This window comes from Sphingomonas liriopis, from assembly GCF_024211255.1.
Classification (GTDB): Bacteria; Pseudomonadota; Alphaproteobacteria; order Sphingomonadales; family Sphingomonadaceae; genus Sphingomonas; species Sphingomonas liriopis.
Genome location: NZ_JAMLDY010000005.1, coordinates 170,480 through 219,914 on the forward strand (window position 1 = coordinate 170,480; position 49,435 = coordinate 219,914).

Genomic DNA, 49,435 nt, shown 5'->3' on the forward strand with positions numbered 1-49,435 from the left:
TCTATCGCCTGCTGCCCTTCGCGGAAGGGCTCGCGGGCTGGGTCGGGCTGTCGCGGGTGATCCCGGGACTGGTGATGTTCGGCGCGCTGTACCTGCTCTTCTATTCGGTGACCCCAGCGAAATACCGCTATTCCAACTGCCGCAAATGGCCCGGCGCGGCGTTTACCACCGCCTGGTGGGTGGGAATGACGACGCTGCTGCCCTGGGTGCTCGGGCAGCTCGGCGGCTACGACCTCACCTACGGCAGCCTCGCGGGCGTCGTCGTGATGCTGCTGTTCTTCTACCTGATCGGCCTCGGGCTGGTGTTCGGCGCGCACCTCAACGCGGCACTGGCGGAACCCCCCGAACCGGCGCTACAGGGGGCGGCGAAGACGATGGAGGCGAAGACGGCGTGACGGGTTTGATGGCGGGCAAGCGCGGGCTGATCATGGGCCTGGCCAACGACAAGTCGCTCGCATGGGGCATCGCCAAGCAATTGTCCGAACATGGCGCGGAGCTGGCCTTTTCGTACCAGGGCGCGGCGATGGAGAAGCGGGTACGCCCGCTCGCCGAGCAACTGGGCGTCGCGCGGCTGTTCGATTGCGACGTGGCCGACATGGCCGCTCTGGATGCGACCTTCGCGGCGCTGGAGGCGGAATGGCCTCGAATCGATTTCGTCGTCCATGCGATCGGCTTTTCCGACAAGTCGCAGCTGCGTGGGCGCTATTACGACACCACGCTCGACAATTTCCTGATGACGATGAACATCTCGGCTTACAGCCTGGTCGCGGTGGCGCAGCGTGCGCGCAAGCTGATGCCCGAGGGTGGATCGATCCTGACGCTGACCTATTACGGCGCGGAAAAGGTCATCCCGCATTACAACGTGATGGGCGTCGCCAAGGCGGCGCTGGAAACGAGCGTCAAATATCTCGCCGTCGACCTGGGGCCGGACAACATCCGCATCAACGCGATCTCGGCAGGCCCGATCCAGACGCTGGCGGCGCGCGGCATCGGCGACTTCAACTATATCCTCAAGTGGAACGAGCTCAACGCGCCGTTGCGTCGCACCGTGACGATCGAGGACGTCGGCGGCGCCGGCCTCTATATGCTCAGCGACCTGTCGAGCGGGGTGACGGGCGAGATCCACCACGTCGACGCCGGCTATAACGTGATCGGCATGAAGGCGGAGGACGCACCCGACATCGCGCTGGCGTAAGGCGCAATACCGTGCCGGTCGTCTTCATCGAACGGGGTTATCGCTTTCACTTCTTCTCCAGCGAAGGCGATCCGCGCGAGCCGGTGCATATCCATGTCGCGAAGCGGGGCGTGGGCGATGCCAAGCTCTGGCTTTATCCAGAGGTGACGATCGCCTATAATCATGGCCTGGATGCTCGTACCCAGCGCTGGATCAGCGAGCAGGTCAGCCTCCGCAGAGAAGAGATCGTGAGCGCATGGCATGAGCATTTCGGTACGCGCGACGAGCGTTGAGTTCGACGAAGACCAGATGTGGGTCCGGCTCGACGACGGCCGTACGCTGGGCGTGCCGCTCGCCTGGTATCCCCGACTGCTGCATGGCGCACCAGCCGATCGCGACAAGGTGTGGATCAGTCCCAGCGGGTTGCATTGGGACGAGCTCGACGAGGACATATCGATCGCGGGTCTGATCGCCGGTCGTGGCGACATGACGCGCACGGATCGTACCGCCGCATGAGCATCAACAGTTTCGGTCACCTGTTCCGCTTCACCACCTGGGGCGAGAGCCATGGGCCTGCGATCGGCGCGGTCGTCGACGGCTGCCCGCCGGGGATCGCGCTGGGCGAGGCGGACATCCAGCCCTGGCTTGACAAGCGACGGCCCGGCACCTCGCGCTTCACCACGCAGCGGCGCGAGCCGGACCAGGTGCGCATCCTGTCGGGCGTGTTCGAGGGCCGCACCACCGGTACGCCGATCAGCCTGATGATCGAGAACGTCGACCAAAGGTCGAAGGATTATTCGGAGGTCGCGCTCGCCTATCGCCCCGGCCATGCCGATTATTCCTATGACGCCAAATACGGCTTTCGCGACTATCGCGGCGGTGGCCGGTCGTCGGCGCGCGAGACGGCGTCGCGCGTCGCCGCGGGCGCGGTTGCGCGTCTGGTCGTGCCGCAGGTGCGCATCCGCAGCTGGGTCGAGGCGATCGGCGGCGACGCGATCGACTATGCCGCGTTCGACGATGCGGCGATCGACGCCAACCCCTTCTTCTGTCCCGACCCCGCCGCCGCCGCGCGCTGGGAGGCGCTGGTCGATGGCGCGCGCAAGGCGGGGTCGTCGCTCGGCGCGGTCGTCGCGTGCGAGGCGACCGGCGTGCCCGCCGGCTGGGGCGCGCCGCTCTACGCCAAGCTCGACGCCGAGCTGGCGCACGCCTGCATGGGGATCAACGCGGTCAAGGGCGTCGAGATCGGTGACGGCTTCGCGGCCGCGGCGCTGACCGGTGAGGGCAATGCCGATGCGATGCGGCCCGGCACCGACGGCCCCGAGTTCCTCGCCAACCACGCCGGCGGCATCACCGGCGGTATCGCCACCGGCCAGCCGATCCGGCTGCGCGTCGCGTTCAAGCCGACCAGTTCGATCCTGATCCCGGTAGAGACGATCGATCGCACCGGCCAAGCCGCTGATATCGCAACGAAAGGCCGCCACGATCCGTGCGTCGGCATCCGCGGCGTACCCGTCGTCGAAGCGATGATGGCGCTGGTTTTAGCGGATCAGGCGTTGCTTCACCGCGGCCAGACGGGCCGATAACGCCCCATCTGCGGGAACCCTCTCCGTCGCCGGCCCGTTGGGGGCGAGCAATTTTTTGCAGGAGAGAACGATGCGTAAGGTCATTCCAATCATGGCGGCTGCCATGCTGATCCCGGCCGCAGCCTATGCCCAGACCACGACCGGAGGCACCGCCGGTTCGGCGACGGGCACGACCTCCGGCACGATGGGCGGACAGACGACCACTACGTCGCCGACCGATTCGACGATGTCGACGACCACCACCACCCAAAGCAAGTCGTCGAAGCGCGGCCGTAGCGGACGCGCCGGCACCAGCGGCAGCACGACGGGCGTTGATAGCTCGACCTCGACGACGACGACGGTCCCCGGATCGACGACCGATACGATGGGCGGTATGACCGGCACCGGCACCGGTACGCCGACCGGAACGATGGGTGGCAACGGCACCACGGGCACGATGGGTGGCACGTCGACGACGGGCACCATGGGCGGCACGTCGACCGGCACGACCACCGGGGGCACCACGCCGCCGCAATAAGCCGTCACCGCTGTGAGGCTCGAACAGCCGGGTGGTGCGCGCCACCCGGCTTTTTCGTGTTCGGATTAGTCCGCGAAGGGGTCGCGGACCAGGATCGTGTCCTCACGCTCCGGGCTGGTCGATACCAGCGCGACCGGGCAGCGGATCAGCTCCTCGACGCGGCGGATGTACTTGATCGCCTGCGCCGGCAGATCGGCCCAGCTGCGCGCGCCGGCGGTCGATTCCTGCCAGCCCTCCATCGTCTCGTAGATCGGCTCGACCGCCGCCTGATCCGCGGCATGCGCGGGGAAATAGTCGAGCTCCTCACCCCGCAGGCGATAGCCGGTGCAGATCTTCACCTCTTCGAAGCCGTCGAGCACGTCGATCTTGGTCAGCGCGATGCCGGTGATCCCGCCGACCGCCGCCGACTGGCGGAGCAGCACCGTGTCGATCCAGCCGCAGCGCCGCTTGCGCCCCGTCACCGTGCCGAATTCGTGGCCGCGCTGCCCCAGCCGCTCGCCGGTCTCATCGTCCAGCTCGGTCGGGAACGGCCCGGAGCCGACGCGGGTGGTGTACGCCTTGGCGATGCCGAGCACGAAGCCGACCGCCGCCGGCCCCAGCCCCGATCCGCCCGCGGCGGTGCCGGCGATCGTGTTGGACGAGGTAACGAACGGATAGGTGCCGTGATCGACGTCGAGCAGCACGCCCTGCGCGCCCTCGAACAGGATGCGCTTGCCGCGGGCACGCGCTGCGTTGAGGTCGCGCCACACCGGCTTGGCGAAGGCGAGCACGTAATCGGCGATCTCGCGCAATTCGTTCAGCAGCCCCTCGCGATCGATCGCGGGAGAGCCGAACCCGGCGCGCAACGCGTCGTGATGCGCGAGCAGCCGGTCGAGCTGCGGCCCGAGGTCGTCGAGATGCGCCAGGTCGCAGACGCGGATCGCGCGGCGGCCGACCTTGTCCTCATAGGCCGGGCCGATGCCGCGGCGGGTGGTGCCGATCTTGCCGGCGCCGCTGGCGTCCTCGCGGAGCGCGTCGAGATCGCGGTGGAGCGGCAGGATCAGCGCGCAGGTGTCGGCGATGCGCAGCGTCTCGGGCGTCGCGGACACGCCCTGCGCCGCCAGCCGCTCGATCTCCGCCTTCAAGGCCCAGGGATCGAGCACGACGCCGTTGCCGATCACGCTCGGCGTGCCGCGGACGATGCCCGAGGGCAGCAGCGACAATTTGTAGACATTGTCGCCGACGACGAGCGTGTGGCCGGCATTGTGCCCGCCCTGGAAGCGGACGACCATGTCGGCGCGCTCGGCGAGCCAGTCGACGATCTTGCCCTTGCCCTCGTCGCCCCATTGCGCGCCGATGACTGCTACGTTGGCCATGGATACAGGTCTCCGCCTGCCGGCGTTGATCCGTGCGCCCTTCGACAGGACTCGGCGCACGAACAGGTCCTGATTGCGAGGGCGCGCCTAGACGGGTGGGCGAGTGGGGTCAACCGCGGAGAACGACGTGGGATGAGACTCATGAGCTAGCCCCACGCAATTCGTCACCCCGAACGTGTTCCGGGGTCCACTGTGCGGCGAGGCGTGGGGCCAGAGGCTCTAGCGGCACGCTCGCGGATGGGTGGACCCCGGAACGAGTCCGGGGTGACGAAGGATGTGGGCAGCGTATCGTACGATGCCACGCCTATCGGAGCGCCCGCGCCTCGCCATCGGCGTACAGATGCGTGGCGAGCTGCGCCTCGGGCGTATCGCCCGGCTCCAGCGCCGCGACCGTCACCCAGCCCGCGGCGCGCATCGCCGCGCCGGCATCGGCCGGCGTCCCGAACGGCAGGAACAGGCGACGGCGATCGACCGGGCCGGCCGTGGCGAGGATCGCGTCGGCGTAGAGCGAGAAGCCGGTCGCTGCTTCCTCCGCACCACCCTCGTGCATCACGGTATAGGTGCCGCCGCGACCGACCTCGCGGCCCGCACCGGCGATGAACAGCGAAAAGCCGAGCCACGACTGATATTCGAACCCGTGCCGCTCGGTGGGATCGAGCGTCAGCGCGACGCCCTCGCCCAGCCCTGCGGCGATCGCGGCGAGCCCGTCGAGCCGGCTGGCGAGCACCTGCCCGGTATCGAACGCGCGCAGCCGCGCCATCGCGGTATCGAACGGCCCCGCCGCCTCGATCAGCGGCAGATAGGCGGGTGCGATGGCGGCGACCGCGCCAGCGTCCTTGGCGTCGAGCCGGTCCTGCAACGTCGCGATCGTCTCGGGCGCGACCGGCAGGGGCCCGGCGGCGAGCGTGGCGATGAGGTCGGGCAAGGTGAAGTCGATCGACAGGCCGGTCGCGCCCGCCGCGGTCAGGGCGGAGACGGCGACCGCCACCACCTCCTGCGCAGCCGGCACCGAATCGAGCCCGATCAGCTCGCACCCGATCTGCCGCCATTCGCGCGCCGGCGCGAGTTCGGGGCTGCGCAGCTTCAGCACCGGCCCGGCATAGGATAGACGCACGGGCCGCGGATGATGCCCCATCCGCGTTGCCGCGATCCGCGCGATCTGCGCGGTGACGTCGGGCCGGATCGCCAGCGTGCGCTGCGACACCGGATCGACGTAGCGTACCGCATCGGTCAGCGCGCCGTCCTTGAGCCGCGATCCCAGCGCATCGGCATATTCGACCAGCGGCGGATCGGCGCGTTCGTAGCCGTACAGCCGCGCGGATTCGAGCACGCGCGCCTCGATCGCGGCGGCGGCGTCGGCATGGGGGGGCAGGCGGTCGCGGAAGCCTTCGGGAAGCAGGGGTGTCATGGCCTTAAGCCCTCTCCCCGCTGGGGAGAGGGTTTGGGAGAGGGGCCGTGCCGAGCGCATCGCCGATGACGCCTAGCACCCCCTCCAGATTGTCCATCACATCGGTATTGCCGAAGCGGATCACGCGATATCCCCGTTGATGCAGCCACGCCGTCCGGCGTCCGTCGCGCGCTTGGTCGCTATGCGTGTCGCCGTCAACTTCGACGATCAGCTTCGCCGACCGCGCGACGAAATCGGCGATGAAGGGGCCGATCACCACCTGACGGCTGAACTTCACGCCGCCGAACCGTTTTGCACGCAGCGCGGTCCACAGTTCGCGTTCCGGCTGCGTCATGTCGGATCGCATGGCCCTGGCCCGGCCTAACAGCGTTTCGTCCCTTTTCGGCACGGCCCCTCTCCCAACCCTCTCCCCGGAGGGGAGAGGGCTTTGATGATTAGCTCAGAAGGTCAGGCCCATCGCGGTCTTCACGCCGCCCAGCGCCTTGACCTTCGCCAGCAACTCCGCATCGACCGGCTCGTCGACCGAGAGCAGCAGCACCGCCTCGCCGCCCGCGGAGCGGCGACCGAGGTGGAAGGTGCCGATATTGACCCCCGCCTCGCCGAGCGTGGTGCCGAGCCGTCCGATGAAGCCCGGCGCGTCCTCGTTGACCACATACAGCATCGGCCCGACCAGATCGGCCTCGACCTTGATGCCGAACAGTTCGACGAGGCGCGGCGCCTGATCGCCGAACAGCGTGCCCGCCACCGACCGCTCGCCGTCGGCGGTCTTCACCGACACGCGCAGCAGCGTGTGGTAATCGCCCTCGCGCTCGGTGCGCACCTCGCGCACCTCGACGCCGCGATCGCGCGCCAGCAGCGGTGCGTTGACCATGTTGACCGTCGCGGTCTGCGTCCCCAGGAATCCGGCGAGTACCGCGCTGGTGATCGGCTTGGCGTTCAGTTCCGCCGCCGCACCTTCGGTGTGAACCGAGATGCGCGTGATCGCGCCGGTCGTCAGCTGACCGACGAGGCTGCCGAGCTTCTCGGCGAGCGCCATGTACGGCTTGAGCTTGGGCGCTTCCTCGGCGGACAGGCTCGGCATGTTGAGCGCGTTGGTGACGCCGCCCGACACCAGGAAGTCGGCCATCTGCTCGGCGACTTGGATCGCGACGTTGACCTGCGCCTCGGTGGTCGACGCGCCGAGGTGCGGCGTGGACACGAAATTGGGCGTGCCGAACAGCGGTGACGCCTTGGCCGGCTCCTCGACGAACACGTCGAGCGCCGCGCCGCCGATATGGCCGCTGTCGAGCCCTGCCTTCAGCGCCGCCTCGTCGATCAGGCCGCCGCGCGCGCAGTTGATGATCCGCACGCCCTTCTTCGTCTTCGCCAGCGCCTCGGCCGACAGGATGTTGCGCGTCTGGTCGGTCAGCGGCGTGTGCAGCGTGATGAAGTCGGCGCGCGCCAGCAGCTCGTCGAGCGTCACCTTCTCGACGCCCATCTCGACCGCGCGCTCGGGCGTGAGGAACGGGTCGAACGCGACGACCTTCATCTTGAGCCCGCGCGCGCGGTCGGCGACGATCGAGCCGATGTTGCCCGCGCCGATCAGGCCGAGCGTCTTGGCAGTCAGCTCGACCCCCATGAAGCGGTTCTTCTCCCACTTGCCGGCCTGCGTCGAGGCGTCGGCCTCGGGCAGCTGGCGGGCGAGCGCGAACATCAGCGCGATGGCATGTTCGGCGGTGGTGATCGAATTGCCGAACGGCGTGTTCATCACCACCACGCCCTTGGCAGAGGCGGCGGGGATATCGACATTGTCGACGCCGATGCCGGCGCGGCCGACGACCTTCAGATTGGTCGCGTGATCGAGGATCGCCTTGGTCACCTTGGTCGAGCTGCGGATCGCGAGGCCGTCATAATTGCCGATGATCGCGATCAGCTCTTCGGGCGTCTTGCCGGTGATCTCGTCGACCTCGACGCCGCGCTCGCGGAAGATCTTGGCGGCTTGCGGGTCCATTTTGTCGGAGATGAGGACTTTGGGCATGGATATTTCCTTCGAACAAGGATCGTCATCCCCGCGAAGGCGGGGATCCATAGTCGCTGGTGTTGCGACACTTTCGACGACCTGTAATTATGGATCCCCGCCTGCGCGGGGATGACGTATATTTGAGGTGAGGTCAGCCCGCCTTCGCGGTCGCGTAGGCCCAGTCGAGCCAGGGCCCGAGCGCCTCGATATCGGCGGTGTCGACCGTGGCGCCGCACCAGATGCGCAGGCCCGGCGGCGCGTCGCGATAGCCGGCGACGTCGTATGCCGCGCCTTCCTTCTCGAGCGCCGACGCCATCGCCTTGATGAACGCCTCGTCGGCGCCCTCGACGGTCAGGCAGACGCTGGTCTTCGACCGCGTCGCCGGATCGGCGGCGAGATGGCCGAGCCAGTCGCGCTCCGCCACGATCGTGTCCAAGGCCGCGGCATTAGCGTCCGACCGGCCGATCAGGCCACGGTCCCCGAGCGACTTCGCCCATTCGAGGCTGACGATGACGTCTTCGACCGCGAGCATCGACGGCGTGTTGATCGTCTCGCCCTTGAACACGCCCTCGGTCAGCTTGCCCTTGGAGACGAGGCGGAACACCTTCGGCAGCGGCCACGCCGGCGTATAGCTTTCCAGCCGCTCGACCGCGCGGGGCCCGAGGATCAGCACGCCGTGGCCGCCCTCGCCGCCCAGCACCTTCTGCCAGCTGAAGGTCGCGACGTCGATCTTGGCCCAGTCGATGTCATAGGCGAACACGCCCGAGGTGGCGTCGGCGAAGCTCAGGCCCTCGCGGTCCTTGGGGATCCAGTCGGCGTTCGGCACGCGCACGCCGCTGGTGGTGCCGTTCCAGGTGAACAGCACGTCGTTCGACCAGTCGACTGCGGCAAGGTCGGGGAGCTGGCCGTAATCGGCGCGGATGACGGTGGGATCGATTTTGAGCTGCTTGACCGCATCGGTCACCCAGCCTTCGCCGAAGCTCTCCCAGGCGAGCGTGGTGACGGGGCGGGCGCCAAGCATCGTCCACATCGCCATCTCGAACGCGCCGGTATCGGAGCCGGGGACGATGCCGATGCGATGCGTGTCGGGGAGGTTCAGCAGCTCGCGCATCAGGTCGATGGCGTACTGGAGGCGCTGCTTGCCGATCTTCGAGCGGTGCGAGCGACCGAGCGAGTCGGTGGCGAGCTGCGACGCGTTCCAGCCCGGAGGCTTGGCGCAGGGACCGGAGCTGAAAAAGGGGCGAGCCGGCTTGGTGGCAGGCTTGGTCACACCCAACGCGGGTGCGGTAGCGGTATCCGTCAATGTATCTCTCCTCACAGAGAGCACGCGCCGCGTTGGGGCGGCGTGGCCCGTCGACGGCCCTAGAGACGGTGGGTGCATCGCGCAAGCTACGATCGTCTACCGTGGGCTTGTTTGTGCCTGCGCGGTTGGCACATGGTGGTTCCATGTTCCGGTATCCGCGTCTTTTCGGTACGTTCACGTTGCTGGCCCTGCTCGCCGCCTGTGGCAGCCGCGAACGGCCTGCCCCGCCCCCGCGCGATTCGACCGCGACCGTTCCCGTCCGCCAGACCGCGCAATGCCTCGCCGATCTGCGTGGCATGAACGTCGCGTATCGCGTGCTGCCCGACAAGGATTACGGCAACGGCTGCGGACTGTCGGGCGCGGTGCAGCTGGTCGAGATCGGCGTGCCGGTCACCGGGCTCGGCGCGGTGCGCTGCGGCGAGGCGCGGGCATTTTCGGCCTGGGTGCGCAATGCGGTGGCGCCGGCGGCGTACCAGATTCTCGGCAGCGAACTGGCCAGTGTGCAGAGCATGGGCAGCTATGCCTGCCGCAACGTCGTCGGATCGGTACGCAACGCCGATCGCCGCTCGGGCCATGCCGTCGCCAATGCGGTCGACATCGGCGGCGTGACGCTGAAGGACGGACGGCGGATCGGCGTGCTGCGCGACTGGGCCTCGCCCGATCCGCAGGTCCAGCGATTCTGGACGACGATCCACGATTCGGCCTGTCGCCGCTTCGGCACGGTCCTGTCGCCGGCTTATAATGCCGCGCACCGCGATCACCTGCATCTGGAGGACGATGGCGCGCGCCTGTGCCGTTGAAGGCGCGCGGCGGCTTTAGTCCGTTGAGCGGGCGGATGCTTTGCTCTACCTCCCGCGGATGACCGATACACGCCTACCGACCCGCGTTTTCCCGAACGCCAGCCAGGATGCCGCCAGCGCCAGCCAGGCGATCTCCACCCCGCAGACCGAGGATCCCGCCTACAAGCTGGCCTTCCAGGACATGGATTTCCTGCTGCGCGAGGATCTGCGTCCCGTCCGCTTCCAGCTCGAGCTATTGAAGCCCGAATTGTTGCTCGAAGAGGCGAAGATCGCCTCGACGTTCGTCATGTACGGCTCGGCGCGTATTCCCGAGCCCGCCAAGGCGCAGGCGATGCTCGACATCGCCAGCGACGACGAGAGCCGCGCGATCGCCGAGCGGCTGGTCGCCAAGAGCCGCTATTACGACGTCGCGCGCGAGCTGGCGCAGATCGCCAGCCGCGTGCCGCGCGACCAGAACGGCATGCGCCAGTTCGTGGTGTGCTCGGGCGGCGGCCCGTCGATCATGGAGGCCGCGAATCGCGGCGCGACCGACGTCGGCGCCGAATCGATCGGCCTCAACATCGTCCTGCCGCACGAACAGGCGCCCAATCCGTACGTCACGCCCGCGCTCAGCTTCCAGTTCCACTATTTCGCATTGAGGAAGATGCACTTCCTGTTGCGCGCACGCGCGCTGGCGGCGTTCCCGGGCGGGTTCGGCACGTTCGACGAACTGTTCGAGCTGCTGACGCTGATCCAGACCGGCAAGATCAAGCCGATCCCGGTGCTGCTGTTCGGCCGGGAGTTCTGGGAGAAGGTGGTGAACTTCCAGGCGCTGGTCGACGAGGGCGTGGTGAGCCAGCGCGACCTCGGCATCTTCACCTACGTCGAAAGCGCCGAAGAGGCGTGGGACGTGGTGCGGGCGTTCTACGAGGAGCAGGCGAAGAAGGAGGGGTGAGCCGGTAGGGAGAGCGCGCTCTTCCCAAGGCACTCCGTCACCCCGGACGTGTTCCGGGGTGACGGGGTATCTGGGACGATTGTCGGAACGCTGACGAGGACGCGTCTGGCGCCCTCATGCAAAGCGCTTCACTTCCCCGCCTTGGCGCCTTCTACTGCGGCGTTGGGGTCGACCGAGGGGGCGCCCGAGGCGGGGGTGCCGGTGTTGCCGAGGTTGTTGGCGGCGTCGGTGTTGGTGACCGAGTCCTTGCCCTCGGGCGCCTTGCCGACCGCGGGCGCTGCCGCGCCGGCGGCAGGTGCGGCGGGAAGCGGCAGGTTCGAGCCCTGGCTGTTGAGATAGGCGATGACGTTGGCGCGGTCCTGCGCATTGCCGAGGCCGGCGAAGGTCATCTTGGTGCCGGGCGCGAATTTGCGCGGGGACGTCAGCCACGCGTTCATCTTGTCGAAGTCCCAGTTGCCGCCGACCCCCTTCAGCGCGTCGGAGAAGGCGAAGCCGCCCTTGCCCTGGCCGATGCCCTCACCCAGCGTGCCGTACAGATTCGGACCGATGCCGTTGGCGCCGCCCTGCGTAACGGTGTGGCAGGCGGCGCATTTCTTGAACACCTCGGCGCCCTTGGCGACATCGGCGGTCGGCAGCAACGTAGCGATCGGCACTTCGGCCGCGCCGCCGGCGGCGCCCTCCGCCTCGACGCCCTCGATCGGATAGCCCATCTTTTCCGGGCGCTCGCTGTGGAAGGCCATGCCGCCGACGATCGAGAGACCGAGCGCGAGCCCACAGGCTGCCAGCGCCCATCCGGCGATCGTGTTGGTGCGGTTGTCCATCTGCCTAACGCTGCCCCTGTCGTGTCCGGTTATCGTTCGCGTGATCTCGCGCGGCAAACCCATAGGAAACGGCGCTTGTATCCGCAAGCACGCGCTTGAAGGCATCGCGAAGGCGCTCTACGCCCCCGCGGCCATGGAAACCTATGCCGCCCCCGCCCGTCCGATCGTCGCCGCGATGACCGCCGCCGCCGCCGCCGAGCCGGGCCGCGCCGTCGCATTCCAGGGCGCGCCGGGCGCGAACAGCCATGTCGCGGTGAGTGAGGCGTTCCCCGACGGCCTGCCCCTGCCGTGCTTTTCGTTCGAGGATGCGATCGACGCGGTGCGCGACGGGCGCGCCGATTGCGCGGTGATCCCGATCGAAAATTCGCTCCATGGCCGCGTCGCCGACATCCATTTCCTGCTGCCGGAATCGGGGCTGGTCATCACCGGCGAGCATTTCCTGTCGATCCGCCACGCGCTGATGGGCACCGGCACCCGCGACGAGGTGCGCGAGGCGATGAGCCATCCGCAGGCGATCGGCCAGTGCCGCCACTGGCTGAAAGCGCATGGCATCCGTCAGGCCGCCTATCCCGACACCGCCGGCGCTGCCGCTTACGTCGCGGAACTGGGCGACCCGGCGGTCGCCGCGCTCGCCCCGCCGGGCGCGGCGGCGATCTACGGCCTCAACCTGCTGGGCGTCGACATCGCCGATGCCGACCACAATACCACGCGCTTCGTCGTACTGGCGCGCGGCGACAAGCCGGCGGTCGGCGATGGCCCGTGGATGACGACGCTGATCTTCGAGGTGAAGAACGTGCCCGCCGCGCTCTACAAGGCGATGGGCGGGTTCGCGACCAACGGCGTCAACATGACCAAGCTGGAAAGCTACCAGCGTGGCGGCCAGTTCGTCGCGACCGAATTCTTCGCCGATATCGAGGGCAAGCCCGGCGATGCCGCGGTCGACCGTGCGCTGGAGGAGCTGGGCTTCCATTCGAAATGGGTACGCGTGCTCGGCACGTATCGCCGCGCCCGCGAGCGGGGGTGAGGCAAGACCGCTCACCCTCACCCTTCCGGCGCTTCGCGCCTCCCTCCCTCTCCCGCCGGGAGAGGGAAAAGACGCCCTAGCCGCCGCGTTCGACGATGTCGTAGCGGATGCGGACCCAGGCGCCGATCTGCGGCTTGCCGTTGATCCGCGGCGGGCGGATCTTGAACTGCCACGCCGCCTCGCGCACCGCGCGCGCCAGCCCCAGGCCGGGGCGCGAATCGCCCAATTGGACGCAATCCTCGACCCGGTAGTTGGGCGCGGTGCGGCAGGCGATCTCCGCCCACGATCCCGCGGGCACGTCGCGCTGCGGCATATAGGGGGTCAGCTGCGACTGCGCCGGGCGGACGTACCATTCGGCGGCATAGAGCCGCTGGCCACCAGGGCCGACGCCCGCCGCCGCGCTGGTTTCGCCGGCGTCGCCGTCACCCTGCCCGTCCGCCGCCGCGACCTGCTGCCCGGCGCTGCCGCCCGACTTGCGCGAGGGCATCTTGCCGACGTCTGAGGCGGCGAAGTCGTTGCGGCTGAGCACGAGATAGCCGGGGAACGGCGTATCGACCGGCGGCGGCACCGAGGCATCGACCGCCGGGGCCCGCGGCGCGGCGGGGGGTTCGGGGGCGGTGCGGCGGCTCTTCTGCGCGGCGCGCGCGGGCGCCTTCGCGCTTTTGGTGGCGGTCGCATCGTTGTCGCCAACGGGCAGCATATTGACGGTGAGCGAGCGGCCCGGCTCCTTGTTGGTATCGAAGACCGGGGCCAGCGTCAGCAGCAGCCAGACGATGAGCAGGTGCGCGGCGATCGTCAGCGCCAGCGACATGGCCCGGCGACGGTCCGACGAAGGCTGATAGGACCGCATTAAGCGCTGCGCCTAGCGCGCGGCGGTCATCGCCGCAACCGCTTCGCGCGTGCCTTTCGCCCGCCACCTTTGCCGGCCAGTCCAGCGGGATGGACGCAGCGCCCGAACCGATCCGAATCGCGATCTACGACCTCGACCGGACGATCACGCGGGCGCCGACGTGGACGCCGTTCCTGCTCCATGCGGTGCTGCGACATGCGCCGTGGCGGCTGGCGCTGCTGCCGGTGGTGCTGGCGGCGGCGGGGCTGCGCGGCGTCGGCCTGATCCATCGCGACCGGTTGAAGCAGGTGATGCACCGCGCCGCGCTCGGCACGCTGACGCCGGCGCGGGCGGAGGCGCTGGCGGCGGAGTGGCTCGCGCGGTTCGGGCCGGCGCAGATCCGGCCGGCGGCGCGGGCGCAGATCGCCGCGGATCGCGCCGCGGGCTACGGAATCGTGATCGCGACCGCAGCCTATGCCTTTTACGCCGAGGGGGTCGCGCGGGAGGTGGGCGCCGATGCGCTGATCGCGACGCGCACCGCGTTGGGGGCGGACGGTGCGTTGCTGCCGCGGATCGAGGGCGGCAATTGCTATGGCCCCGCCAAGCTGGCGATGATCGAGGCGTGGCTGGCGGATCGGGGCATCGCGCGGTCGGCGGCGACGGTGCGCTTCTATTCCGATCATGTGTCGGACGTGCCGACGTTCGAATGGGCGGACGAGCCCGTGGTGGTCAGCCCGCATGCGGCGCTGGCGCGGGTCGCGGCGGCGCGGGGCTGGCGGCAGGTCGACTGGGATGCCTGACGCCGCCCCCAACCTGGACAAGTTGGACACCTTGGCGAAAACAATCGTCTTCGATCGTTTCGAATTTACACAGGTTGAAAGAGCGTTGGATCGGTCTTGCAGATAGCAGGTGCCGGGTCCGTAGGACAGCCGTGCGCTCATCCTCGTTGTTCTTCAGCGTATTACGACGATCGCGATCCTATTGTGCGTCGGCGAGGAGCGAACGGACAAGGTCGAGGTCGGCGGGTTTGTCGACATCGACCGCCGCCAGCCCATGCCGCGCCGAGACCACCGCGGCACGCACCCCCGCGACCGCGCCGAGCCGCGCCACCGCCTCGGCGAGCGTCAGCCGGCCCAGCGCGTAGCGAGCGAGCGTGGCGATCCCCAGCCGGCGGACGATCCGCCACGGTCGCTTGCGGTTCGCCTCGACCGACATCCAGAGCTCGACCGCGGCGCGCGCCTGCGGGGTGCGGCACAGGAACAGGTTGCATCCCGACCAGCCGCCATCGGCGAAGCGCAGCCAGGTGCGCCGCGTCGGCGGCGCGTCGCGCTCGACGAGGCTGCGGTGTGCGAGCAGCGCGGCGACATCGGCGTCCGCGGGCGCATCGGTCAGGAAATCGCGCACCCATTCAGGGCGGAGCAGCGCATGGTCGGCGGTGGTGACGAGCAGCGGCGCGCCCAGCGCCTGCAGGCCGTGCAGCGTGCTGAGGCTGGGGCCGCCCGCCGCGTCGAGCGGTTCGGCGCCGAGCCGCAGCGCCTCGGCACGCACCGCGGGCGCGTTGGCGGAGACGGCGATGCGATCGATCCCGGCCTCCCGCAGCGCGATAACGACGCGTTCCAGCATCGTCGCCTCGCCGAAGCGGATCAGCGCCTTGTCCGACACGCCGGCATAATCCGCGACCGGATCGGCGCCGCCGCGCGATCCGGCGAGGATCAGCGCATTCATGCGCTGCGGGCGTGCCAGACCCGCCACATCACCCCCGGCGCGGCGAGGATCGGATGGCGTTCGCGCCACGGCGTCAGCGGCAGCGCGACGCCGGTGTGGCGCTGCAGCTTCCACAGGCCGTAGCGGGCGGCGCCGTCGAAGGTGAAGGCGGCCTTCACCAGCCGCGCGCCGTTGAGCCACTTGCCCATCCGCTGCCGCTGCCACCATGCCGCGACCGTCGCGCGGGTGTCGCGTTCGTCGAGCAGCGGCGCGATCTCGCCACCGCGGCGCTGGTGGCCGATCCCCGCCCCCTGCCACGCGAGCGGCAGCAGCGCATCGAACCGTTCGGGGGCATGGGCAAGGATCTCCGCCTCGCGCCCCGGCGCCTCGACGCGCAGTTCGGCGGCATAGGTCTGGCGGAACAGCGCCAGCCAGAAATCGCGCGGCGCACCATGGCGCGGGCCGAGCACTGCGGCGAAGCGCGCGGCGGTGGCGGCGGCACAGGCGACCGCACGGACCACGCGCGCGCCGATGACCGGATCGGCGGTCCACACCAAGGCGGCGGGCTGGGCGAAGCGCGTCCACACCGTCGTGTCGATCGTCCGCCCCTCGGCGGCGCGGCAGAAGGTGTCGAGCGGCATCGTCGCGACCTTGGCACGGATCGTCCGGCGGCCGAACACGATCTCGTGAAAGCTGACGTCGGGCCATAGCGTCCGCGTCGCCAACGCCTTGATTCCGAAGCCTTTGGGGGACGGCGTCAACACGTAGAAGTCGAGCACGCCGTCGAGGTCGCCGGTGCGCAGCACCGATCCGTAGAACAGCACCGCGACGCCGCCGAGCCGGCGCGTCACCTCGCGCGCGGCGGCGGCGATCGCCGCCGCGACGGGGGTGTCGAGTTCGTCGGCGACGAACGAGAGCAGCGTCTGCGTCACGGCGCGGCGAAGGCGATCGGTTCGCCGGTGCGGATGGTCAGGTCGCCGCCGTCATAGAGTTCGCCGTCGAGGATGAAGCCTTCGTCGCATTGCAGGCGGACGCTGCGCGGGTCGGAGCGCGCGAAGCCCGCCGCGACCGCGGGGCTGCCCGCGGTGCCGGTCAGGATCGGTGCCAGCATGCGGATCAGATGGCGCGGCGGCGCGTCGACGGTCAGCAGCTTGAGCCCGGCGCGCGGGGTCCCGAAAGGCTTGAGGCCGAGCGGCATCCGCTCCAGCGTCGAGGCGAGCAGCAGGTACAGGCGGCGTTGCACCGCCGCGTCGCCCTCGGCCTGCATATGAAACGCCGTGCCGCGGCACCAGGGGTTGGCGGGGCCGGCGAACAGCGTCTGGGCGATGCTCCAGCCAAGCGACAGCGCGACCGCGATGCCGTCGAACGCGCCGGCGCGATGCGTGGTCTGCGCGAGTTCGGTGGCACGGACGAAATTGCCCATGCCGAGCAGGAAGCCGCGCGCGTCGGGGCGGTCGGCATCGCCGCGCAGCACCTCGATCGGCGCGCGGCGGACGAAGCGGCCGGCACGCGCCGCGGCGATCGCGTCGCGCACGCTCCAGTCGTCGGGGATGCCGAGGTCGAGCGCCAGCGCGTTGGTCTTGCCCGACGGGATGATCGCCATCGCCGGCAGCGTGTCGAACACGCGCCCCGCCGCGGTCAGCACGTCGCGCAGCGTGCCGTCGCCGCCGTTGACGACGAGCAGCCCGACACGGCGCGCCGCATAATCGCGCAGCGTCGCCTCCAGCGCGGCGAACGTCTCGGGCGCGTCGTAGAGGACGTCGGGCCAGTGATCGAGCCGCATGCCGTGCTTGCGGTTGCGGTGGCTGCGGCCGTTGGCGATCACGCCGGCGAGCAGCGGCGCGGCGACGCGCGCCGGCGTACGCACCCGCGGCGCGGGCAGGCCGCCGAAGCCCTGCGTCCGCCGTGCCAGCGCGGTGCCGGCCCCGGCAGGCGAAAATCGTTCAAACCGTGTGGCCAAAGCCAGCCCTTCCGTCATCAGCTCGTCATCGAACTGACATCGAAACGAAATGGACAGGATTCCGGTCCAAACCGCCGGGCACTTTTTTCGTGGGGGTCAGGCGGGCCGCACGGGCTCCCGCCGTACCAACGCATAAGTGGCGAAACCAAGCAGCCCGGCGACGACCAGCGCGTTGACCAGCACCGCGATCGATACGCCGATCACCTCGAGCAGCGGGCTGAGCCAGAAGGCGACGGCGAACAGCGCGACGATGCCGACGACGCGCGCGACGAAGGTCGCGCCGATGCGGTTGGCGGCGAGCAGCAGCGGTTCGAACCCCGCGGTGACGAGGTCGATGCACCCCGCCGCCGCCAGCCAGAGGAGGATCGAATAGGCGGGGCCGAAGTCCTTGCCGCCCATCAGCGTCAGGATCGGATGACCGAACAGGACGACGATCAGGAAGGCGAAGGCGGCGACGACGCTGGCCATCAGGAACGAACGCAGGATCATCGCGCGCACTTGCGCCAGACCGCCGGCGGCGACCGCGCGGACGATCTCCGGAAACGCCGCGCGGGCGAGCAGCTGCGACACCTTGGTCAGCGCCAGCGCCAGTTGCAGCGCGAGGCGGAAGGCGCCCGCCGACGCGGTGCCGACGGTACCGCCGACGAGCAGCAGCGGGATCTGCTTGCTCGACAGGCCGAGCGACGAACTGGCGTTGGTGGCGAGCGCGAAGCGGACGATACCGGGGTGATCGGCGACGACGTCGCGGACGCCGACACCGCGCGCGAACAGCAGGCGCAAGTCGCCGGTGCGCGCCAGCGCCGCCCAATAGGCCGCGGCGGTCAGCACCTCGGCAAGGCCCCAGGCGATCAGGAAGCCGGTGACGCTGGGCAGCAGCACCGCGGCGGTGACCGCGCCGACCAGCCGCATCACCGGCGTGACGCTGTCGGCGGCGGCGGCGATCGAGAAGCGGTCGCGCAGCCGCAGGATGCCGAGCGGGGTCGAGCGGATCGACAGCAATTGCGCGAGCGTGAAGATCATCGTCGCGCGGGTGTGCACCGAGCGCACGCCCAATGCCTCGCCCCACGTATAGATGACGACCGCGGCGAGGATCACGCCGAGGCACGCGCTGCCGAGGTCGAGCAGTCCGCAGGCGCGGAACAGCCGGGCGAGCCGCGCCTCGCCGTCGGCACCGACGTGGCCATTGGGGCCGGCGGGGCCGGCGGGGCCGGCGGGGCCGGTGCCGTAGCGCACGATGATCTGCCACGTCTGGAAGCCGACGATCGTCGCCAGCGCCTGTCCCGCGCCGGTGATGAGCGCGAAGCGGCCGAAGCCGCTGACCCCCAGCGTGCGCGTGACGATGGCCAGATAGACGAGGCTGAGCACCGCGAGCACGCCGCGACTGGCCAGCATCCAGCCGAGGTTGCGCGCGATCGCCCGCATCGGGCCGCCACCGGCGGTCGCGGTGGTCATCGCCTCACGCCAGCCAGCTGACGATCCTCTGCCCGCGTGCCTTCGCCGCTATCGCCTGTACCAGCCGGACGAGGTGGACGACGAGCGACAGCATCGTCCACCCGGCGACCGCGACGATACCCCAGTCGGGGCGGGCGATCAGCAGCCCGGCGAACAGGATCACCATATTGGGATTGCGCCGCGCGGTGACGAGGCGGAAGCGGCTGTCGAAGCGCTGCCAGACGTGGATGTGCATGCCGAACTTCGCGATGAACGCCCCCTCGATCAGCCGCTGCGCGACATAGCCGAACAGCATCGCGGCGATCACCGCGACGAACGTGTCATGGGTCAGCGGCCGGCCGTAGGCGGCGCACCCGGTCGCCCACGCCCACCACCAGAAGGGCGGATGGACCAGGTCGACGCCATGGTCCCACGCATTGCCGAGCGCCGACGAGGTGATCGTGCAGCGCGCGAGCTTTCCGTCGACGGTGTCGAGGACCATGAAGACGAGGCCGATGGCGAGGCCGCTCCAGAACCAGCCGTACCAGAAGGCGACCGTCGCGACGATGCACAGTGCCGACCCGATCCCCGTCACCTGATTGGGCGAGATTCCGGCACGCGCGCACAACCGGGTCAGCCACAGCGCCCATTCCGGCCAGAGGTATTTGGTCAGCAGGTCGGTGACGCCCTTGTACGCGCCGACATAGCTGGCGCGCTCGATCGCGGGGACGCTGGCGGGGGTCAGCCGCTCGGCGAACGGGCGTTCGCGCTTGCGCAAGCTCTCGTTGAAGATGCCCGCCTCGTCCTCCGCGGCGATGACGGTCAGGCCGGCGGGATCGAGCGGGCGATCGGCGACCATCGCCGCGGCGACGCGCTCGCGGTCCGCGGCGGCGACATGCGCGAGCACCGGCACGCCGTCGCGGGTCAGCACCGTGCCGGGTCGCGCGACCAGATGCGGCAGCCAGGCGGGATCGAAGGCGAAGGCGAGGTTGGCGAGCAGCACGTCGCCGCTGGTGTCGTCCGCCACCACCAGCTTGCGTGCCGCCGCCATCCGCCGCAGCCGCTCGGCTGCGGACATGCCCCAGAGCGGCGTCGGATTGTCGCCGACGGGAACGACCGTCGGCTGGGGCGTGGGATCGGCAACCATTCCCGTCGGATAGCGTGCGCGGCGGGGTCGGGATAGCCGTCTGGTTTGTGGCGGTTTTGATTCACGCGAAGACGCGAAGGCGCGAAGACGGTTGGTTCACGCGGAGGCGACGAGGCGCGGAGAAGAAGAAGGGGTTTGGCGCGCAGAGGCGCAGAGAGCGCAGAGGGGTCGCGCTTGGGGCTGGAGCATCGCGCATCACGTTCGGTGACGAAAGCTGCCGCTCCCCCAATCCGTCATCCCGGCGAACGCCGGGACCCAGGGAGACGCTGCGGCAACAGCGGTGCGATACGGCGGGATCAGCCCTGCCATGGGCCCCCGACGTCCGCCGGGGTGAGGCATGGGGCGGGGCTTAGCGCTCCGCAAGCGAGACAGCTTCGCGCCTTCGCGTGATTCTAATTCCTCAACACGCCGAGGATCGCCTCCGCCGCGCGCATCGGCGCCGCACCGCTGACCTCCCCGAGCGATTCGGCAGCGAAGGCGCGTTGCGCCGGTTCGAACTGCGGATGTAACGCCGGAGCCCTCTCCAGCGCCGGCAAGAGCGTGTCGAGGTCGGTCACCACCTCGCCCGCTTTCCACATGTCGTAGCTCGGATCGCCCGCCCAGGCGACGCCGCGCGGATCGAGGAAGACGCACGGGCGCGGACGCATCAGATACTCGACGACCTGGCTCGACGTATCGCCGAGGTACAGGTCCGCGGCGGCGGTGTAGCTGCCGTCGACCATCGCGAAGCTGTCGAGGTCGACATGGACGTCGCCGCGCTCCGCCAACGTCGCGGCGAAGGTGCGCAGTTCGGGCGCCTTCTCGACCAGCCGCTGGTGCGGCGCGAAGATCAGATTGTACGCCCCCGACGCGAGGATCGCGTGCACCGCCGCCTCGCCCCAATCCCACCACGACGAGCGATGTCGCTGCCAGTGCGGCGCGTAGAGCAGGACCGGGCGCGACTTGGCGAAGGCTGGCGTCGCAAAGGCGCGTTGCCGAAACCCGGCCTTGATATAGCCAGTCACCGCGATGCGGGCTGGATCGACGCCATGCGCCGCGAGCGCCGTCCGCTCGCGTTCGGCGGCGACGATGGTCAGCGCGGCGGCGCGACGGCGGCGGTCGTCGCGGTTCATCATCGATCCCGCGCCGTGGAGGATGTTCACATACTGCGCGCGCGTCGGCAGCAGCGTCGGAATCCACAGGCTGGTCTGCTCGGCGGACACCACCACCTTCGTGCCGAGCAATCGCGGCGCGAGGCGGGCAAGCAGCGGCAGCTTGGCGGGCAGCGGCGGGTTGCGCCCTGCCGGCCAGTCCTCCAGCTGCCGATAGCCGGGCGCACGGCGCAGGCGGACGTTGGCGCGCTCGCCGAGCCAGCCGCCGATCAGCGCTTCGTGCATCGAGGTCGCGACCCAGACGTCGACCGTCAGCTCCGGCGCCGCGGCGGTCAGCGCGTCGAGCACCGGGAACAGGTGCGGGATCAGCAGCGTCTCGCCAAGGAACAGGAAGGCGACGTCGCTCACCGCGCGCGGCCGGTCCAGGCGGCGATGTCGTCCGGCCGGTCGATCTCCTGCCACGCCCCCTCGCCCGCGACGATCGCGCGCACCGGCGCATAGCCGGCGAGCTCGGCGATCACCGCATGATGGAAGGCGTCGAGCCCACCCGGCCGCGCGATGACGCTCTCCAGCGCGCGCACGTAATCGTCGCCGCCGGCTGACACGATCACCCCGAGCGAACGGTGCGTCGCAACGTCGTAGGGCAGATCCTTGGCGACCGCGCAGACCTGTCCATTGGCGATCGTGACGAGCATGTCGTCGGGCTCGGGCGCGGCGAGCGGTTCGACCAGCAGCCCCGTCCCCTCGCCCGGCGCGCGCACCGCCGCGGCGAGCAGGTCGGCGGCGAACACCGTGTCGCCGTTCACCAGGCAAAACGGCGCGTCGAGCCGGTCGCGCGCCATCCACACGCTGCCGATGCTGCTCGCCACCGACCAGAAGGGGTTGAAGACGAGGCGTACGGGCAGCGGCGGACGGCTGCGCGCGAGGTGCGCACCGATCTGGCGGTAGCGATAGCCGCCGACGATCGTCGCCTCCGCCACGCCAGCGGCGTGGAGCGCGTCCAATTGATGGTCGAGGATGCTGCGCCCGCCGACCTCGACCAGGCATTTGGGGATTTCGCGGGTCAGCGGCAGCAGCCGCGAGCCGATGCCGGCGCTGAGGATCACCGCCTGCATCGGCGCGCGCGTCAACGGCGCAGGTTGGCGATGGCGAGGCCGCTGCCGAGCACCAGCGCATCCTCGACCGCGCCCGTCGCGGTCTGGCCCCAGCGCTTCATCGCGCGCAGCCGCAGCGCGAGGCCGAGGTGCGAACTGGCGATCGCGGTCGCCACCGCGACCGCCGCGGCGAGCTTGCGTTCGGGCTTGGGGGCGAGCGCGGCACCGGCGAAGGCGGCGGTCAGGCTGCGCGCGAGCAGGCCGGCGACGACGGTGCGGTTGGGCGCGGTCGGCATCTTGTCGCCCGCCATCTCAGCCGCCGCCAGCGACACCGCAGCGGCGGCCACGGCGGGGTGCGCGAGCAGCGCGCCGCCTGGCGCATCCTTGGGCAGGCGGCCGTTGACGGCGGCACCGGCGACGACCGCGAGCGGCGTCAGCCCACGCTGTCCGGCGACGAGACCGATGAGGATCGAACGGAGCATGGCGGGGTCCTGACTGGCAAAGGGGTGCGTGCATAACCCCGCAGGCGAGATCGGGTTGCGAATCGTTACGTCAGCGCACCAGACCGGGCGGCGTCGCACCGGCGACATGCGCCTCCAGATTGGCGACGACCATCGCCGCCATCGCCGCGCGCGCCTCGACGGTCGCCGATCCCTGATGCGGCGACAGCACGACCGTGTCGCGGCGCAGCCCCTCGGGCACGTCGGGTTCGTCGGCGAAGACGTCGAGCCCGGCGCCGGCGATGCCGCCCGCCGTCAGCGCCGCGATCAGCGCCGGCTGGTCGACCAGCGCGCCGCGCGCGACGTTGACCAGCACGCCCGATGCGCCCAGCGCCGCCAGCACCCGCGCATCGACTGCGCCGGCATTGTCGGGTCCGCTGGCGGCGGCGAGGATCAGCACGTCGCTCGCTTCCGCCAACGCGGGGAGGTCGGGGACGAAGCGCCACGGCACATCGGGCTTTGGCGTCCGCGCGGTGTAGAGCAGCTCGCCGGCGAAGGGCGCGGCGCGGAGGGCGATCGCACGGCCGATCGCGCCGAGGCCGTAGATGCCGATCCGCCGCCCCGACGCGCGGCGTGCGAGCGGCACCGGCCAGCCGCCATCGCGCACCGCCCGGTCGTTGGCGACGATCCGCCGTTCGACCGCGAGCCACAGGCCGATGGCGAGGTCGGCGACGTCGTCGGTCAGCACATCGCTGGTGATCGCCAGCGCGATGCCCCGGGCCTGCAAGGCGCTGCGGTCGATGCCGTCATGACCAACGCCGTGGATCGCGACGATCTCGAGCGCCGGCAGCCGGTCGAGCAGCGCCGCATCGACCCGCATCGACCCGCCGCCGACCAGCGCACGGATCGTGGCGAGCGGCGCCCCCACCTCACCGACATGGACGGCGAAGCGCGCCTCCAGCAGCGGGGCGAGCGTTTCGGGCAACGGCGACAGCGCGAGGATGGGGGTCATCGCCGGTCAACGCACCGGAGGGCGATCAGCCCAGCGCCGCCATCTTTTCGTCCGCCTCGCGGTCCATCTGCGCGCGGCTCTTCTTCTCGGCGGCGGTCTTGAGCTGGCCGCAGGCGGCGTCGATGTCGCGGCCGCGCGGGGTGCGCACCGGCGCGGAGATGCCGCCTTCGAAGATGATGTCGCTGAACCGACGTACGCGCTCGGGCGTCGACGTGTCGTAGGCGGCGCCCGGCCAGGGGTTGAACGGGATCAGATTAACCTTGGCGGGCAGCTGGTACTTGCGCAGCAGGCGGACGAGTTCGTGCGCTTCGGCATCCGAATCGTTCTTGTCCTTGAGCATCACATATTCGAACGTGATGCGGCGCGCGTTGTTGGCGCCGGGATAATCGGCGCAGGCCTGCAACAGCTCCTCGATGCCGTATTTCTTGTTGAGCGGCACCAGTTCGTCGCGCACCTCCTTGGTCACCGCGTGCAGCGACACCGCGAGGTTGACCCCGATCTCCTCGCCGGCGCGCGCCATCATCGGCACGACGCCGCTGGTCGACAGCGTAATGCGCCGCTTCGACAGCGCGAGGCCGTCGCCGTCCATCACCAGCTTCAATGCGTCACGCACGCTGTCGAAATTGTAGAGCGGCTCGCCCATCCCCATCATCACGATATTGGTGAGCATGCGCCCTTCGGGCTGGCTCGGCCATTCGCCCAGGGCATCGCGCGCCAGCATCACCTGCCCGACGATCTCGCCCGCGGTCAGGTTGCGGACGAGGCGCATCGTGCCGGTGTGGCAGAAGCGGCAGTTGAGCGTGCAGCCGACCTGGCTCGACACGCACAGCGTGCCGCGATCGGCGTCGGGGATGAACACCGCCTCGTAATCCTGCCCGTCGGGCGAGCGGAGCAGCCATTTGCGCGTGCCGTCGGTCGATACCTGCGCCTCGACCACCTCCGGCCGGCCGATGACGAAACGTTCCTCGAGCCATGGGTGCATCGTCTTCGAGATGTCGCTCATCGCGGAGAATTGCGTGGCGCCGCGATTGTACAGCCAGTGCCAGATCTGCTTGGCGCGCAGCTTCGCCTGCCGCAGTTCCATGCCGGCGTCGAGCAATGTCGCGCGCAACTCGTCCTTGCCGAGGCCGATCAGGTCGATCCGCCCGTCCTCGCGAAACGTCTTCGCGCGCGGGACCGGAACGGGGTCGATGTGGCCCGGGATGGGCATCGCGGGGGTCATGGCTGCTTCCGGTCCTCTTCGTAGTGCCGCACGCCATCCACATTCGCATGCAAGTCTTCTGGTGCGTCCCGCCCCATTGTCTCCAACACGACATCGATACCTTCGCGGCGTGCCAATTTGGCGGCCGGAACGAAATCCGCGTCCCCGGCGATCAGCACGATCTGCCCCACCTGACGTTTGAACGCCAAGGTGGCCACATCGAGCCCCAGCTTCATGTCGACACCCTTCTGCTTGGTATCGATCTCGAAGTCGGCATCCGTCAGCGGCGCCACAACCCCGCTACGCAGACGCTTTACGGCATCGACCGTCAGCCGCCATTCGGATGCATCGTTAAGACGACCGAGCCTGACCGCGACCTTTCGCGTTTCCCGCAATTCGCGATGCACGGCGAGTCTTAATTGCGCTTCGTCCGTTTTGGAAAGGTCGATGGCCTGTCGTGATATCGGCCGATGCATCTTCTTGGTCAGCGGCGGGCAATCATAGAAAAATATGCGGTGGAGTTCCGGGCTCTCCATCGAATGAACACCCGTGTCTCGATCACGACGGAATGCGGGGTTGAACTGCATGTGCCAGCGCACCAGCCGCCATAGCGAATCGACCACCTTCGTCGGGTCTTTGTGATCGATATGGGGAAAGGTCCAACGTAGCCGACGCAGGAAATACGCCCCGTCGATCACGAACGCGGTTGCCATGGTTCACCAGAAAATAAAAAGTCCCCGGGCTCGGCCTTGAGCTGATGTCTGCCTTGCGGCGCCTCAAGACGTACTGCCGGGGACGGATGCACGGCATATAACCCGACAGGCCGCAAAAATCAAGGTCAGCCGCCGCCCATGCACCCCAGCACCGCCGCGTCGATCGCGGTCGCGGCGCCGGCGAGCAGATAGACGTCGGCGAAGGGGCGGCCGCCCTCGCCCACCGCCTCGACGCTCATGCTGCGGCCGGAGCGGAGCGCGGCGACGATGGCGCGGTCGCTGGGGGCGTCGGTGGCCCAGGCGTCGAGGCCGTTGGCGACGAGGTCAAAGCGGCGCTCGCCGACGGTCAGCGTGACGGGCGCCGAGCGGTCGCGGGGGCGCGACAGGCGGATGTGGAGCGAGGCGCGCAGGCCGCGGCCGGGCCAGCTCGCGACGCTCGCCCAGCCGGTGCTGCGCCCGCCCGCCGCGGCGGGGCGGGCGATCGCGTAGCAGCGCGGCGGCGTCGCGTCGCGAAACGCGCCCCAGCTCTTGTAGACGCCGATCGTCTCGCGCGCCGACGCCGGTGCGGCGAGCAGCAGGAATGCGAGCAGCGGCGTCACGCCGGCGCATGCCCCGTGCCGCGGTGCGCGACCGTCTCGCGGCCGTTCTCGACCAGCACCAGCGATCCCTGCGGCAGGCCGCGGGCGATCGGCGCCCCCCATTCGGGATGCTCGGTCGCGCCGGTCATCACGCCGCGCAGCACGCGGCTGGAAATGCCGTGCATGATGACCAGCCGGTCGCCGGGATCGTCCTGCGTGTCGGCCAGCCAGCCCGACACGCGCGCGGCGATGGCAGGATAGTCCTCGCCGTCCGCCGCCGGGCGAAGCAGCCCTTCGGGCGTCACCACCGGCCCGACCTCGCCGATCACCTCGGCATAATAGCGTCCGCCCCAGCTGCCCATGCCGATCTCGACCAGCCGCGGGTCGGTGCGCGTGTCGTGCCAGTCGAGTTCGAGATGTTCGGCGATGACGCTGAGCGTCTGGAGCGCGCGTCCGGTCGGCGAAGACCACAGGGTCAGCGCCGGTTTTGGCCCGAGCGTCTCGCGGAGCGCCCGCCCGATCTCCTCGGCCTGCGCGAAGCCGGCGCGAGTCAGCGGGGTGTGCGGCGCATCGCCCTGCAACCGCGCGGCGGCGTTGAACACGGTTTCGCCATGCCGGGCGATGAAGTCGCGGCCTTTGCGGAAGGGAAGCGTCATGCTGGCCCGTGTCGGATCGCTGTGGCGCGAATGCAACGCTTTTCCGTGTTTAGCTGGGGTTCATGCAACGCGGGCGCGGCTGGGCCATTGGAGCCGGGCACGCCGCCTGTTCGCGCGTGCCAGTCAAGGAGTTGCTTATGCGTACCCTCATTCTCGCCGCCGCGGTCACGTCCGCGCTCGCCGCCCCCGCCTTCGCCCAGACCGCCAACGCCCCGTTCACCGGCCTGCGCATCGAGGGTGTCGTCGGTTACGACGTGCTGAAGGACGGCCGCGGCTCGGAGTCGAGCGACGGCGTCGTCTACGGCGGCGCGGTCGGTTACGACGCGCGGGTCAACAATTTGATCCTCGGCGCCGAGGGCGAGCTGACCGGATCGACCACCGCGACGCACGACGACAACCTGGTCACCGCGGGCGACCGGCTGCGCGTCGGCGCGGGCCGCGACCTGTACGTCGGCGGTCGCGCGGGCTTCGTGCTCAACCCGTCGACGATGGCCTATGCCAAGGCCGGCTACACCAACGCGCGCGTCGAGACGCGCTACGACGCCGGCAGCGCGCGTACCGAGGATCATGCCGATCTGGATGGTTTCCGTCTTGGTGCCGGGCTCGAGCACCAGCTCGGCGCCAACACCTATGTGAAGGGCGAATATCGCTATTCGCATTACGGCAAGGCCGACCGCTACGACATCGACGCCGACCGCCATCAGCTGGTCGCCGGCGTCGGCATGCGGTTCTGATGATAACCCGCTGTTAACCGGAATCGCCCGAGGGGTCGGAGTGCTTGCTCCGGCCCCTTTTTAATGGGTAGGACTGTCGGGAACACGCCCCGGATTCGGGGGACGGGGGTAGAATCCATGAAGGCGACGATCGAACGCGCAACGCTCCTCAAGGGGCTGAGCCATGTCCAGTCCGTGGTGGAGCGGCGCAACACCATCCCGATCCTGTCGAACGTGCTGCTCGAGGCGACCGCGGAGGGCCAGCTGCGGCTGATGGCGACCGATCTCGACCTGCAGATCAACGAATCGGTCCTGGCTGCGGTCGACCAGCCGGGATCGACCACCGTCTCCGCACACACTTTGTTCGATATCGCGCGCAAGCTGCCCGAGGGTAGCCAGGTGCAGCTCGCCGCATCGGAAGGACGCATGTCGATCGTCGCGGGCCGCGCGCGCTTCTCGCTCGGCACGCTGCCGCGCGACGATTTCCCGGTGATCGCCGAGGGCGAATTGCCGACGCAGTTCGAGATTCCGGCGGATACGCTGAAGCAGATCATCGACAAGACGCGCTTCGCCATCTCGACCGAAGAGACGCGCTATTACCTCAACGGCATCTTCCTCCACGTCCAGGACGACGCTTCCGAACCGACGCTGAAGGCGGCGGCGACCGACGGCCATCGCCTCGCGCGCGTGACGCTGCCGCGGCCCGACGGTGCGGCGGGGATGCCCGACGTGATCGTGCCGCGCAAATGCGTCGCCGAATTGCGCAAATTGCTCGACGAGGTCGACGGTTCGGTCGGCGTGTCGCTGTCGGGGACGAAGATCCGCTTCGACCTCGGCCAGGCGGTGCTGACATCCAAGCTGATCGACGGCACCTTCCCCGATTACAGCCGCGTCATCCCGACCGCGAACGACAAGATCCTCAAGCTCGATCCCAGAAGCTTCGAGGAGGGCGTCGACCGCGTCTCGACGATCGCGACCGAGAAGACGCGCGCGGTGAAGATGGCGCTCGACCGCGACAAGATCACGCTGTCGGTGACCAGCCCCGAAAACGGCACCGCCGCCGAGGAAGTGCCCGGCGAATATGTCGCGCTGCCGTTCGAGATCGGCTTCAACAGCCGCTACCTGCTCGACATCCTCGGCCAGATCGACGGCGATTCGGTCGAGGTCCACCTCGCCGACGCCGCCGCGCCGACGCTGATCCGCGAGAACGACAAGGCGCCGGCGCTGTACGTGCTGATGCCGATGCGGGTGTGATGGCGTTCCGACTATGACGCCGTTCGTGCTGAGCCTGTCGAAGCACCTTGAGACTCAGGCCCTTCGACAGTGAGCGGGTGAAGCGACCAGACGGCGCGCGTATCTCAGCGCGCTGCCAGCTGCTCATACGCGATCAGCTGGAGCGACGCCGCCAGATCGGGCGACAGGCCGAGTTCGTCGGCGGCGCGCTCGCCCCGCCCCAATGTCCGCGGATCGACGCCCGTCACCTGCCCGAACGTCACCAGCGCCTCGAGATAATAGCCCGCGGTGCTGGCGTGATACTGGTCGTAGGACCACAGGTTCGCTTGGCCGAACGTCACGCCGTCGTACGGATCGGGGTCGGCGACGCGCGCGGCGAAGGCGCGGTTCCACGCCTGCCCCACCGGGATCACCCCCGACACCGACCGGTTGGTACGCCGCGCGCGATCGGCGGCGGCGCGCAGGTCGTCGGCCATCGCGAACACCCCCCGGCCGGACCAGGGGGTGCCGGGCTGGTAGACCTGATCCGCGCGGCTCCACGTCGCCATCAGCTCGACGCGCACCGCATGGTTGCGGACGCGGAACAGCGACCCCAGCTGCCCGACGCTGCGGATGTAGCGCGTCGGATCGCCGGGCCGTTCGCGATCGAGCGTGCTGTACTCCTGCAGCACGACAACGTCCCAGGCGCGGTCGAACAGATGGCGGCGCTGGTCGTAGTGGAAGGCGAGGCTCTGCCCGCCCTGCGTCTCCAGGCTGACCGCATAGCGCAGGCCCGCCTCTTCGGTGAATTCCTTGAACAAGGCGGGGACGCCACCGAACCCTGCGCGGTTGAGATCGGTGACGCGGTCGGCGTGCCAGTTGCGCACCGCCGAATGCGCGCCCTGCGTGAAGCTGTTGCCGATGAACAGGATCGTGCGCGGCAGGGCGATCGGCGCGGCCACGCGCTGCGCCGGCGCCACCGCGGGCGTCGTCGCCATGGCCAGCGCCGCGGCGATCAGCGTCTTCATCATCCCGTCGCACTCCAATTGGCGCATGTCCGTGTCGCCGCGCCTCTATCGGAGGGGGACGGGCGAAGGCCAGCCCGGATGTGCCACTGGCGCGGGCGCGTACAGCCGCTACAGGCGGCGCGATGCTGCACTTCTATCGCGACGATCTCGCCCGGCTGGCGAGCGCCGACCGGCTGAGACGGCTGGTGCCGCGCGCCGGCGCCGATTTCACCTCGAACGATTATCTGGGGCTCGGCGCGTCGCCGCGGCTGCGCGAAGCTGTCGCGGCGGCGCTGGATCGCGGCGTCGGCATCGGATCGGGCGGATCGCGGCTGCTGCGCGGCAACGATCCCGAGCATGAGGCGCTGGAGGCGGAGGCGGCGGCGCATTTCGGCAGCGAAACGGCGCTGTTCTTCGCCAACGGCTATGCCGCTAACGTCGCGGCGTTCGCGACGCTGCCGCAGCCCGGCGATCTGGTCGTGCACGACGCGCTGATCCACGCCAGCGCGCATGACGGGATGCGGCTGGGGCGGGCGCCGCGGGTCGCGGTGGCGCATAACGACGTCGCCGCGTTCGAAGGCGCGATCCGCGACTGGCGGAGCGGCGGGGGCACGGGCACGCCGTGGATCGCGGTCGAGAGCCTGTACGGCATGGACGGCGACCGCGCGCCGCTCGCCGCGCTGGTCGAGGTGGCGGACCGGCATCAGGCGATGCTGCTGATCGACGAAGCGCATGCGACGGGGGTGTTCGGCGATGGCGGACGCGGCCTCGCCGCGGGGCTTCACGGTCGCGAGAATGTCGTGACGCTGCATACCTGCGGCAAGGCGCTGGGGGCGGAGGGCGGCCTGTTGTGCGTGCCGCGGGTGCTGCGCGACATGCTGGTCAACCGCGCGCGGGGGTTCATCTTCTCGACCGCGCCGTCGCCGCTGATCGCCGCGGCGGTGCGGGAGGCTTTGCGCATCCTTGCCGACGAGCCGGAGCGGCAGGCGCGGTTGTGGGCGCTGATCGGCGCGGCGGAGAAGGCGCTGGGCTTCGCGACGGGATCGCAGATCCTGCCGGTGATCGTCGGCGCGGACGGCGCCGCGGTGGCGCTGGCCGAACGGTGTCGGGCGGCGGGGTACGATGTGCGCGCGATCCGGCCGCCGACGGTGCCGGCGGGGACCGCGCGTTTGCGCGTGTCGATCACGCTCAACGTCGATGAAACGGCGATCGCGGGACTGGCGGAGGTGTTGCGATGAACCGGACGATCGTCGTGACCGGAACCGACACCGACGTCGGCAAGACGGTGTTCGCGGCCGGCCTCGCCGCGGCGCTGGGTGCGACCTACTGGAAGCCGGTGCAGGCGGGCCTCGACGACGGCACCGATCGCGACATGGTGCGGCGGCTCGGGGTGAGCAAGGTACTGCCCGAGGCTTACCGGCTGGCGACACCCTGTTCGCCACATCGCGCCGCGGAGATCGACGGGGTGACGATCGACCCTTCGCGGCTGGCGCTGCCGGTGGTCGACAGGCCGTTGGTGGTCGAAGGCGCGGGCGGGGTGCTGGTGCCGCTGGCCGACGACCTGCTCTACGCGGATATGTTCGCGCGCTGGGGCGCGCCGGTGGTGCTGGTCGCACGCACCGCGCTGGGGACGATCAACCACAGCCTGCTCAGCATCGAGGGCCTGCGCAGCCGCGGCGTGCCGATCCTCGGCGTCGCCTTCATCGGCGAGCCGGTCGAGGATAGCGAAGCGACGATCGCGCGGATCGGCGGGGTGAAGCGACTCGGACGCTTGGGGCGGGTCGATCCGCTCGACGCCGCGACGCTGGCGCAGGCGTTCGCGGCGGGATTCGCCAAGGAGGATTTCGCGTGAGTTCGCCGATCTGGCACCCCTTCACCCAGCACGGCCTCGGCGAGCCGATCCCGACCGTGGTGCGCAGCGAAGGCGCGGCGCTTTACACGAAGGACGGGCGGCGGATCGTCGATGCGATCTCCAGCTGGTGGGTGACGACGCATGGCCACCGCAATCCACGGATCATGGCGGCGATCGCGGCGCAGGCGGAGCGGCTCGACCAGATCATCTTCGCCGGCTGGAGCCACGAGCCCGCCGAGGCGGTCGCGGCGGGGCTGATGCGGCTCATGCCGGATGCGCTGAGCCGTGTGTTCTTCTCCGATTCGGGATCGACCGCGGTCGAGGTCGCGCTGAAGATGGCGCTGGGATACTGGCTCAACCGCGGCGAACCGCGGCATCGCATCCTGGTGCTTGAACACGGCTATCACGGCGACACGATCGGCACGATGTCGGTCGGCGCACGCGGCGCGTTCAACCGCGCCTACGAACCGCTGCTGTTCGACGTCGCGACCCTCCCCTTCCCCGCCGCGGGCGCCGAGCAGGCGACGCTCGATGCGCTGGCGGCGGCGTGCCGCGACGCCCCCGCGGCGCTGATCGTCGAGCCGCTGATCGTCGGCGCGGGCGGCATGCTGCCGTATCCGGCGTGGGTGCTCGCCGAGATGGCGGCGATCTGCGCGCGGGCGGGCGTGCTGTTCATCGCCGACGAGGTGATGACCGGCTGGGGCCGCACCGGCACGCTGCTGGCATGCGAGCGGGCGGGCGTGGTGCCCGATATCCTGTGCCTGTCGAAGGGGCTGACCGGCGGCGCGGTGCCGCTGGCGGTGACGATGGCGACCGAGGCGATCTATCAGGCGCATTACAGCGCAGACCGCGCGCGGATGTTCTTCCATTCGTCGAGCTACACCGCCAACCCGATCGCCTGCGCGGCGGCGGCGGCGAATATCGCGATCTGGGAGGAGGAGCCGGTGCTGGCGCGGGTCGCAGACCTCGCCGCGCGGCAGGCTTCGCGATTGGCGGCGTTGCAGGGGGTTCGCAACGCCCGATCGCTGGGGACGATCACCGCGGTCGATCTGGGGCGCGACGGGGCGGATTATCTGTCGGCTTTAGGACCGCGCCTGCTGGCGTTCTTCCGAGACCGCGACCTGTTGCTGCGACCACTCGGCAACACCGTCTATGTAATGCCGCCTTATTGTATCGACGATGCCGATCTGGATGCGATCTATACAGCGATCGGTGAGGCGGCCGATGGCGTGAGGTGATTCACGCGAAGACGCTAAGCCGCGAAGAGAAGAAGGATTGTTCACGCGGAGGCGCGGAGGCGCGGAGAAGAAGAAAGAAGGGGTGCCGCGTCAGCGGCTGTCATCCCCTTCAGGCTCGTTGTTGAAGAGGGCGCTTCGCGCCGGGCGTGCCCCTCCGCGCCTCCGCGCCTCCGCGTGAACCAACCTTCTTCTCTTCGCGCCTTCGCGTCTTCGCGTGAAAATCTATTCGACGAACGGCTCGACAGTGATCCGCCGCCCGCGCAGAAAGGCGTCGGCGACGTGCCGCAGCGGCGCGATGTCGACGTCGCTGGTGCGGGCGCGGACGATCTCGGCGAAGCGGTGGTAGAGGCCGGCATATTCGCCGTGCAGCGCGTCCTTGTGCGCTGCTTCGGAACCATCGGGCAGGATCAGGCGCGCGCCGCCGTCGTGCAGCGTCAGCGTGCCCTGGTCGGTTTCGACGACGATGTCCCAGCTCTGCGGCCCTTCCTGGCGGAAGTCGAAGTCTGCTTCGATCCCCAGCCCCGTATCGTCGGCGAAGCGGATACGCGCGGCGATCGGCGCGTCGCGATTGGCGGGAAAATCGAGCTCGGCCTCGGTGATGAAGAACGGCCGCGGCAGGATGCGGGTGACGATCGACAGCGCGTTGATGCCGGGATCGAACACGCCGAAGCCGCCCGCCTCCAGGATCCAGCTTTGCCCCGGATGCCAGACGCGGATATCCTCGCGCCACGTCACCGTGACCTTGCGGATCGCCGCCTCGGCAAGGAAAGCGCGCGCCGGCTCGACGCCGGGAGCGTAACGCGAATGCCAGCTGGCGAACAGGCTGATCCCCGCCGCATCCGCCGCGGCGCGCAGCTGCGCGACCTCCGCCAGCGTCGCGCCCGGCGGCTTTTCGAGGAAGACGTGCCACCCCTGCGCGATCGCGCGCGCGGCGATCGCGCGGCGGACCTGCGGCGGGGTGCACAGCGACACCGCGTCGATCTCCAGCCCGCTGGCGATCAGGTCGTCGATGTCCCTGAAATGCGGCACGCTGCCGACGCCCTCGCCATGACGGCTGACCGTGGCGGCGAGGACGATATCCCGGTTGGCGGCGATCGCGGGGACGTGCTGGTCGTGCGCGATCTTGCCCATGCCGACGAGCGCGAGACGGATCGGATGGCTCACAGCGGCTGCACCGTGACGGGTGCGGGCGCGGCGAGCGCGAGCGGGTTGCGCAGCGGCAGCGTGAAGGGCGCGGCCTCGATCACGAAGACGTCGCCTTCCTGCGTCTGCACGCCGTCGGCGCACGACAGCGTCGCGGTGCCGAAGAAGTGGACGTGGATATCGCCCGGCCGGCGGAAGGACGCATATTTGAAGTGATGGTGTTCGAGGTTGGCGAGGCTGTGCGACATATTGGCCTCGCCGGTCAGGAACGGCTGTTCCCACAGCGTCGCGCCGTCCCGCTCGATACGGCTGGTGCCGCGGATATCGGCGGGGGGGTCGCCGAGCAGCAGTTCCGCGCCCAGCGACGCCTGCCGCAGCTTGGAATGCGCCAGCCACAGGTAATTGTGCCGTTCGGTGACGTGATCGCTGAATTCGTTGGCGAGCGCAACGCCGAGGCGGAAGGGCGTGCCGTCGTCGCCGATCAGGTAGATGCCGGCCAGCTCTGGCTCCTCGCCGCCATCCTGCGCGAACGCGGGCGACACCAGCGGCGCCTCGGGCGCGACGAGGCCCTGGCCGTCGCCCTTGTAGAACCATTCGGGCTGCGCGCCGACCTGGCCCGCTTCGGGGCGCCCGCCGTCCATGCCTTCAAGGAACAGCCGCATCGAATCGGTCTGGTTGCCGGCGGCGGCGGCCTTGTGCATCGCGTCGCGTCCCGCGGCGGAGCCGAGATGGGTGAGGCCGGTGCCGGCAAGCAGCACCCGCGCGCCGTCCTCGTGATCGATCGCCGCCAGCAGCGTTCCCGCGGCGAGCGCGGCGGCGAGGTCGACGGCCTCGTCCGAACGGCGCGCGCGCGCGGCGTCGAGCAGCGACACGCCCTCTCGAATCGCGATCTGCGCGAGTTGGCGGGTGGTGGCGACGCCGGTCAGGACGCGTGCGTCGTCCTCGGCGAGGATAACGCGGCGGCTGCCGTCGGGCAGGCGCTGCTGGAGGAGGCGGGCAGCGGTCATGCGAGGTCCTTCATCGCGTTGACGAACGCCGCGGCATCGCGCGCGACATCGGATGGCGCCTTGCCGGCGCGGTAGAGGTTGGAGCCGAGGCCGAAGCCGTCCGCCCCCGCGGCGCGCCACGGCGCCATGGTGTCGGGCGAAATGCCGCCGACCGCGAGCACGCGCGTGGCCTTGGGCAGCACGGCGCGCTGTGCCTTGAGGAAGGCGGGGCTGGCGCCGTCGGCGGGGAACAGCTTGAGCGCGTGCGCGCCGGCGGCGAGCGCGGCGAAGGCTTCGCTCGGCGTGTAATAGCCCGGCAGCGACACGAGCCCGCGCGCGACCGAAGCGCGGATCACGTCGGTGTTGGTATTGGGCGAGATGATGAGCTCGCCGCCCGCGTCCGCCACCGCGGCGACGTCCTCAGGCGTCAGTACGGTGCCCGCGCCGACTATCGCGCGGCCGGCATAGCGTTTGGCCATTGCGGCGATGCTGACCAGCGGATCGGGCGAATTGAGCGGCACCTCGAGCAAAGTGAAGCCGGCATCGACCAGCGCGTCGCCGACGCCTTCGCATTCGGCAGGGCTGAGGCCGCGCAGGATCGCGACGAGCGGACAGGCGGAAAAGGCCGCGGCGAACCGGGCGGCGGGATCGGACACGCGCGCTTACTCCGAAAGGTGGGAACGAAGGTGATGCACGCCGCCGAGGAACGCGGCGGTCGCATCGACCGGAACGGTGAGGCCGCCGAGCATCTCGATCGCGACCTCGTACAGGTCGGCGAGCGCGCCCTCGGCGAGCAGGTGGACGGTCTGGCCGCGGACGGCGCGCGCGCCGACGTCGGAACCGATCAGCACGCCGCTGGCATAGGCCGCGGCATCGTCGGGCGTGCGGCGGCCGAGCAGCACGCCGGCGCGCACCTCGAACAGGGCGGAGCCGAGGTCGCAGGTGCCGGCGCCGCGCGCGATGCCGTCGCGGAACGCGGGGCCATCGGCGACCACGCCGTCGAGCATGCCGGCGAGGATGCCGTGGTTCCTGAGCAGCGCGAACAGCTCGCCGGTCATCACCGTGGTGACGTCGATGATCCGCTCGTCCGCGGTGGCGATCCATTTGTTGTGCGTGCCGGGCTGGCAGAACAGCGCGTCCGCCGGCGCCAGGCCGGCGGCGATCGCGCCGAGCACCTGCAGCTCCTCGCCGCGCATCACGTCGGCGCGGGTGGCGGTGAGCAGCGAGACGCCGGGAACGATGGTCAGCCCGGCATCGTCGATGCGCAACGCCGCGGCGGCGAGCGCGGCGAGGTCGGCGGGCGCGGCCACATAGGGTGCCTCATGCCAGCCGCGGGTCGATCCGATCATCCCGGACGCGATCACCGGCAGGTCGCCGAGCCGCGCGCGCAACGCGGCGAGCGCCGGCGGGTAATCGTCCGCCGCCATCGCCAGCACGCCGCGATCGTCGCGGATCGCGTCGCCGACGCGGCCGTCCGCTTCGATCCGATAGGCGCGCCGGTTGGTCGTGCCCCAGTCGACGGCGATGATCGCACCGTCGCGAATCGGGGTTGCCCTGCTCACGGTCGGTCAGCCCTCAGCCGACGGTCTGGTCGCCGAGGTCGGCGGTCGGCTTCGATCCCCACAGCGCATAGGCGAGGACGACGACCTCGCACGCCATGGTCAGGAAGAACGAATTCTGCAGGCCGTAACGATCGGCGAGCCAGCCCTGCACCACGACGAGCGCACCGCCGGCGATCGCCATGATCATCAGGCCCGACCCCTCTTCGGTCAGCGGGCCGAGGCCGCGGATCGCCAGCGTGAAGATCGTCGGGAACATGATCGAATGGAACAGCCCGACCGCGATCAGCGCCCACATCGCCATCGGCCCGGTGGTGAAGGTGGCGATGGCGACGACGACGAGCGCACCGAAGGCGAAGACGCTGAGCACGCGTTCCGGCGCGATCTTCTGCATGATAAGGCTGCCGGCGAAGCGGCCGACCATCATCCCGCCCCACAGCAGCGCGAGGTAGCGCGACGCCTGTTCGTGCGTGATCGCGGCGATCTGCGGCTGCGACACGAAATTGACGAACAGGTTGGCGACGCCGATCTCCGCCAGCAGATAGGCGATCATCGTCGGGATGCCGAGCGTCAGGTTGCGGTGCTTCCACAGCGAATGCCGGTGGCGGTCGGCCTTGGCGGCGCGCTGCGTCGCGGCACCCAGAGCGGGCAGCGGGAAGCGTGCGATCACCACCGCGAGCACGACGAGCACGATCGCGACGAGGACATAGGGCAGGATCACCGACTGCGCGTCGGCATAGCGCTGTGCCTGGGTCAGCGTCGCGCCCGCCTCCGCGGTGCCGCTGCGGCTGCGACCGAGGATCAGGTAGCCGGCGAACAGCGGCGCCAGCGTCGTGCCGAGCGAGTTGAACGCCTGCACCAGATTGAGCCGCGACGATCCCGTCTCGGGCGGGCCGATGACGGTGACGTACGGATTGGCCGCGACCTGCAGCAGCGTGATGCCGCTGGCGATGACGAACAGCATGACGAGCGTCACGCCATAGGAGGGCAGGCTGGCGGCGAGCGTCATGCCCAGCGCGCCGGCGGCCATGACGAGCAGGCCGATGACGATCGCGCGCTGGTAGCCGACGCGCTCGATCAGCTTGGCCGAGGGGATCGAGGCGAAGAAATAGGCGATGAACCAGACCGATTCGATCAGCGTCGTCTGCGTGTAGTCGAGCTCGAACACGCTGCGCAGGTGCGGCAGCAGCACGCCGTTGATGACGGTGATGAAGCCCCACATGAAGAACAGGCTCGCGAGCAGGCTCAGCGCCTTGCCGTACGAGCCCCCACCACCGCCGCTTCCCGCGGTCACGGTGCTGTTCACGCCGACCGGTCCTGCCATTTCCGTCCTCTCCACCCCTACGGCCGCCTTGCGTCCACTTTATTTGTCAGACTATATAGCGCGCATACGCCGGGTCAATGCCGGGATCGCATCGGGAGGGGCGCAATGCGGATTCGAACTTGTGTGCGACTGGCTTGTGCCGGCCTGCTGACGATCGCCGGCGCGCAGGTCGCGCAGGCCGCGACCGCGCAGCGCGAGGCGGCGGGGAGACTGGCCGACGGCACGGGGATCGAGGCGGTGACGCTGACCGCGAAGAACGGCGTATCGGCGCGCATCCTGACCTATGGCGCGACGCTGCAGTCGCTGAAAGGTCCCGATCGCGACGGCCGCCAGGCCGACGTGCTGCTGGGCTATGACGATGCCGCCGACTACGTCGCGCATCCCAATTATTTCGGCGCCACGGTGGGCCGCTACGCCAATCGCATCGGCGGCGGCAGCTTCTCGCTCGACGGCAAGGCGTATGCGCTGCCGCTCAACGACAAGGTCAATTCGCTGCACGGCGGCAAGTCCGGGTTCGACAAGCAGCCGTGGCGGATCGTCTCGGTCAAGGATGGCACGGTCGTGCTGGCACTGACCAGCGCCGACGGCGATCAGGGCTATCCCGGCAAGCTCGACGTCACCGCGACGTATACGATGGCCGACGACGGCGCGCTGACGATCACCTTCGCCGCCAGCACCGACAAATCGACGGTGGTCAACATGACCAACCATGCGATCTTCAACCTCGCCGGCGAAGGATCGCCGATGGGCGCGCTCGGCCACCGGCTGACGATCCCTGCGCGCGCGATCACCCCGGTCGATGCCAATCTGATCCCGACCGGCGCGCTGCGCCCCGTGCAGGGCACCGTGTTCGATTTCCGCAATGGCCGCACCCTCGCCGACGGCGTGCGCGACGGCCGCGATCCGCAGATCGTGATGGGCCATGGCTACGACCATAATTTCGTGCTCGACAAGGGACTGACCGCGACGCCGCAGCTCGCCGCACGGCTGGAGGACCCCGCCTCGGGCCGCGTGCTCGAGGTCTCGACGACCGAACCGGGCGTGCAGCTCTACACCGGCAACTTCCTCGACGGCACCTACATCGGCAAATCGCGCCACGTCTATCGCATGGGCGACGGCGTCGCGCTGGAGCCGCAGAAATTTCCCGATTCGCCCAACAAGCCCGCCTTCGTCTCGGCCCGGGTCAATCCCGGCAAGCCGTATCGTCACGTCATGATCTACAAGCTTTCGGTGGCCAAATAAGATGACGCAATTGCGCAGCCGTGCCTGGTTCGACAACCCGGCCAATATCGACATGACCGCGCTCTATCTGGAGCGCTACCTCAACTTCGGCCTCAGCCTCGAGGAACTGCAGTCGGGCAAGCCGATCATCGGCATCGCGCAGACCGGCAGCGACCTGTCGCCCTGCAACCGCCACCATCTCGTCCTCGCCGAGCGCGTGCGCGAGGGCGTGCGCGAGATGGGCGGGATCGTGCTCGAATTCCCCGTCCATCCGATCCAGGAAACGGGCAAGCGGCCGACCGCGGGGCTCGACCGCAACCTCGCGTATCTGGGGCTGGTCGAGACGCTGTACGGCTATCCGCTCGATGGCGTCGTGCTGACGATCGGCTGCGACAAGACGACGCCCGCGTGCCTGATGGCGGCGGCGACGGTCAATATCCCGGCGATCGCGCTGTCGGTCGGGCCGATGCTCAACGGCTGGCACAAGGGCGAGCGCACCGGATCGGGGACGATCGTGTGGAAGGCGCGGCAGATGCTCGCCGCGGGCGAGATCGACGATGCCGAATTCATCCGCCTCGTCGCCTCGTCGGCGCCGTCGACCGGCTATTGCAACACGATGGGCACCGCGACGACGATGAACTCGCTGTGCGAGGCGCTCGGCATGAGCCTGCCCGGCTCGGCGGCGATCCCCGCGCCGTATCGCGACCGGCAGGAGGTGTCGTACCTGACCGGCAAGCGCATCGTCGAGATGGTGCGCGAGGATCTCAAGCCCTCCGACATCCTGACCAGGGACGCCTTCCACAACGCGATCCGCGTCAATTCGGCGATCGGCGGATCGACCAACGCGCCGATCCATCTGTCGGCGATCGCGCGGCACATCGGCGTCGACCTGCCGCTGAAGGATTGGGAGACGGAGGGGCACAAGGTGCCGCTGCTCGTCAATCTGCAGCCGGCGGGCGAGTATCTGGGCGAGGATTATTACCGCGCCGGCGGTGTCCCCGCGGTGGTGGGCCAGCTGATCGAGCAGGGCCTGATCCACGAGGACGCACTGACCGTCAACGGCAAGACGATGGGCGACAATTGCCGTGGGCGCGCCATCGAGGACGAGAAGGTCATCCGCCCGTTCGACCGGCCGCTGGTCGAGGATGCGGGCTTCATCGTGCTGTCGGGCAATCTGTTCGACGCGGCGGTGATGAAGACCAGCGTGATCTCGCCCGAGTTCCGCACGCGCTATCTGTCCAACCCCGACGACCTCAACGCCTTCGAAGGGCCCGCGGTCGTGTTCGACGGCCCGGAGGATTACCACCACCGCATCGACGATCCCGCCACCGGGATCACGCCCGAGACGCTGCTGTTCATGCGCGGCGCCGGCCCGATCGGGTATCCGGGCGCGGCGGAGGTCGTCAACATGCGCCCGCCGGCGTATCTCATCACCGAGGGCGTCAGCGCGCTGCCGTGCATCGGCGACGGCCGCCAGTCCGGGACGAGCGGGTCGCCGTCGATCCTCAACGCTTCACCCGAAGCAGCGGCGATGGGCGGCCTCGCGCTGCTCAGGACCGGCGACCGGGTGCGTGTCGATCTCAACACCGGGACGGCCAACGTGCTGATCCCGGACGCGGAGCTGGCCGAGCGTCGCGCAGCGTTGATCGCCGCGGGCGGCTATGCCTATCCGAAATCGCAGACGCCGTGGCAGGAGATCCAGCGCGCCGTCGTCGGCCAGATGAACACCGGCGCGATTCTCGAGGGTGCGGAGAAATACCAGCGCATCGCCCAGACGATGGGACTGCCGCGCGACAACCATTGATGGGTCGGGGGGGCACATTTCCCCCCTTCCCCACCCCGGCGAAGGCCGGGGTCCAGTTGGGCAGACCTTCGTAAGTCATTGCAGACGGTTGCCCCGCAAGACCCCGGCCGTTGCGAAACCTCGTCCCTTTCCCGTGCTCCCGCGCAGGCGGGAGCCCAGGGCCAAGCAAAACAACGGCATACGGCGTGCGGGACTCCTGGGCTCCCGCCTGCGCGGGAGCACGGGGGGCGCGCAGAGGCTTCGACTTCGCCGGGGAGGGGACGTGTGGGACGGCCTTTCGGTATGGAGTGGTCCGCCGCGGCGAAGCCGCGTCGTCAGTCGTCGCGTGGCCGCGACGCTGGCCGGGGCAGGTCCGCGACGCGGATCAGCCCTGCTGATCCGCTGACCTGCCCTTGAACCCCTGCGCCACCACGAACCATTCCACCGATCCCTTGCGGCTCGACGGGGGCTTGGCGTGCTTCACCGTCGCGAAATTGCGCTTCATCTCCGCCACCAGCTGCGAATCGGCGCCGCCGGCGAAGACCTTGGCGACGAAGGTCCCGCCCTTTTCGAGCACGTCGACCGCGAAGGCGAGTGCGGTCTCGACCAGCGCCATCGTGCGCAGCGCGTCGGTCTGCGGATGGCCGACGGTGTTCGCCGCCATGTCCGACAGGACGAGGTCGGGGGCGCCGCCCAGCGCCTCGATCAAGCGATCGGGCGCGGCATCGTCCATGAAGTCCATCTCGAAGATCGTCACGCCGTCGATCGGATCGACGGGGAGCAGGTCGATGCCGACCACCGCGGCCTTCGGCGCCTGCCGCCGGATCACCTGGCTCCACCCGCCCGGCGCGATGCCGAGATCGACGACGCGCTTCGACCCCCTGATGATGCCGAACCGCTCGTCGAGCTCGATCAGCTTGTACGCGGCGCGGCTGCGATAGCCCTCCGCCTTGGCGCGCTTGACGTACGGATCGTTGAGCTGGCGTTCGAGCCAGCGCGTCGATTGCGCGGTGCGCCCGCGTGCCGTCTTCACCCGCGTGCGCAGGCCGCCACCGTCCCGGCTCATGGGCGCTTCCTGTTCAAGGTCTGGGACTCCCCATCAGACGCCGCAATATGCCCTCGCGGATACCGCGATCGGCGATGCCGAGCCGCTCGGCGGGCCACAGGTCGAGGATCGTCTCGAGGATCGCGCAGCCCGCGACGACCAGATCGGCGCGCTCCGAGCCGATACACGCCAGCTGCGCCCGCTCGCGCACCGACTTGCGCGACAGATCGGCGCTGATCCGCCGCATCGCATCCGCCGGCACGATCAGCCCGTCGACCTGCGCGCGATCGTAATGGCTGAGGCCCAGATGCACGCTGCCCAGCGTCGTCACCGTCCCGCTGGTGCCAAGCAGCCGCGGCCGCACCACGCCCCGCGGCAGCCGCGCGGCGAACCCGGCGAAGCTCTCCGCGACGATACCCCGCATCCGCTCATACGCCGCCAGCCGGGCCGCCTCGCCCCCGGTTTCGCCATCGCCGCCACCGGCATGTTCGGTCAGCGAGACGACGCCCCATGGCGCCGAATGCCAGTCGAGCACCCGCGGCATCGCGCCCCGCGTCGTGTCGATCAGCACCAGCTCGGTCGAGCCGCCGCCGATGTCGAAGATCAGCGCGGGGTCGTCCCCCGGCTCGATCAGCGCATGGCAACCGAGCACCGCCAGCCGCGCCTCTTCCTCGGCGGAGATGATGTCGAGATGGATGCCGGTCTCTTCATACGCCCGCGCGATGAACGCCGGGCCGTTGCCCGCGCGGCGGCACGCCTCGGTCGCGACCGAGCGCGCCAGCGTCACGTTGCGGCGCTTCAACTTGTCGGCGCATACGCGCAGCGCGGCGATCGTGCGGTCGATCGCGGCATCGCTCAGCTGCCCGGTCGCGGCGAGCCCCTCGCCCAGCCGGACGATGCGCGAAAAGGCGTCGACGACCGCGAAGCCGTCGCCCTGCGGCCGCGCGATCAGCAGCCGGCAATTGTTGGTGCCAAGGTCGAGCGCGGCGAACGCCTGCGCATCGGACCAGCGACCGCCGCGGGGCGGCCGGCTCGGCGCCGGACGGGCAGGACCATCCTGCCGGTACGGCATTCGGGCGGATCGATCCCCCATCGCCGTGGTGACTCTCTATTCTGTTCTGCCGTCACGGGACGATACCCGCTCGGTGCTTGCCCCCTAGGTAGCGCGTGCCGGGCCATGCGACAAGCGGAGGCGTTTGGCGTGTTGACAGCCGCCCACCCCCCGCCTAAATGCGCGCCCTCGGTTGCCCGATCCTCTAATGGTAAGAGAGCGGACTCTGACTCCGTCAATCAAGGTTCGAGTCCTTGTCGGGCATCCAATTACCGCTTCTTCAGGAAGCCTGCAGGGCCGCTGCGGCGCCGCTGATATGGCCCTACCACCCTTCCAGTCCTCGCGCATGCTGCGGCCTTATCGGGTGACGGGCGCGGCGTAATCGGCGTCGGACACCTGTTCCAGCCAGTCGACCGCCTTGCCATCCTGCATCTCGGCGATCGCGATATGGCTCATCGCCACGTCGGGGCTGGCGCCGTGCCAATGCTTCTCGCCCGGCGCGAAATAGATGACGTCGCCCGGGCGAACCTCCTCGACCGGCCCGCCCTCGCGCTGCACCCGGCCGAGCCCCATGGTGACGAGGAGCGTCTGGCCGAGCGGGTGCGTATGCCAGGCCGTCCGCGCGCCCGGTTCGAACGTCACGGTCGCCCCGCTCAGCGCCCCGCTGCCCGCGAACGGAGCGTCGATCCGCACGGTGCCGGTGAAATAGTCCGCCGGCCCGCTCGCCGACGGCGCGAAGCCGCTACGCTTGATATCCATGACCCGTCTCCGTTTCGCCGCTGCGCGGCCGCGGGAGACAAGCGCAGGCGGGCGCCGGAAGTTTCCACCCCGGCGCCCCGGCACGCGTCAGATGTCGGCCTTGCCCCCACGGCTGCGCAGCTGCCCCGGCGCGATGAAGCCGATCGGCTGGATCGCCGCGGCATCCTGTTTCAGCCGCGCGGCGATCTGTTCGTAGTCCTTTTCCATTTCCGGCGTCACGCTGGCGCGCGATTCGGTCAGCGCCTCGTCGAAATCGGCCATCGTCACCTCGGTCGATTGCAGCGAGCGGCGCAGCGCCACCAGACCGGCACGGCGCACCACATCCTCCAGATCGGCGCCAGTGAAGCGATCGGTCGCGCGCGCCACCGCATCGAGGTCGACGTCGCCGGCGAGCGGCATCTTCTGCGTCTGGATCGCGAGGATCCGCCGCCGCCCCTCGGTATCGGGCACGCCGACATAGACCAGTTCGTCGAACCGCCCCGGCCGCAGCAGCGCCGGGTCGATCAGATTGGGCCGGTTGGTCGCACCGATCACGACGACCGACTGCAATTCCTCCAGCCCGTCCATCTCGGCGAGGATCGTGTTGACCACGCGTTCGGTCACCTGCGGCTCGCCTGCACCGCTCCCCCGCGCCGGCACCAGGCTGTCGAGCTCGTCGATGAAGATCACGCATGGCGCCACCTGCCGCGCACGCTGGAACAGCCGGGTGATCTGCTGCTCGCTCTCGCCATACCATTTCGAGAGCAGGTCGGACGACTTGGTCGCGATGAAGTTCGCCTCCGCCTCGCGCGCCACCGCCTTGGCGAGCAGCGTCTTGCCGGTGCCGGGAGGCCCATAGAGCAGGAAGCCCTTCGCCGGCCGGATGCCGAGCCGCCGGAACGCGTCGGGGTCCTTGAGCGGCAGTTCGACGCCTTCCTTCAGCCGCTCCTGCGCCTTGTCGAGCCCGCCGACATCCTCCCAGCGCACCCGCGGCGCCTCGACCATCACCTCGCGCATCGCGCTCGGCTGGACGCGCTTCAACGCTTCCAGAAAATCCTCGCGCGTCACCGACAGATCGTCGAGTACCTCGGGCGGCACGGTGCGGTCCTCGAGGTTGAGCCGCGGCATGATCCGCCGCACCGCCTCGATCGCTGCCTCGCGAGTCAGCGCGGCCAGGTCGGCACCGACGAAGCCATAGGTCGTGCGCGCCAGCTCGGCGAGGTCGACGCGATCGCCCAGCGGCATGCCGCGGGTGTGGATGCCCAGGATCTCGCGCCGCCCACGTTCGTCGGGGACGCCGACGACGATCTCGCGATCGAAGCGGCCCGGCCGGCGCAGCGCCTCGTCGATCGCCTCGGGCCGGTTGGTCGCGGCGATGACGACGAGATTGGCACGCGATTCGAGGCCGTCCATCAGGGTGAGCAATTGCGCGACGACGCGCTTCTCCGCTTCGCCCTGCACGTTGCCGCGCTTGGGCGCGATCGAATCGATCTCGTCGATGAAGACGATCGACGGCGCGGACTTGGCCGCCTCCTCGAAGATCTCGCGCAGGCGCCCTTCGGACTCACCATAGGCGGACCCCATGATCTCCGGCCCGTTGATGAGGAAGAACGACGCGTCGCTCTCGTTGGCGACCGCGCGCGCAAGCCGCGTCTTGCCGGTCCCCGGCGGGCCATAGAGCAGCAGCCCCTTGGGCGGATCGACGCCGAGCCGCTGGAACAGCTCGGGGTAGCGCAGCGGCAGCTCGACCATCTCGCGCAGCTGGTCGATCGTCTGCGCCATGCCGCCGATGTCGTCATAGGTGACGTCGGCACGCCGCTGCGTCGGCTCCTCATATTCGGGGCGCAGCTCGATCTCGGTATTCTCGTCGATATGGACGACGCCCTTGGGGCTTGCCGACACCACCGCGAGGCGGATCTCCTGCAACGCATAGGCGGGCGCGTTCATGAACTGCTGGATGCCCGGCGGCATGTTGCCGACGCGCTGGTGCCCCGCGGTCGCGACGACGTCGCCTTGGCAGAGCGGTCGCCCGAAGAAGGTGCGCTTGAGCGCCTGCGGCTGGCCCTGCAGCCGCAGGTTGGCCTGCGCCGGCGCGAAGACGACGCGCGTCGCCGGCTTCGATTCCACCTTGCGCACCTCGACGAAATCGCCCGCGCCGACGCCGGCATTGGCGCGTTGCAGGCCGTCGATGCGCAGCACCTCGATGCCTTCGTCCTCGCTATAGGGGCCGACCGCGCGCGCGGGCGTGGATTGCTTGCCGACGATCTCGATCACGTCGCCTTCGCCCACGCCGAGCGCCGCCATCAGGCTGCGCGGCAAATGCGCCAGGCCGCGGCCGGAATCCTCCGGGCGGCTGTTCGCGACCTGGATCTTGCGGGTGGGGGTATCGCTGTCGGCCATCAATCTCGCATCCTCGCAACACGTTCGAAGCGTGCGAGATAGGAAGCCGGTTCCCAACCTGCCAACGCGAAAAAAAGGGCCGGCACAAAAGCGCCGACCCGTGAAAGTTTTAGGAGAGGATGCCTGAAAGGCACGCCCTTTTTGTCGTCGGCAGCTTTATGTTGCAAGTGCGAAAAGATACGATACGATTGCAGAAGTTGCATGCGTTAACACACATAGGGGTGGAGGAGGATCGTCATGCGCAGACTGCCGCCGCTCGGCGCGATCGAGGCGTTCGTCCAGGTCGCGCGACTGGGATCGGTCAAGGCCGCCGCCACCGAACTCGCGCTCTCCGCCCCCGCGCTCAGCCGCCGCGTGCAGAGCCTCGAACGCTTCATCGACCGCCCGCTGTTCGAACGCCGGCATCAGGCGATGGTGCTCAACGCCGACGGCGAACGCCTGCTCGGCCAGATCGCACCGGTGCTCGACAGCCTGTCCGACGCGGTCGAGGCAATGACCGGGACGGTCGAGGTGTTGCGGCTGCGGCTCGGCATCCTGCCGCTGTTCGCCTCGCAGCGCCTGTTCCCGCGGCTGGGCGAGTTGCGCGCGGCGCATCCCGAACTGCACCTCGACATCGACACCGCCGGCCATGGCGTCGCGCGGCTGGGCGAAGGGCTCGACGCGGTGATCGCCTTGTCGCGCGAGATCGAACCGACGCTCTACGCCAAGCGGCTCGACCGCAATTCGGTCTATGTCATCGGCGCCAAGACCTTGCTCGACGGCCCCGACCCGGTGACGCGCCCCGAACAGCTCGCCGGCCTCACCGCGCTGATCCACCGCGAGATGCCCGACACCTTCACCGCGTGGCGCGAATCGGCGGGAGTGCACGACGTCGAGCCGCTGGCGATCGACTATTTCGATTCGGGCGCGCTGATGCTGGAGGCGGCGGCACAGGGCCTCGGCGTCGCCTTCATGCACGAAAGCCATTTCCAGGACGCCCGCGACCCGCGGCTGGTGCGCCTGTTCGATATCGTCGTGGAAAGCCCGTACAGCTACTGGTTCGTCTGCCGCCCCCGGGCGCTGCAGCAGCGCCCGGTGCGGATGTTCCACGACTGGCTGATCCGGACATTGGGGGAGGTGTGACCTTCCCTTTTTCGTCATCCCGGCGAACGCCGGGATGACGGTGGTACAGGCGATTACTCGGCGCGCGCCTTGACGATCTTCCCCGGCGAACGCGGCGGTTCGCCCTTGGGCAGCGCGTCGATCAGCTCCATGCCGTCGGTCACTTCGCCCCAGACGGTGTACTGGTTGTCGAGGAAGCGCGCGTCGTCGAACACGATGAAGAACTGGCTGTTCGCCGAATTGGGATCGCTGGTCCGCGCCATCGAGCACACGCCGCGCACGTGCGGCTCCTTGCTGAATTCCTGCTTCAGGTTCGGCTTGTCCGACCCGCTGGTGCCGGTGCCGGTGGGATCGCCGCCCTGCGCCATGAAGCCCGGGATCACGCGATGGAACACGACGCCGTCGTAGAAGCCTTCGTTGGCCAGCTCGCCGATGCGCGCGACGTGGTTGGGCGCAAGATCGGGGCGCAGCTTGATCGTGACGTCGCCGTCGTCGAGCGTGAGTGTCAGCGTGTTGAACGTATCGGCCATGGTCAATCCTTTGATGGTTGCGCCGCAATTAGTGTCGGACAGGGCGAAGGGCAAATGCACGAGGGTGGCCATTCGTGCCGCAGCGCGATAGACGCGCCGCGATACACGCGGGCAAGGAGGCAGCGAGTGAGCGAGACCGAGCTTCACGAAGCCCCCGCCACCGAACAGGACGAGCTGGACGAGGACGACCGCCTCCGCCCCGAGTTCGTCGACGCGGTGCTCGACGCGGTGCGCGACGGCGACGACGAGGCGGCGCGCGCGCTGGTCGAGCCGCTGCATCCCGCCGACATCGCCGACCTGTTCGAGCTGACCCCGCACGAGGATCGCGGCCGCCTCGCCACGGCGCTGAAGGACCTGCTCGACGCCGACGTCTTCGCGGAGATGAACGATTACGTCCGCGAGGACCTGATCGACGCGCTGACCCCGACGCAGGTCGCCGACCTCGCCTCCGAGCTCGACACCGACGACGCGGTCGCGATCATCGAGGACATGGACGAGGCGGAGCAGCGCGCGGTGCTGCGCGCGCTCGACCCCGACGATCGCGCCGCGATCGAGGAGGCCTTGTCCTACCCCGAGGAATCCGCCGGCCGCCTGATGCAGCGCGAGCTGATCGCGGTGCCCGATCACTGGACCGTCGGCGACGCGATCGACTTCCTGCGCCAACACGAGGAACTGACCACCGATTTCTGGGAGATCTTCGTCGTCGATGCCGGCCATCACCCGGTCGGCACCTGCCAATTGTCGTGGATCCTGCGCACGCCGGGCAACATCGCCATCGCCGACGTGATGAAGCGCGAACAGACGCTGATCCCGGTCGACATGGACCAGGAGGAGGTCGCGCTCCGCTTCCAGAAATACGCGCTCATCAGCGCCGCGGTGGTCGACTCGGCCAACCGCCTCGTCGGCATGATCACCGTCGACGACATCGTCCACATCATCCAGCAGGAGGCGGGCGAAGACGTGCTGCGCCTGTCGGGCGCGGGCGAAGGCGACATCAACGAACCGATCCGCTTCACGGTGCGCACCCGCATCGCCTGGCTGGTCGTCAATCTGGGCGCGACGATCCTGTCCGCCTCGGTCGTCGGCGTCTTCCAGGGCGAGATCGCGCGCTTCGCGCTGCTCGCCGCGCTGATGCCGATCGTCTCGGCCTTGGGCGGCAACGCGGGCACGCAGACGCTCGCCGTCGTCGTCCGCGCGCTCGCCACCAACCAGCTGACCAGCTCCAACACCTTGCGCATGCTGATGCGCGAATTCCAGATCGCTTTGTGCAACGGCGTCGCATTGGGCGGGGTCGGTGCGATCGGCAGCTACCTGATCCTCGGTCATCTGCAGCTGTCGATCGTCTTCGCGGTGGCGATGATGATCAACAGCCTCGTCGCGGGGCTGGTGGGCGTGATCGTGCCGGTCGCGCTCGACAAGGCCAACGTCGACCCCGCGGTGTCCTCCGCGGTGTTCGTGACGACCGCGACCGACGTGATGGGCTTCTTCTCGTTCCTGGGCCTCGCGTCGCTGTGGGGCCTGAGCGGCTAAAACGAAGGCCTCACCCCACCTCCTCCGTCACCCCGGACTTGTTCCGGGGTCCACTCTGCGGCGGGGCGCACGGCATCGAACTGGAAGCGATACGCCTGCGGACCCGTGGACCCCCCTGAGTTCACAAACGAAGTGCAACACCTGAGACAGGTGCTGCTATGTCGACCTATCGCCAGCTATCGCTTGAAGAACGATGTTCGATTGCCCGGCTTCATGAAGCCGGGCATT

At 69.4% G+C, this 49,435-nt stretch carries 50 protein-coding genes and 1 tRNA gene (1 of these 51 only partly in view); 20 read left to right on the forward strand and 31 right to left on the reverse strand.

The window, feature by feature from the left end; all coding sequences use genetic code 11:
• From M9979_RS05610 to M9979_RS05635, 6 genes are all read left to right on the forward strand, one after another.
• On the forward strand, positions 1-395 hold the 3' portion of the coding sequence (locus tag M9979_RS05610; RefSeq protein WP_254288357.1) for a YihY/virulence factor BrkB family protein. The gene continues 556 nt to the left of window position 1, outside the view; only the last 395 of its 951 coding nucleotides appear in the window; its start codon lies beyond the left edge, outside the window; the stop codon is at positions 393-395.
• Positions 392-1,195, forward strand: a complete 804-nt coding sequence (fabI, locus tag M9979_RS05615) for an enoyl-ACP reductase FabI (protein WP_340689047.1) — start codon at positions 392-394, stop codon at positions 1,193-1,195. Before M9979_RS05610 ends, fabI begins: the two co-directional genes overlap by 4 nt.
• An 11-nt stretch (positions 1,196-1,206) precedes the next feature.
• Entirely contained in the window at positions 1,207-1,467 is a 261-nt protein-coding gene (locus M9979_RS05620) for a DUF4160 domain-containing protein (RefSeq protein ID WP_254288358.1), read from the forward strand.
• On the forward strand, positions 1,436-1,690 hold the full coding sequence (locus M9979_RS05625; RefSeq protein WP_254288359.1) for a DUF2442 domain-containing protein: 255 nt from the start codon (positions 1,436-1,438) through the stop codon (positions 1,688-1,690). The genes M9979_RS05620 and M9979_RS05625 overlap by 32 nt, the downstream gene beginning before the upstream one ends.
• A complete protein-coding gene (gene aroC, locus M9979_RS05630; RefSeq protein ID WP_254288360.1) occupies positions 1,687-2,757 on the forward strand; it encodes a chorismate synthase in 1,071 nt (356 codons plus the stop codon). Before M9979_RS05625 ends, aroC begins: the two co-directional genes overlap by 4 nt.
• Before the next feature lie 70 nt (positions 2,758-2,827).
• Positions 2,828-3,274 carry a hypothetical protein gene (locus M9979_RS05635; RefSeq protein ID WP_254288361.1) on the forward strand — a complete coding sequence of 149 codons (447 nt, stop codon included), beginning with the start codon at positions 2,828-2,830 and terminating at the stop codon, positions 3,272-3,274.
• A gap of 65 nt (positions 3,275-3,339) precedes the next feature.
• Here M9979_RS05635 and M9979_RS05640 read toward each other — a convergent pair whose 3' ends face one another.
• The 5 genes from M9979_RS05640 to M9979_RS05660 form a co-directional block, all read right to left on the reverse strand.
• Entirely contained in the window at positions 3,340-4,629 is a 1,290-nt protein-coding gene (locus M9979_RS05640) for an adenylosuccinate synthase (protein WP_254288362.1), read from the reverse strand.
• 304 nt (positions 4,630-4,933) lie between these two features.
• Positions 4,934-6,037, reverse strand: a complete 1,104-nt coding sequence (locus M9979_RS05645) for an ATP phosphoribosyltransferase regulatory subunit (RefSeq protein WP_254288363.1) — start codon at positions 6,035-6,037, stop codon at positions 4,934-4,936.
• Between the two features lie 4 nt (positions 6,038-6,041).
• Entirely contained in the window at positions 6,042-6,371 is a 330-nt protein-coding gene (locus M9979_RS05650; protein ID WP_254288364.1) for an endonuclease domain-containing protein, read from the reverse strand.
• A 105-nt stretch (positions 6,372-6,476) separates the two neighbouring features.
• A complete protein-coding gene (serA, locus tag M9979_RS05655; protein ID WP_254288365.1) occupies positions 6,477-8,054 on the reverse strand; it encodes a phosphoglycerate dehydrogenase in 1,578 nt (525 codons plus the stop codon).
• 133 nt (positions 8,055-8,187) lie between these two features.
• Positions 8,188-9,339, reverse strand: a complete 1,152-nt coding sequence (locus M9979_RS05660) for a phosphoserine transaminase (RefSeq protein ID WP_254288366.1) — start codon at positions 9,337-9,339, stop codon at positions 8,188-8,190.
• A gap of 143 nt (positions 9,340-9,482) precedes the next feature.
• Between M9979_RS05660 and M9979_RS05665 the strand changes: the two genes are divergently transcribed.
• Together M9979_RS05665 and M9979_RS05670 are read left to right on the forward strand one after the other, a co-directional pair.
• Positions 9,483-10,139, forward strand: coding sequence for an extensin family protein (locus M9979_RS05665; protein WP_254288367.1), 657 nt, complete (start codon positions 9,483-9,485; stop codon positions 10,137-10,139).
• A gap of 58 nt (positions 10,140-10,197) precedes the next feature.
• On the forward strand, positions 10,198-11,073 hold the full coding sequence (locus M9979_RS05670; protein WP_254288368.1) for an LOG family protein: 876 nt from the start codon (positions 10,198-10,200) through the stop codon (positions 11,071-11,073).
• A gap of 128 nt (positions 11,074-11,201) precedes the next feature.
• On the opposite strand, the gene M9979_RS05675 is transcribed toward M9979_RS05670, so the two are convergent.
• A complete protein-coding gene (locus M9979_RS05675) occupies positions 11,202-11,894 on the reverse strand; it encodes a c-type cytochrome (RefSeq protein WP_254288369.1) in 693 nt (230 codons plus the stop codon).
• Between the two features lie 133 nt (positions 11,895-12,027).
• Between M9979_RS05675 and M9979_RS05680 the strand changes: the two genes are divergently transcribed.
• A complete protein-coding gene (locus M9979_RS05680) occupies positions 12,028-12,918 on the forward strand; it encodes a prephenate dehydratase (RefSeq protein WP_254288370.1) in 891 nt (296 codons plus the stop codon).
• A gap of 76 nt (positions 12,919-12,994) precedes the next feature.
• On the opposite strand, the gene M9979_RS05685 is transcribed toward M9979_RS05680, so the two are convergent.
• Positions 12,995-13,729 carry a hypothetical protein gene (locus M9979_RS05685; protein WP_254288371.1) on the reverse strand — a complete coding sequence of 245 codons (735 nt, stop codon included), beginning with the start codon at positions 13,727-13,729 and terminating at the stop codon, positions 12,995-12,997.
• A 128-nt stretch (positions 13,730-13,857) separates the two neighbouring features.
• Here M9979_RS05685 and M9979_RS05690 point away from each other — a divergent pair, with 128 nt between their 5' ends.
• Positions 13,858-14,547 (forward strand): HAD-IB family hydrolase, encoded by a 690-nt coding sequence (locus M9979_RS05690; RefSeq protein ID WP_254288372.1) that lies wholly within the window; start codon positions 13,858-13,860, stop codon positions 14,545-14,547.
• A 178-nt stretch (positions 14,548-14,725) separates the two neighbouring features.
• Here M9979_RS05690 and M9979_RS05695 read toward each other — a convergent pair whose 3' ends face one another.
• From M9979_RS05695 to M9979_RS05755, 13 genes are all read right to left on the reverse strand, one after another.
• The gene (locus tag M9979_RS05695; RefSeq protein ID WP_254288373.1) at positions 14,726-15,472 is read right to left on the reverse strand and encodes a nucleotidyltransferase family protein; all 747 of its coding nucleotides are present in this window, start codon (positions 15,470-15,472) and stop codon (positions 14,726-14,728) included.
• Positions 15,469-16,383, reverse strand: coding sequence for a hypothetical protein (locus M9979_RS05700; RefSeq protein ID WP_254288374.1), 915 nt, complete (start codon positions 16,381-16,383; stop codon positions 15,469-15,471). Before M9979_RS05700 ends, M9979_RS05695 begins: the two co-directional genes overlap by 4 nt.
• On the reverse strand, positions 16,380-17,411 hold the full coding sequence (locus M9979_RS05705; RefSeq protein WP_254288375.1) for a diacylglycerol/lipid kinase family protein: 1,032 nt from the start codon (positions 17,409-17,411) through the stop codon (positions 16,380-16,382). The genes M9979_RS05700 and M9979_RS05705 overlap by 4 nt, the downstream gene beginning before the upstream one ends.
• A 96-nt stretch (positions 17,412-17,507) precedes the next feature.
• A complete protein-coding gene (locus M9979_RS05710; protein WP_254288376.1) occupies positions 17,508-18,863 on the reverse strand; it encodes a lipopolysaccharide biosynthesis protein in 1,356 nt (451 codons plus the stop codon).
• A gap of 4 nt (positions 18,864-18,867) precedes the next feature.
• Positions 18,868-19,989, reverse strand: coding sequence for a CDP-alcohol phosphatidyltransferase family protein (locus tag M9979_RS05715; protein WP_254288377.1), 1,122 nt, complete (start codon positions 19,987-19,989; stop codon positions 18,868-18,870).
• A gap of 392 nt (positions 19,990-20,381) precedes the next feature.
• Positions 20,382-21,488, reverse strand: coding sequence for a hypothetical protein (locus M9979_RS05720; protein WP_254288378.1), 1,107 nt, complete (start codon positions 21,486-21,488; stop codon positions 20,382-20,384).
• Positions 21,485-22,210, reverse strand: a complete 726-nt coding sequence (locus M9979_RS05725) for a phosphocholine cytidylyltransferase family protein (protein ID WP_254288379.1) — start codon at positions 22,208-22,210, stop codon at positions 21,485-21,487. Before M9979_RS05725 ends, M9979_RS05720 begins: the two co-directional genes overlap by 4 nt.
• The gene (locus tag M9979_RS05730; RefSeq protein WP_254288380.1) at positions 22,207-22,656 is read right to left on the reverse strand and encodes a DUF4126 domain-containing protein; all 450 of its coding nucleotides are present in this window, start codon (positions 22,654-22,656) and stop codon (positions 22,207-22,209) included. Before M9979_RS05730 ends, M9979_RS05725 begins: the two co-directional genes overlap by 4 nt.
• Before the next feature lie 70 nt (positions 22,657-22,726).
• A complete protein-coding gene (locus M9979_RS05735; protein WP_254288381.1) occupies positions 22,727-23,626 on the reverse strand; it encodes a 2-hydroxyacid dehydrogenase in 900 nt (299 codons plus the stop codon).
• 25 nt (positions 23,627-23,651) lie between these two features.
• Complete coding sequence (rlmN, locus tag M9979_RS05740) at positions 23,652-24,836, reverse strand: dual-specificity RNA methyltransferase RlmN (RefSeq protein WP_479725606.1); 1,185 nt, start codon at positions 24,834-24,836, stop codon at positions 23,652-23,654.
• A gap of 8 nt (positions 24,837-24,844) precedes the next feature.
• Entirely contained in the window at positions 24,845-25,540 is a 696-nt protein-coding gene (locus M9979_RS05745; RefSeq protein WP_254288383.1) for an NYN domain-containing protein, read from the reverse strand.
• A gap of 125 nt (positions 25,541-25,665) precedes the next feature.
• On the reverse strand, positions 25,666-26,139 hold the full coding sequence (locus tag M9979_RS05750) for a hypothetical protein (RefSeq protein WP_254288384.1): 474 nt from the start codon (positions 26,137-26,139) through the stop codon (positions 25,666-25,668).
• On the reverse strand, positions 26,136-26,774 hold the full coding sequence (locus tag M9979_RS05755) for a histidine phosphatase family protein (RefSeq protein WP_254288385.1): 639 nt from the start codon (positions 26,772-26,774) through the stop codon (positions 26,136-26,138). The genes M9979_RS05750 and M9979_RS05755 overlap by 4 nt, the downstream gene beginning before the upstream one ends.
• 137 nt (positions 26,775-26,911) lie before the next feature.
• Between M9979_RS05755 and M9979_RS05760 the strand changes: the two genes are divergently transcribed.
• Together M9979_RS05760 and dnaN are read left to right on the forward strand one after the other, a co-directional pair.
• Complete coding sequence (locus M9979_RS05760; RefSeq protein WP_254288386.1) at positions 26,912-27,508, forward strand: outer membrane protein; 597 nt, start codon at positions 26,912-26,914, stop codon at positions 27,506-27,508.
• A 117-nt stretch (positions 27,509-27,625) separates the two neighbouring features.
• Entirely contained in the window at positions 27,626-28,741 is a 1,116-nt protein-coding gene (gene dnaN, locus M9979_RS05765) for a DNA polymerase III subunit beta (protein ID WP_254288387.1), read from the forward strand.
• A 104-nt stretch (positions 28,742-28,845) separates the two neighbouring features.
• Here dnaN and M9979_RS05770 read toward each other — a convergent pair whose 3' ends face one another.
• Positions 28,846-29,754, reverse strand: coding sequence for a PEP-CTERM sorting domain-containing protein (locus tag M9979_RS05770; RefSeq protein ID WP_340689048.1), 909 nt, complete (start codon positions 29,752-29,754; stop codon positions 28,846-28,848).
• 95 nt (positions 29,755-29,849) lie between these two features.
• Here M9979_RS05770 and M9979_RS05775 point away from each other — a divergent pair, with 95 nt between their 5' ends.
• From M9979_RS05775 to M9979_RS05785, 3 genes are read left to right on the forward strand one after another with little or no spacing between them, the layout of a single operon-like run.
• Positions 29,850-30,944, forward strand: a complete 1,095-nt coding sequence (locus tag M9979_RS05775) for an 8-amino-7-oxononanoate synthase (protein WP_254288388.1) — start codon at positions 29,850-29,852, stop codon at positions 30,942-30,944.
• Complete coding sequence (gene bioD / locus M9979_RS05780; protein WP_254288389.1) at positions 30,941-31,558, forward strand: dethiobiotin synthase; 618 nt, start codon at positions 30,941-30,943, stop codon at positions 31,556-31,558. The genes M9979_RS05775 and bioD overlap by 4 nt, the downstream gene beginning before the upstream one ends.
• Positions 31,555-32,796: an adenosylmethionine--8-amino-7-oxononanoate transaminase gene (locus M9979_RS05785; protein ID WP_254288390.1), complete on the forward strand. Its 1,242-nt coding sequence runs from the start codon at positions 31,555-31,557 to the stop codon at positions 32,794-32,796. The genes bioD and M9979_RS05785 overlap by 4 nt, the downstream gene beginning before the upstream one ends.
• A gap of 222 nt (positions 32,797-33,018) precedes the next feature.
• On the opposite strand, the gene M9979_RS05790 is transcribed toward M9979_RS05785, so the two are convergent.
• From M9979_RS05790 to M9979_RS05810, 5 genes are read right to left on the reverse strand one after another with little or no spacing between them, the layout of a single operon-like run.
• On the reverse strand, positions 33,019-33,960 hold the full coding sequence (locus tag M9979_RS05790) for a Gfo/Idh/MocA family protein (RefSeq protein WP_340689049.1): 942 nt from the start codon (positions 33,958-33,960) through the stop codon (positions 33,019-33,021).
• Positions 33,957-34,946, reverse strand: coding sequence for an AraD1 family protein (gene araD1, locus M9979_RS05795; protein WP_254288391.1), 990 nt, complete (start codon positions 34,944-34,946; stop codon positions 33,957-33,959). The genes M9979_RS05790 and araD1 overlap by 4 nt, the downstream gene beginning before the upstream one ends.
• Complete coding sequence (locus M9979_RS05800) at positions 34,943-35,581, reverse strand: 2-dehydro-3-deoxy-6-phosphogalactonate aldolase (protein WP_254288392.1); 639 nt, start codon at positions 35,579-35,581, stop codon at positions 34,943-34,945. Before M9979_RS05800 ends, araD1 begins: the two co-directional genes overlap by 4 nt.
• A 6-nt stretch (positions 35,582-35,587) precedes the next feature.
• Positions 35,588-36,487 (reverse strand): 2-dehydro-3-deoxygalactonokinase, encoded by a 900-nt coding sequence (locus tag M9979_RS05805; protein WP_254288393.1) that lies wholly within the window; start codon positions 36,485-36,487, stop codon positions 35,588-35,590.
• Positions 36,488-36,500: 13 nt separating this feature from the next.
• Positions 36,501-37,808 (reverse strand): sugar MFS transporter, encoded by a 1,308-nt coding sequence (locus M9979_RS05810; RefSeq protein WP_254288394.1) that lies wholly within the window; start codon positions 37,806-37,808, stop codon positions 36,501-36,503.
• Between the two features lie 105 nt (positions 37,809-37,913).
• Between M9979_RS05810 and M9979_RS05815 the strand changes: the two genes are divergently transcribed.
• Both M9979_RS05815 and M9979_RS05820 read left to right on the forward strand, forming a co-directional pair.
• Entirely contained in the window at positions 37,914-39,050 is a 1,137-nt protein-coding gene (locus M9979_RS05815) for an aldose epimerase family protein (protein WP_254288395.1), read from the forward strand.
• A gap of 1 nt (position 39,051) precedes the next feature.
• Positions 39,052-40,833, forward strand: coding sequence for an IlvD/Edd family dehydratase (locus tag M9979_RS05820; RefSeq protein WP_254288396.1), 1,782 nt, complete (start codon positions 39,052-39,054; stop codon positions 40,831-40,833).
• A gap of 364 nt (positions 40,834-41,197) precedes the next feature.
• Here the strand turns inward: M9979_RS05820 and M9979_RS05825 are convergent, their stop codons facing one another.
• Both M9979_RS05825 and M9979_RS05830 read right to left on the reverse strand, forming a co-directional pair.
• Entirely contained in the window at positions 41,198-41,878 is a 681-nt protein-coding gene (locus M9979_RS05825; protein ID WP_254288397.1) for an RlmE family RNA methyltransferase, read from the reverse strand.
• 13 nt (positions 41,879-41,891) lie between these two features.
• Positions 41,892-42,929, reverse strand: a complete 1,038-nt coding sequence (locus M9979_RS05830; RefSeq protein ID WP_254288398.1) for a Ppx/GppA phosphatase family protein — start codon at positions 42,927-42,929, stop codon at positions 41,892-41,894.
• Between the two features lie 173 nt (positions 42,930-43,102).
• On the opposite strand from M9979_RS05830, the gene M9979_RS05835 reads away from it, so the two are divergent.
• A tRNA-Gln gene (locus tag M9979_RS05835) sits at positions 43,103-43,176 on the forward strand.
• A gap of 89 nt (positions 43,177-43,265) precedes the next feature.
• On the opposite strand, the gene M9979_RS05840 is transcribed toward M9979_RS05835, so the two are convergent.
• Positions 43,266-43,667, reverse strand: coding sequence for a (R)-mandelonitrile lyase (locus M9979_RS05840; RefSeq protein ID WP_254288399.1), 402 nt, complete (start codon positions 43,665-43,667; stop codon positions 43,266-43,268).
• A gap of 87 nt (positions 43,668-43,754) precedes the next feature.
• The gene (locus tag M9979_RS05845) at positions 43,755-46,046 is read right to left on the reverse strand and encodes a CDC48 family AAA ATPase (RefSeq protein ID WP_254288400.1); all 2,292 of its coding nucleotides are present in this window, start codon (positions 46,044-46,046) and stop codon (positions 43,755-43,757) included.
• 237 nt (positions 46,047-46,283) lie between these two features.
• Between M9979_RS05845 and M9979_RS05850 the strand changes: the two genes are divergently transcribed.
• Positions 46,284-47,168 (forward strand): LysR substrate-binding domain-containing protein, encoded by an 885-nt coding sequence (locus M9979_RS05850; protein ID WP_254288401.1) that lies wholly within the window; start codon positions 46,284-46,286, stop codon positions 47,166-47,168.
• 53 nt (positions 47,169-47,221) lie between these two features.
• Here M9979_RS05850 and M9979_RS05855 read toward each other — a convergent pair whose 3' ends face one another.
• Positions 47,222-47,677: a peptidylprolyl isomerase gene (locus tag M9979_RS05855; protein ID WP_254288402.1), complete on the reverse strand. Its 456-nt coding sequence runs from the start codon at positions 47,675-47,677 to the stop codon at positions 47,222-47,224.
• A 126-nt stretch (positions 47,678-47,803) separates the two neighbouring features.
• Between M9979_RS05855 and mgtE the strand changes: the two genes are divergently transcribed.
• Entirely contained in the window at positions 47,804-49,207 is a 1,404-nt protein-coding gene (mgtE, locus tag M9979_RS05860; RefSeq protein WP_254288403.1) for a magnesium transporter, read from the forward strand.
• Positions 49,208-49,435: the final 228 nt, after the last annotated feature.

Excerpts from the sequence above, each read along its gene's own strand:
- M9979_RS05760 (WP_254288386.1), top strand. The coding sequence starts at position 26,912 with ATGCGTACCCTCATTCTCGCCGCCGCGGTCACGTCCGCGCTCGCCGCC.
- M9979_RS05665 (WP_254288367.1), top strand. The coding sequence starts at position 9,483 with ATGTTCCGGTATCCGCGTCTTTTCGGTACGTTCACGTTGCTGGCCCTG.
- M9979_RS05755 (WP_254288385.1), bottom strand. The coding sequence starts at position 26,774 with ATGACGCTTCCCTTCCGCAAAGGCCGCGACTTCATCGCCCGGCATGGC.
- araD1 (WP_254288391.1), bottom strand. The coding sequence starts at position 34,946 with ATGACCGCTGCCCGCCTCCTCCAGCAGCGCCTGCCCGACGGCAGCCGC.
- M9979_RS05690 (WP_254288372.1), top strand. The coding sequence starts at position 13,858 with ATGGACGCAGCGCCCGAACCGATCCGAATCGCGATCTACGACCTCGAC.
- M9979_RS05810 (WP_254288394.1), bottom strand. The coding sequence starts at position 37,808 with ATGGCAGGACCGGTCGGCGTGAACAGCACCGTGACCGCGGGAAGCGGC.
- M9979_RS05680 (WP_254288370.1), top strand. The coding sequence starts at position 12,028 with ATGGAAACCTATGCCGCCCCCGCCCGTCCGATCGTCGCCGCGATGACC.
- M9979_RS05635 (WP_254288361.1), top strand. The coding sequence starts at position 2,828 with ATGCGTAAGGTCATTCCAATCATGGCGGCTGCCATGCTGATCCCGGCC.
- M9979_RS05840 (WP_254288399.1), bottom strand. The coding sequence starts at position 43,667 with ATGGATATCAAGCGTAGCGGCTTCGCGCCGTCGGCGAGCGGGCCGGCG.
- M9979_RS05745 (WP_254288383.1), bottom strand. The coding sequence starts at position 25,540 with ATGGCAACCGCGTTCGTGATCGACGGGGCGTATTTCCTGCGTCGGCTA.
- M9979_RS05770 (WP_340689048.1), bottom strand. The coding sequence starts at position 29,754 with ATGCGCCAATTGGAGTGCGACGGGATGATGAAGACGCTGATCGCCGCG.
- M9979_RS05735 (WP_254288381.1), bottom strand. The coding sequence starts at position 23,626 with ATGACCCCCATCCTCGCGCTGTCGCCGTTGCCCGAAACGCTCGCCCCG.
- M9979_RS05815 (WP_254288395.1), top strand. The coding sequence starts at position 37,914 with ATGCGGATTCGAACTTGTGTGCGACTGGCTTGTGCCGGCCTGCTGACG.
- M9979_RS05730 (WP_254288380.1), bottom strand. The coding sequence starts at position 22,656 with ATGCTCCGTTCGATCCTCATCGGTCTCGTCGCCGGACAGCGTGGGCTG.
- M9979_RS05710 (WP_254288376.1), bottom strand. The coding sequence starts at position 18,863 with ATGACCACCGCGACCGCCGGTGGCGGCCCGATGCGGGCGATCGCGCGC.
- M9979_RS05855 (WP_254288402.1), bottom strand. The coding sequence starts at position 47,677 with ATGGCCGATACGTTCAACACGCTGACACTCACGCTCGACGACGGCGAC.
- M9979_RS05825 (WP_254288397.1), bottom strand. The coding sequence starts at position 41,878 with ATGAGCCGGGACGGTGGCGGCCTGCGCACGCGGGTGAAGACGGCACGC.
- M9979_RS05850 (WP_254288401.1), top strand. The coding sequence starts at position 46,284 with ATGCGCAGACTGCCGCCGCTCGGCGCGATCGAGGCGTTCGTCCAGGTC.
- M9979_RS05675 (WP_254288369.1), bottom strand. The coding sequence starts at position 11,894 with ATGGACAACCGCACCAACACGATCGCCGGATGGGCGCTGGCAGCCTGT.
- aroC (WP_254288360.1), top strand. The coding sequence starts at position 1,687 with ATGAGCATCAACAGTTTCGGTCACCTGTTCCGCTTCACCACCTGGGGC.
- M9979_RS05650 (WP_254288364.1), bottom strand. The coding sequence starts at position 6,371 with ATGACGCAGCCGGAACGCGAACTGTGGACCGCGCTGCGTGCAAAACGG.
- M9979_RS05670 (WP_254288368.1), top strand. The coding sequence starts at position 10,198 with ATGACCGATACACGCCTACCGACCCGCGTTTTCCCGAACGCCAGCCAG.
- M9979_RS05715 (WP_254288377.1), bottom strand. The coding sequence starts at position 19,989 with ATGGTTGCCGATCCCACGCCCCAGCCGACGGTCGTTCCCGTCGGCGAC.
- serA (WP_254288365.1), bottom strand. The coding sequence starts at position 8,054 with ATGCCCAAAGTCCTCATCTCCGACAAAATGGACCCGCAAGCCGCCAAG.
- M9979_RS05645 (WP_254288363.1), bottom strand. The coding sequence starts at position 6,037 with ATGACACCCCTGCTTCCCGAAGGCTTCCGCGACCGCCTGCCCCCCCAT.
- M9979_RS05640 (WP_254288362.1), bottom strand. The coding sequence starts at position 4,629 with ATGGCCAACGTAGCAGTCATCGGCGCGCAATGGGGCGACGAGGGCAAG.
- M9979_RS05625 (WP_254288359.1), top strand. The coding sequence starts at position 1,436 with ATGAGCATTTCGGTACGCGCGACGAGCGTTGAGTTCGACGAAGACCAG.
- M9979_RS05830 (WP_254288398.1), bottom strand. The coding sequence starts at position 42,929 with ATGCCGTACCGGCAGGATGGTCCTGCCCGTCCGGCGCCGAGCCGGCCG.
- M9979_RS05775 (WP_254288388.1), top strand. The coding sequence starts at position 29,850 with ATGCTGCACTTCTATCGCGACGATCTCGCCCGGCTGGCGAGCGCCGAC.
- dnaN (WP_254288387.1), top strand. The coding sequence starts at position 27,626 with ATGAAGGCGACGATCGAACGCGCAACGCTCCTCAAGGGGCTGAGCCAT.
- bioD (WP_254288389.1), top strand. The coding sequence starts at position 30,941 with ATGAACCGGACGATCGTCGTGACCGGAACCGACACCGACGTCGGCAAG.
- M9979_RS05845 (WP_254288400.1), bottom strand. The coding sequence starts at position 46,046 with ATGGCCGACAGCGATACCCCCACCCGCAAGATCCAGGTCGCGAACAGC.
- M9979_RS05685 (WP_254288371.1), bottom strand. The coding sequence starts at position 13,729 with ATGTCGCTGGCGCTGACGATCGCCGCGCACCTGCTCATCGTCTGGCTG.
- M9979_RS05820 (WP_254288396.1), top strand. The coding sequence starts at position 39,052 with ATGACGCAATTGCGCAGCCGTGCCTGGTTCGACAACCCGGCCAATATC.
- rlmN (WP_479725606.1), bottom strand. The coding sequence starts at position 24,836 with ATGCCCATCCCGGGCCACATCGACCCCGTTCCGGTCCCGCGCGCGAAG.
- M9979_RS05695 (WP_254288373.1), bottom strand. The coding sequence starts at position 15,472 with ATGAATGCGCTGATCCTCGCCGGATCGCGCGGCGGCGCCGATCCGGTC.